Genomic DNA, 57671 nt, shown 5'->3' on the forward strand with positions numbered 1-57671 from the left:
CGACGACCAGCCCGGGGTGGTGTGAAGTGCGGTGCTCGGTCGGGATATTGGCTGGTCGTCGCTTGTCGACGGTGGTCATACTGCCGCGATGGATCCAGTGACTCTTGAGACCGACCGTCTGGTGCTGCGGGCCTTCACGCCCGCCGACGTGGACGCGGTGTACGAGGCTTGCCAGGACGAGGACATCCAGTTCTACACCCCGGTGCCGGTGCCGTACCGGCGTGCGGACGCCGAGAAGCTCGTCGGTGACGAGCTGCCCGCTCAGTGGGCCGAGGACAGGGACTACACCCTCGGCGCGTTCCGTAAGGACACCGGCGCCCTGGTCGGCTCGTACTGCCTGACCCTCATCAGCCGCGGCGTCTGGGAGCTCGGTTACTGGGCGGTCAAGGAGCAGCGCGGACGCGGGTACTCGGTGGAGGCCGCTCGGGCCCTGTGCGACTGGGGCTGGGCCACGCTCGACGTGCACCGCATCGAGTGGTGGGCCATGGTCGGGAACACCGGCTCGCGTGCCGTCGCCGAGCAACTCGGCTTCACGGTCGAAGGGACACTGCGCAATCGGAGCATCGCCAACGATGGCGAGCCGCACGACTGGTGGGTGGGCGGACTGCTGAGGCCCTGATGGAGGACTGCGCCGCGACCCACCAGGCGATCGCTTCATCGGTTTCGGACCGTTCGGCTCGCCGACCGGCCTGCCGCAAGCCGGGCACCGAGTTCGTGCTCGCCCGGCAGGCCGCCTGCTGATCAACCATCAGCCGACCCGCCGGGCCGGCACGCCCAGACCTCGATCGCGGACCAGGTCGTCAACGGCGCGGCTGTGACTCGAGGTCTTCGAGGAAGGGGGCGAAGGCTTCGGCTTGCCGGCGGCCTGACGCGCGGCCGGGGCACACGGCTTGTCCGCGCGGGGCTTCCCGCGCGTGCTCGGCCCCCGTGAGCGGACATGAAGCGGGAAGCCCGTCACGTACGGCCGTCGTCGCCCCGTACATACGCCCCCGCGCGTGCTGCGGCCGCCGCGGCCTCGGCGGCCTGGTCCGCGGCTGCCTCGTCGAGGGGGGCGCCGGTGGTCAGCAGGCGGTAGTAGAGAGGAGCGGAGACGGCGCGGATCACCTCGTGGGCGTCGGTGCCCTCGGGGATCTCGCCCCGGTCGACGGCCTGTTGGACGCAGGGCGCCCACTCCCTGACGCGGATGTCGTAGAAGCGGTGCAGGGCCTCGGCCGTCTTCGTCTCGCAGGTGGCGGCGGCGATCACCGCCTTGAACAGCGCTCCTTGCCGCGGGTCGGCCAGGGTGCGCCGCACGAGCCGGGCGTTGGCCTTGAGGTCGCCGAGCAGCGAGCCGGTCTCGGTGCGCGGCAGCGACTGCTCGGCCATGTCCAGCAGCAGATCGGCCACCAGGCCGGTCACCGTTCCCCAGCGGCGGTAGACGGTGGTCTTGCCCACCTCGGCGCGGCGCGCGACGTCGGCGAGGTCCAGGTGGGCGAAGCCGTGCTCCGCCAGGGCGTCCCCGGCCGCCCGCAGCACCGACGCCCGCACCCGCGCCGTGCGCCCACCAGGGCGGACGGTCCCCGGATCCGTACCCTCAAACCCCATAACGGGACTCCAGTTCCATTAATCGCTCACACCTGCTACGTTGTGGTCCAGGTTAACGGAACTCCAGACCCATTAGCCAGATCGTGTGACGAGAGAGGAACAGCCATGGAGTACAGGCGGCTGGGCACATCCGGCCTCAAGGTCCCCGCACTGAGCTTCGGCGCCGGCACCTTCGGCGGCCAGGGACCGCTGTTCGGCGCCTGGGGCGACACGGACGCGCGGGAAGCGCGACGTCTCGTGGACATCTGCCTCGACGCCGGGATCACGATGTTCGACACCGCCGACGTCTATTCCGGCGGGGCCTCCGAGGAGGTGCTCGGCGAGGCGATCAAGGGCCGCAGGGACCAGGTGATCGTGTCCACCAAGACCGGCCTGCCGATGGGCGACGGCCCCGGCGACGCGGGCACCTCCCGCTCACGCCTGATCACCGCGTGCGAGGACGCCCTGCGCCGGCTCGGCACCGACCACATCGACCTGTTCCAACTGCACGCCTACGACGCCGGCGCGCCGATCGAGGAAGTCCTGTCCGCGCTCGACGATCTCGTACGGGCGGGGAAGGTCCGCTACACCGGCATCTCCAACTTCTCCGGCTGGCAGGCGATGAAGTCCCTCGCGAGCGCGGAGAAGTACGGCCGGCCGCGCCATGTCGCCCATCAGGTCTACTACTCGCTGATCGGCCGCGACTACGAATGGGAGCTGATGCCCCTCGGGCTCGACCAGGGCCTCGGAGCCCTCGTCTGGAGCCCGCTCGGCTGGGGACGGCTCACCGGCAAGATCCGCCGCGGCCGGCCGCTCCCGGCCGGCAGCCGGCTGCACCGGACCGCGGACTACGGCCCGCCGGTCGAGGACGAACACCTCCACCGCGTGGTCGACGCCCTCGACGAGGTCGCGCAGGAGACCGGCAGGAGCATTCCGCAGATCGCCATCAACTGGCTGCTGCAGCGGCCGACCGTCTCCTCCGTCATCATCGGCGCCCGCAACGAGGAGCAGCTCCGCCAGAACCTCGGCGCCGTCGGCTGGACGCTCACGCCCGACCAGACGGCGAAACTCGACGCGGCGAGCGGCAGGACGGCGCCCTACCCGTACTTCCCCTACCAGCGCCAGGAAGGCTTCGCCCGCCTCAACCCGCCCGTCGTCGCGCCTTCGCCCGCCGCGTGAGGACCGGCGCCGCCGGTGGACGCGCCCGACCCGTTCAGGGCGCTCCACCGGGGCGATGACACGGCCGCCGACGAAGCCGTCCACGAGCCGTACGGGAACGTCCACCGCCCGGCCCGGCGTGAACAGGCGTCACCCGTGCGCGGGCGGCGTGGCCGTCACCGGCCGGTTCGGCCGGACGCGCGGCTCCGCGGCGGGGAGCGGGGCGGCCCGAGGGTCACCTCGTCGGCAGGCGCCCCCCGCCGCACTCCCCCGTCCCGGTCACGATTCGGTTTCGGCCACCCCCACCCCCCTTGCGTCCCTCCCGTGTAATCGATTCCAATCCCCCGTGTAATCGATTCCACGAGGAGGTGGAACGGCGATGGCGAGCATCAAGGACGTCGCTGCCGAGGCGGGGCTGTCCGTCGCCACGGTGTCGCGGGTGCTGAACCAGCACCCGTCCGTCAGCGAGGACGCGCGCCGGCGTGTGACGGCCGCCGTCGAGGCGCTGGGGTACCGGCCGAACGCCGTCGCCCGGTCGCTGCGCACCGATCAGACCCGCACCCTCGGGCTGGTCATCAGCGACGTGATGAACCCGTACTTCACCGAGCTGGCCCGCTCCGTCGAGGAGGAGGCCCGCGCGCTCGGGTACAGCGTGATCATCGGCAACGCCGACGAGCGGCCCGATCTCCAGGACCACCACGTCACCACCCTGCTGGACCGGCGCATCGACGGGCTGCTCGTCTCCCCCACCGACGGCGGGTCGCCGGGCATGCTGGACGCCGCCCGCGCGGGCACGCCCATGGTGTTCGTCGACCGGTGGATCCCCGGCGTGGACGTGCCCGTGGTCAGGTCGGACGGGCGCGACGCCGTACGGGACCTGGTCGCGCACCTGTACGGGCTCGGGCACCGGCGGCTCGCGATCATCGCCGGGCCCGCCGCCACCACCACCGGCCGCGAGCGCGTGGACGCCTTCCGGGAGGCGCTCGGCGCGTACGGGCTCCCCCTCCCCGACGCCTACATCGGCCAGGGCGACTTCCAGGCCGACAGCGGGCGCCGGGTCACCGAGGGCTTCCTCGATCTGGCCGAGCCGCCCGAGGTCGTGTTCGCCGCCGACAACCTGATGGCGCTCGGCGCGCTGGACGCCGTACGCGCGCGCGGGCTGCGGGTGCCCGACGACATCGCGCTGGCCGCGTTCGACGACATCCGCTGGTTCGTGCACACCGATCCGCCGGTCACCGCCATCGCCCAGCCGACCGGCGCGCTGGGCCGGGCCGCCGTACGCGCGCTCGTCGACCGGATCGAGGGCAGACCCGGCGAGTCCGTCACCCTCCCCGCCCGGCTCGTCGTACGCCGCTCGTGCGGTGAGCCGGCACCCCCACAGTCCCCGTCCCCCGTACGAAGGAGTACGTCGTGAGCAACCCGGACGAGTTGCTGCGCATCGAGGGCATCCGCAAGACCTTCCCGGGCGTGGTCGCCCTGGACAGCGTCGACTTCGACCTGCGCCGGGGCGAGGTGCACGTGCTCCTCGGTGAGAACGGCGCCGGCAAGAGCACGCTGATCAAGATGCTCTCCGGCGCCTACACGCCCGACACCGGCCGGATCACGGTCGGCGGCGAGGAGGTGCGCATCCACGGTGCGCAGGACTCCGAGCGGCTCGGGATCGCCACCATCTACCAGGAGTTCAACCTCGTCCCCGATCTGACGGTCGCCGAGAACATCTTCCTGGGGCGGCAGCCGCGCCGGTTCGGGATGATCGACCGGAAGACGATGGACGCCGACGCCGAGGTGCTGCTGAAGCGCGTCGGGGTCGACGTCTCCCCCCGGGCGCGCGTGCGCGAACTCGGCATCGCCCGGCTCCAGATGGTCGAGATCGCCAAGGCGCTCAGCCTGGACGCGCGCGTGCTCGTCATGGACGAGCCGACTGCCGTGCTGACCTCCGAGGAGGTCGAGAAGCTGTTCGCCATCGTGCGGCGGCTGCGCGAGGACGGCGTCGGGATCGTGTTCATCACCCACCACCTGGAGGAGATCGCCGCGCTCGGCGACCGGGTCACCGTGATCCGGGACGGGCGCAGCGTCGGGCAGGTGCCCGCCTCCACGCCCGAGGACGAGCTCGTACGGCTCATGGTCGGGCGGTCGATCGAGCAGCAGTACCCGCGTGAGCGTGCCGAGGCCGGTGACGCGCTGCTCAAGGTGGAGGGGCTGACGCGGGACGGTGTCTTCCACGACGTGGGTTTCGAGGTGCGGGCCGGTGAGGTCGTCGGTATCGCGGGGCTCGTCGGCGCCGGGCGGACGGAGGTGGTCCGGGCGGTGTTCGGGGCCGACCCGTACGACGCCGGGACCGTGCACGTCGCGGGGGCCCCGCTGCGCCGCCACGACGTGAACGCCGCCATGGCGGCCGGTGTCGGGCTCGTGCCCGAGGACCGCAAGGGGCAGGGGCTCGTCCTCGACGCCTCCGTCGAGGAGAACCTCGGCCTGGTCACGCTCCGGTCCGCCTCCCGCGCGGGACTCGTCGACCTCAAGGGGCAGCACGAGGCCGCCGAGCGGATCGCCGGGCAGCTCGGCGTGCGGATGGCCGGGCTCGGGCAGCACGTGCGCACGCTGTCCGGCGGCAACCAGCAGAAGGTCGTCATCGGCAAGTGGCTGCTGGCGAACACCAAGGTGCTCATCCTCGACGAGCCGACGCGCGGCATCGACGTCGGCGCGAAGGTCGAGATCTACCAGCTCATCAACGAACTGACGGCCGCCGGTGCCGCCGTGCTCATGATCTCCAGCGATCTGCCGGAGGTCCTCGGCATGAGCGACCGGGTGGTCGTCATGGCGCAGGGGCGCGTCGCGGGCGAACTCACCGCCGAACAGGCCACCCAGGACGCCGTGATGGCCCTCGCCGTCAGCACTCACACCAAGGGAACGGAGGCCTCCCGTGGCCACTGACACGCTCAAGGGCAAGCCGGGCGCGCAGGGCGGCGCCACGGCCGGCCTGCGCCGCCTGCTCCTCGACAACGGCGCGCTGACCGCGCTGATCGTCCTCGTCATCGCCATGTCGGCGCTGTCCGGGGACTTCCTGACCGCCGACAACCTGCTCAACGTCGGCGTCCAGGCCGCCGTGACCGCGATCCTCGCGTTCGGCGTCACCTTCGTGATCGTCTCGGCGGGCATCGACCTGTCGGTCGGTTCGGTCGCCGCGCTGTCCGCGACCGTGCTGGCGTGGAGCGCGACCGAGGCCGGGATCCCGGTCGCCCTGGCGGTGCTGCTCTCCGTCGCGACGGGCGTCGTCTGCGGTCTGGTGAACGGTTTCCTCATCTCGTACGGGAAACTGCCGCCGTTCATCGCGACGCTCGCCATGCTGTCGGTGGCGCGCGGTCTGTCGCTCGTCATCTCGCAGGGCTCGCCCATCGCCTTCCCGGACTCCGTCTCCCACCTGGGCGACACGCTGGGCGGCTGGCTGCCCGTGCCGGTGCTCGTGATGGTCGTCATGGGGCTGCTCACCGCCTTCGTGCTCGGACGGACGTACATCGGCCGTTCCATGTACGCCATCGGCGGCAACGAGGAGGCCGCGCGCCTTTCCGGCCTGCGGGTGAAGCGGCAGAAGCTCGCCATCTACGCCTTCTCGGGTCTGTTCGCCGCCGCCGCGGGCATCGTGCTCGCCTCCCGGCTGTCCTCCGCGCAGCCGCAGGCCGCGCAGGGCTACGAGCTGGACGCGATCGCCGCCGTCGTCATCGGCGGCGCCTCCCTCGCGGGCGGCACCGGCAAGGCGTCGGGCACGCTGATCGGCGCGCTGATCCTCGCGGTGCTGCGCAACGGGCTCAACCTGCTGTCCGTCTCCGCGTTCTGGCAGCAGGTCGTCATCGGTGTCGTCATCGCGCTGGCCGTCCTCTTCGACACGCTGCGCCGCAAGGCGGGCGCGACCACCCCGGCCGCCGGGGCGTCCGGGAACGGGAACAGGGGCAAGCAGGCACTGACGTACGTCGTCGCGGCGGTCGTCGCGGTGGCCGTCGTCGGCGCGACCTCGCTGCTGCACAACGGTTCCTCCGCGGCGAAGACGCAGAAGATCGGCCTGTCGCTGTCGACGCTCAACAACCCGTTCTTCGTGCAGATCCGCAACGGCGCCGAGGAGGAGGCGAAGAAGCTGGGCGTGGACCTGACGGTCACGGACGCGCAGAACGACGCCTCCCAGCAGGCCAACCAGCTGCAGAACTTCACCAGCGGCTCGCTCTCCGCGGTCGTCGTCAACCCGGTGGACTCCGACGCGGCCGGTCCCGCCGTGCGCGGCGCCAACAAGGCCGGCATCCCGGTCGTCGCCGTGGACCGCGGGGTCAACGAGGCGGACACGGCCGCGCTGGTCGCCTCCGACAACGTCGAGGGCGGCGCGCTGGGCGCCGAGGCGCTCGCCGAGAAGCTCGGCGGCAAGGGCACCATCGTCATCCTCCAGGGGCAGGCCGGCACCTCCGCCAGCCGGGAGCGCGGGGCGGGCTTCGCGGCCGGGCTGAAGGAGTACCCGGGCATCGAGGTCGTCGCCGAGCAGCCCGCGGACTTCGACCGCACCAAGGGCCTGGACGTGATGACGAACCTGCTCCAGGCGCACCCCGACATCGACGGCGTCTTCGCCGAGAACGACGAGATGGCGCTCGGCGCGATCAAGGCGCTCGGCTCGAAGGCCGGCAAGTCGGTCCAGGTCGTCGGGTTCGACGGTACGCCGGACGGGCTGAAGGCGGTCGAGGCCGGCACGTTGTACGCGTCCGTCGCGCAGCAGCCGTCGGAACTGGGCAGGATCGCGGTACGGAACGCGCTGCGGGCCGCCGAGGACGAGAAGGTGGAGAACATGGTGAAGGTGCCGGTGAAGGTGGTCACCCAGGAGAACGTGGCCGGCTTCGAGGGCTGACCGGCCGACACCGAGATCGGGGAGCGATTCATGTACGACTACGACCTCCTGGTCGTGGGATCGGCCAACGCCGACCTGGTGATCGGGGTCGAGCGCCGGCCCGGCGCCGGGGAGACGGTGCTCGGTTCCGACCTGGCCGTCCACCCGGGCGGCAAGGGCGCGAACCAGGCGGTCGCGGCCGCCCGGCTCGGCGCCCGTACGGCCCTGCTGGCGCGGGTCGGCGACGACGGGCACGGGCGGCTGCTGCTGGACTCGCAGCGGGCGGCCGGGGTGGACACGGTGGGCGTGCTGGTCGGCGGGGCGCCCACCGGGGTCGCGCTGATCACGGTGGACCCGTCGGGGGACAACAGCATCGTCGTCTCGCCGGGCGCCAACGGCCGGCTGACGCCGGCGGACGTGCGGGCGGCCGGGAGCCTGTTCCACGCCTCCCGGGTGGTCTCCGCGCAGCTGGAGATCCCGCTGGAGACGGTGGTGGAGGTGGTGCGGAACCTGGTGCCGGGCAGCCGGTTCGTGCTGAACCCGTCCCCGCCGCGCCCGCTCCCGGCGGACGTGCTGGCGGCCTGCGACCCGCTGATCGTCAACGAGCACGAGGCGAAGGTGATCCTGGGCGACGACGCCGTGACGGGTGACGAGCCCGAGGAGTGGGCGCGGCTGCTGCTGGCGAAGGGCCCGCGTTCGGTGGTGGTGACGCTGGGCGGCGAGGGCGCGCTGGTGGCCTCCGCCGACGGTGTCGCCCGCGTCCCGTCCGTCGAGGTGCGCGCCGTGGACACCACCGGTGCGGGTGACGCGTTCACCGCCGCGCTGGCCTGGCGTCTCGGCGCGGGCGAGCCGCTCGCCGAGGCGGCGGCGTACGCGGCCCGGGTGGGCGCGGCGACGGTCACCAAGGAGGGCGCGCAGGTGTCCTTCCCGACGGCGGCGGAGGTCGACGGGCTGTGCGGTGCCGGTCCGGGGGACACCCCCCGAACCCCCGGCCGAGGGCCGGAAGGCGGCGCCCGGTGAAGAGGCACGGGATCCTGAACCGGCACCTCGCCGGCGCCCTGGCCGAGCTCGGGCACGGCGACGGGGTGCTGGTGTGCGACGCGGGGATGCCGATACCCGGCGGGCCGCGCGTGGTGGACCTCGCCTTCCGCGCGGGGGTGCCCTCGTTCGCGGAGGTGCTGGAGGGGCTCCTCGACGAGCTGGTCGTCGAGGGCGCCACGGCCGCGTCCGAGGTACGGGACGCCAATCCGGCGGCGGCCGAACTGCTGGCGGGCCGCTTCCCCGGCCTCGGCCTGGTCCCGCACGAGCGGCTCAAGGAGCTGAGCGCCGGCGCGCGGCTCGTCGTGCGCACCGGCGAGGCACGGCCGTACGCGAACGTGCTGCTGCGCTGCGGGGTGTTCTTCTGAGCCAGGCCGTACGCGCTCGAGGCGTACGCGCTTCGAGGGGGCCGGTCCGTCGACCTGGCCCCCTCGGTCCCTCCCCCGTCAGAACCCCTCAAGTCCCCCCCCGGGTCCCCTCCCAGGAGTCCTGACACCGAGTACGACCCGCGAGGTGCGGGGAGGGTTGCACGGTCCCTCCGGAATTTTTCCGGCCCCGGCCCCGGCCCCGGTTCCTTAGGATGTCCCCCTGGGCAGGATGCGGACGTCCGGTACGCGTTGGGGGCGTGTGGCGATGCTGGTGCAGGAGTTCCGGACCGGAGTGGTGCCGCCCGCCGAGCGGTGGGATCTGTGGCAGGACGTCGCCACGCGGACGCACGTGCCCAACCTGCTGCGCAGTGAGCGCAGCGACGACTTCGAGGCCACGATGCGGGTCCTGCCGCTGGGGGACCTGCAGATCGCCGAGCTGGACCTGCCGCACCTGGACACCGTGCGCACACCGCGCACCATCCGGCGTTTCGACCCCGAGGCCCTCCAGATCAACTGTCAGCTCGCCGGTGACGGCGGGATGGCGCAGGACGGCACCGAGGCGGTGTTCGGGACGGGGCAGCTCATCATGGCCGACACCAGCCTCCCGTACGACGTCCGCATCAACAGGACGTCGCAGCGGTCCACGACGGTGGTCGTCAGCCTGCCCCGGGCCCGGCTCCCGCTGCCGCCACGCGCGGTGCGCCGCCTGCTGGCGGTTCCGGTCCCGGTGGACCGGGGCATGGGCGGCGCGCTGCACCGCTGGCTGGCCGACGTCGCCCGGCGGGCCGACGAGTTCACCGAGGCCGACGCGCCCGCGCTGGCCTCGGTGACCACGGATCTGCTCGCCTCCCTGCTCGGCCGCTGCGCGGACTCCGAGGACGCGCTGCCGCCGGAGTCCCGCCGGCGTGCCCTGCACACCCGGATCCGGGACTTCATCGACCAGAACCTGGGCGATCCGTCGCTGTCCCCGGCGACCGTGGCGGCGGCCCACGGCATCTCGGTACGGCATCTGCACCAGTTGTTCGCGGCGGAGGGCGAGGCCCCGGCGTCCTGGATCCGCCACCGCCGGCTGGAGCGGTGCCGCCGTGACCTGGCCGACCCCCGGCTGCGGGGCCGTTCCGTCCACGCGATCGCCGCGCGGTGGGGCTTCACCGACGCGGCCACCTTCAGCCGCGTCTTCCGCCGCGCGTACGGCATGACGCCGACGGACCACCGCCATCACCACGCGGGCCGCGACCGGTAGGGGCGGCCCGGCGTGTCCTGCCGGAATCGACAAGATCCCTGCACGGACGGTCAAGGATTCAAGCGTCCGGCGGGCGCATGCTGGTGCCCGTGCACAGTGGGGGCTGTGCACCAGCGGGGAGCAGGGGGGAAGCAACGTGCGGTGCCGGCGAACGTCGGCGTCCGATCCGGCACCGCACGGCTTGCGCTCCGCGCGAGCCGGCAGGAACCGCTCCCTCGCACGAGCCCGGTCCCGGCTCCGGCCCGTGTGCTCCACGAACCGTGCCGCCGCCCCGGCGAGCACCTCGCGCCGACGCGCGCGGGCATCGGCAATTGTCCCCAGCATGTCCGGACCGCGTCACACCGCGATCAACGGCGTTGCGTCCGCAACGGGTTGTGCGACAACATGTTCGAACAGCTTTGTGACGCGTACGTGACGCACGGGGGTGACACACGTGAAGTTCGACATGGGGTCGACGACCCTGTCCGAACTGGGCAAGAACACGTTCGGTTCGAGCACCGACCTGGGCACGCTGATCCGCATGCTCATCCAGGCGGCCGAGCCGCTGGAGGGCAAGTTCAACGGTTCCGGAAAGGTCGCCTTCGACTCGTTCAAGACGCGCGCGGACGAGATCACCGCCGCGCTGAACGAGTCGCTCGGCGCGATCCTCGAAGGCCAGGGCGGTATGGACACCGCGTTCACCACCGGTGAGACCGAACAGCACGACAATGCCCAGAAGAACATGGGCGCGGCCAACTTCGACGCGGCCCGCTTCGGCGCGCGCTAGACCGCCGGCCGGGGCAGAGGCCGACAACCACAGGGGGTTTTGACGATGGGCCAGAATCTGGACCGCCGCTCCTACGACACCGGCGCGTCGAGCGAGGTGCAGGGTGGTCTGCAGGGGATCGTCGGGCAGTTGGAGCGCGTGCTGGCCGACCGCGACAGGGCCGTGAAGGCCGCCATGGCCGACTTCCAGGCCGACGGGGTCTCCGAGGAGTACCACGGCAAGGAAATGCGCTGGAACCGCGCGGCCGACGAGGTGCGCAACATCATCCGACTGGTGCGCACGACCCTCGAGGAGAACGACGGGACGGCCCAGTCGACGATGGCGAAGGCGCGGGCGGCGGTCGACAACATCGGCTGACGCGGGCGCGTCGGCGGGGCGACGGCACACGGGAGTACGGGGAATCCACATGACGGGGTGGGACATATCGCCGTCGGGCGTGCAGCACGTCCTCACGGAGACGGCGAAGGCGGCCGAGGGCCTCTCGAACACCGGGAAGGCCCTGCAGGAGACCATGCCGAGCGCGGCGAAGTCCGCCGGCACGATCCAGCAGGGCGGCGTGGAGAAGAGCGGGGTCCAGGGCCCGGTCGCGGCGGCGCTGGGCGAGTTCTTCACCGCCTACCAGGAGAAGCTGATGTACGTCGCGGTGCGCACGTCGAACTCCCTCAACGGGGCGGCCGGCGCGACCAACGCGTACGTCAAGGGTGACCTGGAGATGGCCGCGCGGGCCCAGGCGAACGCGCTGAAGGAACCGAAGATCGACCTGCCGGGTGCGGGTGGGCAGCAGGGGGGCCAGTGAGCGCGGACCTCATCGATCCGCAGAACATCCCGCAGTTCACCGGAGACCTGGAGCAACTGGGCACGGACCACATGCTGCTGACGGCGGAGGCCCTCGCCTTCCGCCAGTCGGGGTCGGACGTGCACACCCGCTTCCAGGGGCTGTCGGCGTGTTACACGGCGCCGGAGGCGGAGCAGTTGTTCGCCACGACGGCGCCGGTGGCGGCCAAGGCCGACGAGTTCGCCGACGACCTGGAGAAGGTGGCGGCGGCCCTCAGCTCGTACGAGACGGAGATCCAGCCGCTCGTGGCCAGGCTGAAGAGCCTCAAGCAGCGTGCGGAAACCTTCCGTCAGCAGATCGCGGGGGACGACGACTGGCGCGAGGACGACGACAACGTCCAGCTCAACAACGACCTGGTGCACGACGTCAACACCACCACGGCGGCCTTCTGGCAGGCGGAGATCACCTGCCACAACAAGATCACCGCGCTGGTGGGCGGTTCGACGCTGAAACTCGAGGACGGCGCCGAGAAGCGGCTGGTGAAGCTCGGCGACAGCACGTACGGCTTCACCGCCGACCTCCTGGACCAGTCCGAGGAACTGCCCTGGGGCAAGACCGTGGAGAAGGAGCGGCACGGGCTCGACTGGCTGGGCCACCAGCTGGTGGAGTTCGGCAAGGGCTTCGTCGTCGACGGCGTGTGGGGCACGATCCGGGGCCTCGGCACCCTCGTCGGCGTCGACGGCTGGGACGCCGCGGGCGAGGCGTGGAAGGGGCTCGGCAAGCTCGCGACCGGCGTGCTCATCACCGCGGTGCCCGTCGTCGGCGTCGCCTACTGGGCTATGCCCGAGGACAAGCTGCCCTCCTACCTGCGTGACTCCCGCAACGCGGTCAAGGAGACGGGCAAGGCGCTGGTCGCCTGGGACCAGTGGGACGAGAACCCCGCGCGGGCGGGCGGCGCGGTCACCTTCAACGTCCTGACGACGGTCTTCACCGGAGGCGCCGGAGCGGCGGCGAAGGGCGGTGCGGTGGCCCGTACGGTCGGCGCGCTCGGCAAGACGGCCCGGCTCGTCGACCCCATGACGTACCTCGGCAAGGCCGCCACGTTCGGCACGGTCAAGGTCGCCGACCTGTTCGCCGGCCTGCGGGGCGTGCACGCGGGCGCGTACACCGACATCCTCTCCGGAACGGGACGGGTCCAGCCCGACGGCAGCGTGGTCCGGGTCGCCGACGACATGCCGGTCATCCGCGACAACGTCGTGGAGTGGCCGGACGGAACCCGGCTGAACCTGGACGACGGCTCGGTCGTACGCGCGGACGGCACGGCGGCGCCGGCGAAGGTGGAACTGTCGGCGGCGGACCGGGAGTTGCTGGAGCGGAGCCTGCCGCACGAGGAGGGTGTGCTCGTCGGGGCGGGCGAGCGGGCAGGCGTGCACGCGGCCGGGGAGACGGCGGCCCGCGTCGGCGGTGACGCGACGGGCCGGGCCGGCGGGAACACGGCACCGACCGCTCACGCCGGCGAGCACGCCGGGGCGCGCGGCACGGACACGGTGCCCGCACGCGACGGTGAGGGAAGATCTCCGGCACCGCAGACCTCCACGCACTCAGGTGGCGGAAACGACCGAGTGACAGGCGATGCCAGCAGGTCCGGTACCGGCCACGAGCCATCGAGATCTTCCGCAAGGGCAGGTGGTTCTGAGCACTCTTCCGGAGGAAGGGACTCTTCCGGGGACCGAGAACTCACCGCAGCAGAACGAAAGCGTATCCAGGACGAGCACGTCTGGAAGGCCAACAACGACCCGGCTTGGCGCGATGAACACTATGACGCTCTTGACCGGCGCAAGGACGCCTCGAGAATCGTTGACGGTGTCGAACTTCCCATTTTGGCCAGAGATGCGAACGGCAACCTGGTGGCCAAGCACGACCTGCCAAGCGGCCCGTCGGACATCAAGTACGGTCGGACGCCGCTGGGGCCGGACTCGGCAACCCCCGCACATCGCCCTGAACTCGACAGGCTGGCGAGAGACCGTAAGGTCGCCGGGGATCTCACCGATGCGAAAAAAGCTTACGATGAATCCCCCACAGACCATGCACGCGATGCCCTCAAAAAAGCACAAGAGGCATACACCAAGCAACTCGGCGACGTACCGAACAACAGCAAGATATCCGAAAAGCTGGGTGAGAAGGCCGCCGAACTTCATGTGATTCCACATCAGTTCTCAGGCGCCGAGTGGGTGCCACTCCCGAAAACACCCAACGGTGCCGACATGTTCGACCAGGTGTATAAAATCGGCGATGACGGAAGCTACGTGATCGTCGAGGCCAAGGCACCTGCGGCGGAACTCGGTTGGCGCAGAGGGGCAGGCCCCTATGAGGGCATGATGGTCAAGCAGGGAACCAAAGAATACTTTTACACAATTCTAGAGAAGATGTGGGCACGAGGCGGGGAGGACGCCAAGATCGCCAACGCCCTTGATGACGCTCTGGAAGAAAGAAAGCTGCAGTACGTCCTGGTGAAGGCGCAGGAGAACACGGGATCCTACACTGGTGCCGTGATGGAACACTTCAAGATCGATTAGAGGTGGGGTTCAGTGGTCACGAGCGTTCCGCGCCATGACTTCCGGACGGACAACGCAGCCGAGGACATGGCGCCGCTCGTCGATGGGACACGCCGGGTTCTCGACCGACTGGAAAGATCGGAGATTTCCCGCCACCGGGCGCTGAGCAGCACCCTGACCATGGCGAAGTGGCGATGCCTGACGGATCCCGAAGCAGCCGGACTTGAGACGTGGGAGGCCTGGGTCACCGCAATGCAGGTCGGCTGCGCCCTGTTCGACTCCGCCACAGCCGCCGAGGGGCCCGTACCGTGCCGCATAGGAAGTGCGGGCGAGGTGAAGAACCTGCCTGCGACAGGGCCGGCGCCTTACACGCATGCGGGGGCATGGCTCACATCGGTCTATTTGGCGACGATCTGCCGCGAGAACGACCGTCTCGATCGGCTGATGCAAGTACCTGTCTCATTTCTCCGTGCCTCTGTTCCCGAGGGCGCGGTTTTCGACAACTACGTCTACGAGTGGGTGGAGGCCCTCCAGAACTACTGGGCCGGCCGGGCCACGGAGATGTGGGACAAACTGGTATCAGCAGTCAAAGGCACCGATCCCGAACGAGATGGCGTCGCCGACAGGGAAATGATGCTGAAGATTCTTTATCCGCCGCTCGAACTCTTTCATCGATTCCAGCTGCGGGAAGCCGACCGATTCAACAGCGCACTGGTGGACGCCACCGTCGGGCACAAGCAGTACTGGTCCGGAGACGCGGCCCGTGCCCTGAGCGGCGACGGTCTAGTGGCTCTCGCACCCCTTGCGATGGCATGCATGGCTTACGACAACGAATTCCCGATCGAGGTCGAATCCGAATACTTGCCCAAGCATTTGCTGGAGCGTTCGTGGGTCGGCGAGTTTGAGACGTGAGCCGCGAACCACGATAAGCACGGAAGAGGTCTACCGTATCCCAGCCGAGGCGGATTCCCACGGACCTGAGCACACTGGATACCGGATGAAAATGTTCGACCTCACGAAATAAGGAAGTAGTTCATGCCGACGCGCGTCTCCCGACCTGCGCAGGGAATCGGCCATCCGAACCCCGACGAACTCAGACGACAATTCAACGAGGACACACTCAAGGACATCGAGCAGCTCGGGGAGTGGCCTCAGAGTTTCGGCATGACCTTCAGCGGCACCCTGCACACCGCCAAGCTCCAGTGCTCCCTCGACCCCACAGCGGACAAGCTGGAGACATGGGAAGCCTGGGTCGCGGCCATGCAGGTCGGGTCCGCCCTGTTCGCCTCGGCAACCGCCCCGGAGGGCTCCACCGTCGAGTGCATGATCGGCCACGAGGTACGGACGATCCCCGCCGTGGGGATCACGCATTTCGTGGATGCGGGTACCTGGCTGGAAGCCTTCTGGCTGGCGATCGTCTGCCGGGACCAGGCGCGGATGACGCAGTTGTGCGAGGTGCCGATCGAGACGCTCCGGGCCTCCGGCGCCGTGTTCGAGGAGTACATCTACCACTGGGTCGACGCCCTTCAGACGTACTGGCTGGAACGTCCTGGGCTCGGGGAGAAGCTGGTCGCCGCGTTCGACGGGACCGACCCGGACCGGCTTCGGTTCATGGACCGCGAGATGATGCTCAAGGTCCTGTATCCGCCGATCAATCTGTTCTACCGCTTCGTCAGCAGAGACGCCGACAAGTTCAACGAAGCTCTGGTCCAGGCGCTCGAGCTGCACAAGGAGTACTGGACGGCGAGCGAGGAGCGCCAGGAGACGGGGGACGGGGATGTCCCCCTCGCGATCCTCGCCCTCGCCTGCCTCGCCCACGACGCCGGACTGCCCGTCGAGGTCGAGTCGGAGTACCTGCCCGAGAACCTGCTCAAGCGCAGCTGGCTGGGCGAGTTCTCCACGTGAGGTAGGTGACCGGTATGACCGCTCAGGACTACGACAGCCAGCTCCTCGAGTCCGTCTCCGTGCGGCGACGGCGGCTGCGGGACGCCCTGGTGTTCGGGGCGCAGCGGCAACGGCGGGCCGTGGACGAGCGGATGGGGAAGGCGGTCGCCGGGGTGGTGATCGCGGCCGTGCTGTGCGCGGGGTGTGTGGGGTGGTCGTTCGTGTCCCATCGGCTGATCGGGCAGAGCCCGTACTCCCCTGGCGTTTCCACGCCTTCCGACAGTCCTGCGAGCCGGTGATAGGTTCGCGATCGTGATGTCTACGGGGGCCTTGAGCAGGGAAACGGCCGGTGGGCCGACGGTGTTGAGCCGGGTCACGCTCGTCGGTGAGCGGCGCCGCGTCGACCTGGTGCTTCCGGCGCGGGAGCCGGTCGGGCTGCTGCTGCCCGAGATCATGCGGTTGCTGGACGACCGTGTGGAGGGGCGGCCCGCATCGCGTCACCTCGTCACGGTGGACGGCTCCGCGCTCGATCACGACAGCACACTGGAGACGGCGGGCGTCCGCGACGGTGCCGTGCTGCGTCTCGTCCGCGCGGAGGACGCCCCGCCCGCCCCCGTCGTGCACGACGTCACCGACGAGGTGGCGGAGGATCTCGGTCATCGGGCATGGGTGTGGGGGCCGGCCGCGCGCCGGGTCACGGCGGGTGCCGCGAGCGTGGGCTGGATGGTCGTCGCCGCTCTGTTCGCGCGTGCGCAGTACGACCGGACGGTCGTCGCCGGTGCCCTGCTCGCCGCGGCCGGACTGGCCGCGGTCACGGGTGCGGTCCTGGGGCGGCTGCGCCGGCACGGGCCGGCCGCGACCCTGCTGTGCGGCGCGGGCGCGCTCGGTGTGCCGGGTGTGTGGAGCCTGGTCGACGTCGTCGGCGGATCCTCGGCGGGCGCCCTGCGGCTCGCCGGGGTGGCCGCCGTGAGTGTGCTGGTCCTCGCCCTGCTCGGGCTGTTCACGCCGCTGGGGCGGGGCGGGGTCGTGGGCGCCGGTGCCGTGGCCGTGACCGCCGTCGGCTGGGAGGCCGTCGTGGCCGTGCAGTCCGGCGCCGGGACGGCGGAGCAGCAGGCCCGTGTCGGGGCCGTGCTCGGCGTCGTCTGCGTGGTGGTGCTCGGGCTGCTGCCGCGGCTCGCGCTGATGGCGTCCGGGCTCTCGGGGCTCGACGACCGCCGGGCCGGAGGGATCTCCGTCAGCCGCCACCAGGTGTCCGCCGCCCTGGCCGCCGCCCACCGCGGGTTGGTGCTCGCCACGGTCACCGTGGCCGGATCGGCCGCCGTGGCCGCCGTACTGGCGCTGCGGGATCCCTCCGTGTGGACGGTGCCGCTGGCCGCGGTCGTCGCGGTGGTGCTGGCTCTGCGGGCCCGGGCGTTTCCGCTGGTCGCCGAGGTGGTCGTGCTGCTGGCCGCCGCGGCGGGCGTCGCCGTGCGGTTGCTGACGGTGTGGGCGGAGCGGTCCTCGGCCGCGGCACTGCCGGCCATCCTCGTCGTGCTGGCGGTCCTGCCGCTCCTCGTGCTCGCCGTGCAGCCGGCCGAGCACGTGCGGGTCCGGCTGCGGCGGGCCGGTGACCTGCTCGAATCGGTGGGGGTCATCGCGCTGCTCCCGCTGCTCGTCGGCGTGTTCGGTGTGTACGGGCGACTGCTCGACACCTTCGCTTAGGAGGCGCGGCGGTATGGCGCGGGAGCAGGGGGATCAGTGGCGGGAGCAGCCGTCGGCACACGGTGGTGGTGACGACTGGCAGCGGGACGTGCTGCGGGAGCTGGGCGGGGGCTCCGGGAGCGGCCGCCCGGGTACGGATGCCCGGCCCGGCGAGCCCGCGCTGCGGCTCGTGCACCCCGCACCCCCGCAGCCCGCGGCCACGGCGTCGGAAGCGGCGTCGGACACGGGCGGTGACGCGTCCCGCCCACCCGACGCTCCGGGCGGCACCGCGTCCCCGGCCCTCATGTCCGGCGCGGGGCCCGCCGACGAGCCGGCCCCGGAGCGGCCCTCCCCGCACGCCGCCCCTGCCCCCGTCCACGACCCCCGCCTCCCCGCGGCCCCCGCCCCCGAGTCCTCCCCCACCCTCGACCCCCGTCTGCTCCTCGCCCTCAAACGCCCCCCGCACGGCGACTCCGTGACCCGGCGCACGGGGCGGGCCCTGCGCAAGCTCACCTCGTCCGTGGCCCAGGACGTCGCCGAACAGACCAGGATCGCCCGCGAGTTGCAGCAGCCCGTCACCACGGGCCGGGTGGTGGCCGTCACCTCCATCCGTGGCGGTGTCGGCAAGTCCACCGTCTCCGCGTTGCTCGGGCGCACCCTCAACCACTACCGGCACGACCCGGTGCTCACCCTGGAGGCGGACGCCGCGCTGGGCACCCTGCCGGTGCGCATGGGCGCGGAGGCGGTGCGCTGGACGCTCGCCGATCTGGCGCCGATCCTCCACCCGTCCATGCAGCTGACGGACGTGACCGGCTACTTGGTGCCGGTGTCGGACGGCGGCTGGCTGCTGCCCGCGAGCCGGGGCCAGGTCGGTCCGCCGCTCGACATGGTGTCGTACCGCAAGGTGACGCTGGCGCTGCGCCGCTACTTCGCCGTGAGCGTGGTGGACTGCGAGACGCTTCCCGGCGAGGTGGCCCGTACGGCCATGGACACCGCGCACGCCCGGGTGGTGGTCGCGCCGGCCACCGCGGAGGGCGTCGGCGCCACCCGCCAGGTACTGGACTGGCTGGCCCGGTTGCCGCACTCCGCCCTGGCCACGACGGTCGTGGCGCTGGTGTCGAACACCCCCGACACGCTCCTCGACGACAAGACGGCCGCCGGGCACCTCAAGGAGGCCGGTGTCACCGTCGTCGCCGTGCCGTACGACCGTCATCTGGCCGGTGGCGGCCCCATCCGCACCGACCTCCTGGCACACACCACGCGGCAGGCCGCCCTGCGGCTGGCCGCCGAGGTGATGGAGCGCGCGGTGAGGGTGCGCTGAGTGTCCGGCCGACGCGTCCCGGCCCGTGCCCGCCCCTCCTCCGCCACGACCCGCTCCCCCTTCTCCGCCACGACCCGCTCCCCCCTTTCCGTCACGACCCGCTCCGGAGAAGTCCGCCCGTGACCCTGCAGATCGTCCATCGGCCCGCCCGCAGCACCCGCCCCCTGGAACCCGTCCGGCCCCGTACGGTCGAGGCGCCGCCCAACCTGCCCGAGGGGAAGATCGGCAACGCGGCCACCGCGCTGCTGCCGATGGCCGGCGTCATGGGCTCCGTGATCATGATGACCGTGGTCCGCAACAGCCGGTTCGCGGTGGTGGGCGCGGTCGTGCTGGTCTTCGCGCTGCTGGGTGCGGTGGCGCTGTTCCTGTCGCAGCGGGGCAAGGCGCAGCGCACCCGGCGCACGCAGCGTGAGCGCTACCTGGAGTACCTGGAGGAGCTGCGGGAGGAGCTCGGCGCCGCGGAACGCCGGCTGCGGGACGCGGAGCGGGAACTGAATCCGCCGCCGGACGCGCTGTACGACCTGGTGCGGGACCCCGCCCGGTTGTGGGAACGGCGCCGCCGGGACGCCGACTTCCTACGGGTGCGGGTCGGTCTCGGTGACGTACCCGTCCAGGAGCCGGCGATCCAGCAGAGCGGCGCCGGCGGGGTGCTGACGCCGCCGGACCCGTTCATGCTCAACGAGGCGCGCGCCCTGCAACGCCGGTTCGCGACGGCCGCCGACGTGCCCTTGACCGTGCCGTTGGACCGCGCCGGGAACGTCAGCGTCGTCGGCGACCGGGAGGACGTCCTGCGGGTCGTCCGGGCGCTGCTGGTGCAGACCGCGGTGACGCACGCTCCGGACGACGTCGCGCTCGCCCTGGCCGTGCCCGGCGAGCGGCTGGCCGAGTGGGAATGGGCGAAGTGGCTGCCCCACGTACTGGATCCGCAGGCACACGACGGTCCGGTGGCCGCCCGCCGCATCGCGCCCGAGGTGCGGCAGCTGGCCGAACGGCTGCGGCACGAGCTGGGCCGGCGGTCCGCGTACGCGGCGGAGGTACGGCGTGGTCTGGCCGACCGGAACGCGTTGCGGCTGGCGGGCCGGCTGCTGGTGGTCGTCGACGCCCACGGTGAGCCGGCCGCCGAACTCCCCCGCCCGGACTCGGCGGTCGGGCTGCCGGACATGGGGGTCACCGTGGTGCACCTCCTCCAGGAGCAGGTCCACGAGCCGGACGAGGTGAGCGTGCGCATCACCGTCCACGGCGAGCGGGTGGTCGTCGAGGACCTGCGCGGTTCCGGCGCCGAGGACGCCTCCGCGCCGGGCACCGCCGAAGGCACCGTCGACCCGGTCACCGCGGCCGGGGCGGAGGGCGTCGCCCGGCTGCTGGCCCCGCTGCGGCTGTCCCCGGAGTCCGTCGCCGAGGGAAGCCCCGTCACCGGGCCGGTCGACTTCCCCGCGCTCCTCGGCATCGCCGACCCCGCCGACCTCGACCTGTCCACCCTGTGGAAGCCCCGCGGCGAACGGGACTTCCTCCGCGTGCCCATCGGGCTGACGGACCGGCACGAGCCGGTCCTGCTGGATCTGAAGGAGTCGTCCCAGCTCGGTATGGGTCCGCACGGGCTGTGCGTGGGCGCGACCGGTTCCGGCAAGAGCGAGCTCCTGCGCACCCTCGTCCTCGCCCTGGCCGCCACCCACTCCCCCGAGGACCTGGCGCTCGTCCTGATCGACTACAAGGGCGGCGCCACGTTCGCCCCCTTCGCCGAACTCCCGCACACCGCCGGCATGATCACCAACCTGGAGAACCGGGCCGGGCTCGTCGAACGCGTCCACACCAGCCTCGCCGGCGAGGTCAAGCGCCGCCAGCAGGTCCTGAAGGACGCCGGGAACGTCGCCGACATCGGTCACTACGCGGTACTGCGCGCGACGGAGAGGCCGGACCTCGAACCGCTCCCGCACCTGTTCGTCGTCATCGACGAGTTCGGCGAACTCCTCACCGCCAAGCCGGACTTCATCGACCTGTTCCTGTCCATCGGACGCATCGGCCGCTCCATCGGCGTCCATCTGCTGCTGTCCAGCCAGCGCATCGAGGGCGGCAGGCTCAAGGGCCTGGACACCTACCTGTCGTACCGGCTGGGCCTGCGCACCTTCTCCGCCGACGAGTCCCGCACGGTCCTCGACACCACCGACGCCTTCCATCTGCCGCCCCTGCCCGGATTCGGCTATCTGAAGGTCGACACCTCCACCTACGAACGGTTCAAGGCCGGGTACGTCTCCGGCGTCCACCGCGGCCCCGCGGTGCTCGAGCAGCGGGACGAGGAGCCGCTCGCCCTGCCCTACCCGGCGTACAACACCGCGGGGCAGGCCGAGGAGTCGGAGGAGGAACCCGCCGCCACCCGTCGGGAGACCGGCCCGGCCGTCCTGTCCCTGATGGTCGGCCGGCTCGCCGGCGCCGCGCCCGCCGTGCGCCGCATCTGGCTCCCCCCGCTGCCGGACGCCGTCACCCTGGACGCGGTCGCCGGACCGGCCCGGGTCTCCGAGCACGGGCTGCGCCTGGCGCGTGCCACGGACGGCATGCGGGTGCCGCTCGGCGTGCTCGACGACCCGGCCCGGCAGTGGCAGGGCCAGTGGGTGCTGGACCTGACCACGGCCGGCGGTCACGTGGCCGTGATCGGCGGCCCCCAGTCCGGCAAGACCACGCTGCTGCGGACCCTCGTGCTGTCCCTGGCGGTCACCCACACGCCCCGCGACGTCGCCGTGTACGGCCTGGACCTGGTCGGCGGCGGCCTGTCCGCGCTGGCCGCCCTGCCGCACGTCGGCGGGGTCGCCGGACGGGCCGACCGGGAACGCGCGGCCCGTACGGTCGCCGAGGTGCGCGCCATGCTCGACGAGCGCGAGACGCTCTTCCGCGAGCACGGCATCGACTCCGTCGACCAGCTCCGCCGGCTCCGCGCCCAGGGCCGGCTGCCGCGGCTCGGCTCCACCGACGTCGTCCTCGTGGTCGACGGTTTCGGCGCGCTGCGCGACGACTTCGCCGACCTCGACGAGCCGGTCGCCGACCTGCTGAAGCGGGGCGGCGGCTACGGCATCCACGTGGTGGCGGGCATGCTGCGCTGGAACGACGTCCGCATCGCCACCCAGTCGCTCTTCGGCACCCGCGTCGAGCTGCGCCTGAACGACCCCGCCGACTCCTCCGTCGACCGCAAGCTCTCCGAGACCCTCTCGCCGGACGTTCCCGGCCGGGTGCTGACCGACGGCAAACTGTTCGCGCAGGTCGCCCTGCCCCGCATCGACGGCTCGCCCACGACCGGTGACCTGGGCCCGGCCCTGGACGAGGCGACCCGGAAGGTCCGCGCCACCTGGCACGGCGAGCCCGCCGCCCCGGTGCGGGTGCTGCCGGCCCGGCTGCCGGTGACCCGGCTGCCCTCGCCGGCCACCGAACCGCGGCGGATACCGGTCGGCCTCGACCAGGACGCCCTCGCCCCCGTGCTGCTCGACCTCTTCGGCGGCGACCAGCACCTGCTGGTCCTCGGCGACAACGAGTGCGGCAAGACGAACCTGCTGAAGCTGATCGTCGCCGGGCTCGTCGAACGGTACTCCGACGACGAGCTGGTCTTCGGTGTCTTCGACCCCCGTCGCGGCCTGCGCGGCGTCGTCCCGGAACCGTACCGGGGCGGCTACGCCCACAACGCCACGCTCGCCTCCGCCCTCTCCACGGGCATCGCCGCCGAACTGCGGAAGCGGATGCCGGAGACCGCCGACCCGGACGCGCCCGAGACCGGCGAACCCGCTTTCCGGGGCCCGCGGATCGTCATCCTCGTCGACGACTACGACATCCTCACCACCGCCGGACAACAGCCCCTCGCGCCCTTCCTGCCGTACGTGTCCTCCGCGCAGGACATCGGTCTGCACTTCGTGCTGGCGCGCCGCACCGCGGGAGCCTCCCGCGCGCTGTACGAACCGCTCCTGACCACACTGCGCGAGACGGGCGCCACCGCCCTGGTGATGACCGGCGACCGCACCGAGGGGCAGCTCTTCCCCGGCCTGTACGCCTCCCGGCAGCCACCCGGCCGCGGCACCCTGGTCCGCCGCGGCCGGAACCACCGGCTCGTCCAGACCGCGCTGGCCGGAGCCGGAGAGGAGAAGTCGTGACCAAGGACGTCATCGCCCTCACCCCGAGGATGCCGGACACCTGGGCCCTGCTGGCCGGCCTGTACGCGGGCGGCCCCGGGGCGGGCGTGACCGCGGGCTCCGAAGGCGCCGTGCTGCGGCTGTGCGCCCCGGACGGCAGGCCCCTCGTGTCCGTGGAGGCCCCGCTGCTGGTCCAGGTCCCCGGGGAGGCCGAACGGCTGCTCGGCCGGGACGTGCCCGTGCCGTTCTGGTGGACCGAGGTCCGGGCCTCCGGCGCCGTGCCCGGGGCCGAGCGGCTGGCGGGATCCGTGTGCGGACGGCTCGCCCTGCTGCTGGGCGGCAGCACCTGGCCCGGGCCGACGGCGAGCACCGAGGTCGTGGACGTGCGCGCGGCCGTCGCGCCGGACGACGGACAGCCGGTCGTGGACGTCCTCACCGACAGCACGTCCGTCGTCCTGGCCGACCGGCCGGTCCTGGCCCTGACCACCTGGCTCTCCGAGGTGCTGCGGGGCACCTCCGAGTCGGGCCGTGCCCTGCAGATCGTCACCCCGCCGCACGTCCGGCTCAGTGCCCCGGCCCGCGCCACCCTCCTCCAGGTGCCCAACCGCTGGGTGGTCCAGGACCCGGACCAGGGCTATTACGACGGGCTGTCCGGGGCGGTGCTGCGCTGGCGGGACGGGACGTTCGCGCCCGTGCCCGGGGCGGACGGCACGGCCCCGGTCGCCGAGGCGTTCGGCCGGACGTCCCCGTCGGGCGACCGGCAGCTCGTCGTGGCGTTCCGGACGACGCTCCCCGCGCACGAGGACGCCGTCCTGGGCGAAGGGCTCGAGGCCGCCTGGCGTGCGCTCACCGGCTCGGCGCCGGCCGGCTGGGGCACCGCGGAACCCGTCAACCTGCCCTGGTCGCCGCGTCGGCTGACCGGTCTGGCCCGTGACCGGGCCCCCGAGCCGACCCATCTGATCGTGGCGGGGCACCCCGACCGGCCCGCGCTGGCGTGGATCCGGGTCACGCGGACGACCGCCGGGGTCGAGCAGGACGTGACGCTCGTCCTCGGATACGGGGAGGGTGAGGAACCGCCCCTGGAGGCGATCGCCCCGCTCGCCGAGGTGCTCGTCGCGGAGCACGGCCTGACGACGATGCTGGCCTCGGTGCGGCGGGCCTCCCGCGACCTCACCACGGGGCCCGTGCTCCAGGCCCCTCCCGTCCCGGTCGCCTTCACCCTGGGCGCGCGGGACGTACGGGGCATCGGCCTCACCCATGCCCGTCGCCCGCCCGTCGAGGTACGGCCCGTCGTCCTGGGGCCCGCGTCCGAACCGGCCCTGCACTACCCGCTGGGGGACGGATCGGACGCCGGTGCCCTCGTGGAGCTGCACCGCTTGGCGGCGCACCTACGGGCCGGTGTGCCGGGTGCGGGGGCCTGACGGTGTGCTCCACGCGGGACGGGACGACAGGGCACGGGAGGACCTCTCCCCAGAGCTTCTCCCGCGCCCCGCGCCTCCGCGTGCGGCGCCCCGGGCCGTGCACAGGACCCGGGACGCCGCGCGGGCAGAAACCCGGGCCCCGCACAAGACCCGGATCGCCGCGTGCGGCTCCTAGCCCGCGTGCTCCGCGAACCGTGCCGCCGTCTCGGCGAGGACCTCGCGGCCGTCGCGGGCCCACAGCGTGTCGTTGAACAGTTCGACCTCGATGGGGCCGGTGTAGCCGGCCGCCTCCACGTAGCCCTTCCACTCCCGCATGTCGACCGCGCCGTCGCCGATCTGGCCGCGGCCGTTGAGGACGCCCTCGGGCAGCGGGGTGGTCCAGTCGGCGAGCTGGAAGGTGTGGATACGGCCGGACGCGCCCGCGCGGGCGATCTGGGCGGGGGCCCGGTCGTCCCACCAGATGTGGTACGTGTCGACCGTGACGCCGACCTGGTGGGCGGGGAAGCGCTCCACGATGTCCAGGGCCTGGGCGAGCGTCGAGACCACGCACCGGTCGGAGGCGAACATGGGGTGCAGCGGCTCGATGGCCAGTCTCACCCCGTGCTCCTCGGCGTAGGGGCCGAGTTCGGCGAGCGCGTCGGCGATGCGCTCGCGGGCGCCGCGCAGGTCCTTGGAGCCGGCCGGCAGGCCGCCCGAGACCAGGACCAGGGTGTCGGTGCCGAGCGTGGCCGCCTCGTCGACGGCGCGCCGGTTGTCGGCCAGGGCCGCGGCCCGCTCCTCGGGGTCGATCGCGGTGAGGAAGCCGCCCCGGCACAGTGTCGTCACCGCCAGGCCCGCGTCGCGGACCAGTTTCGCGGCCGCCTCCACGCCGTACGCCCGGACCGGTTCGCGCCACAGGCCCACGCCCGGTACGCCCAGGTCACGGCAGGCGTCGACGAGGTCCGGCAGCGAGAGCTGCTTGACCGTCATCTGGTTGATGCTGAAACGCGTGAGGTCGGCGGTCATGGAGTCACTCCGTACAGGTGCAGCAGGGTCCTCATGCGTTCCTCGGCGAGCTTGGGGTCGGGGAACAGGCCGAGGCCGTCGGCGAGTTCGTAGGCGCGGGCGAAGTGCGGCAGGGAGCGCGCCGACTGCAGGCCGCCGACCATCGTGAAGTGGGACTGGTGGCCCGCCAGCCAGGCCAGGAAGACCACGCCCGTCTTGTAGAAGCGGGTGGGGGCCTGGAAGAGGTGGCGGGAGAGTTCGACGGTCGGGTCGAGGAGGGCGCGGAAGCCCTCGCTGTCCCCGGTGTCGAGGACGCGGACCGCCTCCGCCGCGAGCGGGCCGAGCGGGTCGAAGATGCCGAGCAGGGCGTGGCTGAAGCCCTGCTCGTCGCCGGCGATCAGCTCGGGGTAGTTGAAGTCGTCGCCGGTGTAGCAGCGCACGCCCTGCGGCAGGCGGCGGCGCAGGTCGATCTCGCGCTGGGCGTCGAGGAGGGAGACCTTGATGCCGTCGACCTTGTCGGGGTGGGCGGCGATGACCTCCAGGAAGGTGTCGGTGGCCGCGTCGAGGTCTTCCGATCCCCAGTAGCCCTCGAGGGCCGGGTCGAACATCGGGCCCAGCCAGTGCAGGATCACCGGCTCGGCGGCCTGGCGCAGGAGGTGGCCGTAGACCTCCAGGTAGTCGTCCGGGCCCTGCGCCGTCGCGGCCAGCGCGCGGGACGCCATCAGGATGGCCTGCGCGCCGGACTCCTCGACGACCGCGAGCTGTTCCTCGTAGGCCGTCCGGACCTCGGCGAGGGTGGCGGCGGAGGTGAGCTGGTCGGTGCCCACGCCGCAGGCGATGCGGCCGCCGACCGCCTTCGCCTCGGCGGCGGAGCGGCGGATCAGCTCGGCCGCGCCCGCCCAGTCCAGGCCCATGCCGCGCTGCGCGGTGTCCATCGCCTCGGCGACGCCCAGGCCGTGCGACCACAGGTGGCGGCGGAAGGCGAGGGTGGCGTCCCAGTCGACGGCGGCCGGTGAGTCGGGGGACACGTCCGCGTACGGGTCGGCGACGACGTGCGCGGCCGAGAAGACCGTACGGGAGGTGAAAGCGCTTCCCGGAGTGACGGCACGGGGCTCGGTGCGGGGCTCGTAGGCGCGCAGGGTGCCGTTCGCGTCGGGCAGGTGGAGGGTCACAGCGCGATCTCCGGCACGTCGAGGCGGCGGCCCTCGGCCGAGGACCTCAGGCCCAGCTCGGCGAGCTGGACGCCGCGGGCACCGGCCAGCAGGTCCCAGTGGTAGGGGGCGTCTGCGTAGACGTGGCGCAGGAACAGCTCCCACTGGGCCTTGAAGCCGTTGTCGAACTCACCGTTGTCCGGGACCTCCTGCCACTGGTCGCGGAAGACCTCGGTGGCGGGGATGTCCGGGTTCCAGACCGGCTTGGGGGTGGCGGAGCGGTGCTGGACACGGCAGTTGCGCAGGCCGGCGACGGCCGAGCCCTCGGTTCCGTCGACCTGGAACTCGACCAGTTCGTCGCGGTTGACGCGGACCGCCCAGGAGGAGTTGATCTGGGCGATGGCGCCGCCGTCCAGCTCGAAGACGCCGTAGGCGGCGTCGTCGGCGGTGGCGTCGTAGGGCTTGCCGTTCTCGTCCCAGCGCTGCGGGACATGGGTGGCGGTGAGGGCCTGTACGGACCTCACGCGGCCGAACAGCTCGTGCAGCACGTACTCCCAGTGCGGGAACATGTCGACGACGATGCCGCCGCCGTCCTCGCTGCGGTAGTTCCAGGACGGGCGCTGCGCCTCCTGCCAGTCGCCCTCGAAGACCCAGTAGCCGAACTCTCCGCGCACGGAGAGGATCCGGCCGAAGAAGCCGCCGTCGATGAGGCGCTTCAGCTTGAGCAGGCCGGGGAGGAAGAGCTTGTCCTGGACGACGCCGTGCTTGATGCCGGCCGCGTTGGCCAGGCGGGCGAGTTCCAGGGCGCCGTCGAGGCCGGTGGCGGTCGGCTTCTCGGTGTAGACGTGCTTGCCCGCGGCGATCGCCTTCTTGAGGGCCTCCTCGCGGGCCGAGGTCACCTGGGCGTCGAAGTAGATGTCGACGCTGTCGTCCGCGAGGACCGCGTCCAGGTCCGTCGCGATGTGCTCCAGCCCGTGCCGCTCGGCCAGCGCCTTCAGCGCGTGCTCCCGCCGGCCGACCAGGATCGGCTCCGGCCACAGCACGGTGCCGTCACCGAGGTCGAGGCCGCCCTGCTCGCGCAGGGCCAGGATGGAGCGGACGAGGTGCTGGCGGTAGCCCATGCGCCCGGTCACGCCGTTCATGGCGATACGCACCGTCTTGCGTGTCACGTCATTCCCTTCGTACGCGGTTCGCGCGCCGCGTACGCCCCACTGGTGAGCGTGACAGCAAGCGCTTTCTATGTAGAGAGAAGCTAGCCTCTGAACGGCGGTGTGGACAAGACCACGGCGGAGCCGAGTTGTTCGAGGGGGCGAACAACCGCGCGGATGGCCGTAGGGTCTGCTCGGAACCACGGGTGTGGGCGTGGATGTGTACGACGGCGTACGGCGAACGCGCGAGGCGGAGGACGAGACATGACGGTGACCCTGGCGGACGTGGCGGCTCGCGCGCAGGTCTCCCCCGCGACGGTGTCGCGCGTGCTCAACGGGAACTACCCCGTGGCCGCGTCCACCCGTGAACGGGTGCTGAAGGCCGTGGACGAGCTGGACTACGTCCTCAACGGCCCCGCGAGCGCGCTGGCCGCCGCCACCTCCGACCTGGTGGGCATCCTGGTGAACGACATCGCCGACCCGTTCTTCGGGATCATGGCGAGCGCGATCCAGGCGGAGATCGGCGGGCCGGGCGGGCGCGCGGGCGGGGAGAGACTCGCGGTCGTCTGCAACACGGGCGGCTCGCCCGAGCGCGAACTGACCTATCTCACGCTGCTCCAGCGGCAGCGGGCGGCGGCGGTGGTGCTGACCGGCGGCGCGATCGAGGACGCGCCGCACAAGGCGGCCATGGACGCGAAGCTGCGGAAACTGGCGGACGCCGGGACCCGGGTGGTGCTGTGCGGCCGGCCGCCGGCGGCGGAGACCGGGGCGATCGCGCTGACCTTCGACAACCGGGGCGGCGGGCGGGAACTCACCGAGCACCTGATCGGGCTGGGGCACCGGCGGCTCGGGTACATCGCGGGGCCCCTGGAACGGACCACGACGCGGCACCGGCTCGAAGGCCACCGGGACGCGCTGGCCGCGCACGGCATCGAGGAGGACGCCCGGTGGACCGTGCACGGCCGGTACGACCGGCGGTCGGGGTACGAGGCCACGCTCGAACTCCTGCGGCGTGACCCGTCGTTGACGGCCGTGGTCGCGGCGAACGACTCCGTCGCGCTGGGGGCGTGCGCGGCGCTGCGGGACTCGGGGCTGCGGATTCCGGACGACGTGTCGGTGGCCGGGTTCGACGATCTGCCGTTCAGCATCGACGCGGTGCCGGCGCTGACGACGGTGCGGTTGCCGTTGGCGGAGGCGGGGGCCCGTGCGGGGCGGATCGCGATGGGGCGGGAGGAGGCGCCGCACGGGGGGATCGCGTCGGTGCGGGGGGAGTTGATGGTGCGGGGGTCCACGGCGGGGCCGCGGGATTGATCGGACCGGGGGTCCGGGCCCGGGGTGTGTTGCCCGGGGGCGTGTTGCCGGGGGCGTGTTGCCGGGTGCGAGTCGTGGGGGGATCTCGCGCAGTTCCCCGCACCCCCGGAGTGGTGGGGGATCTCGCGCAGTTCCCCGCGCCCCTGGAGTGGTGGGGGATCTCGCGCAGTTCCCCGCACCCCCGGAGGGGTGGGGGATCTCGCGCAGTTCCCCGCACCCCCGGAGGGGTGAGGGATTTCGCGTAGTCCCCACGTCCCCGGAAGGGTGGGGATCTCGCGCGGTTCCCCATGTCCCGGAGGGTAGGGATGTTTGACTGAGTCAGAGATATTCTGGGGGTGGGAGTCGGCGACAGGATCGGAGGGGTGGTCGTGACCGTTCAGGATGTACGTGCCTTCAACCGCTTCTACACCAACGTCATAGGGGCGCTCGACTACAGCCGGCAGCTGTACGCCCCGTACACCCTCACCGAGTCCCGTGTGCTGTACGAGCTCGCGCACTCCCCGCGCACGGACGCGGCGGACCTGCGCACCGGGCTCGCGCTGGACGCCGGGTATCTGAGCCGGATCCTGAACCGGTTCGAGCGGGACGGACTGATCGAGCGGGTGCCCTCCCCGCAGGATCCGCGTCGTCGGCGCGTCACCCTCACCCCGCAGGGCCGGGAGACCGCCGCCCTGCTGGCCGAGCGGTCGGACCAGGCCGTCGGGACCCTGCTGTCGACGGTTCCGGCCGCCGACCGGGAGCGCCTCTCGGAGGCCATGCGCACCATCCGCGACCTCCTGTCCGAGGGCCGCGGGCCCGGCCGTGAGGACGTCGTCCTGCGCGAGCCCGGCCCCGGCGACCTGGGCTGGATCGTGCAGCGCAACGCGGCGCTGTACGCGGCCGAGTACGGCTGGAACGCCGACTACGAGGTACTGGTCGCCAAGATCGTCGCCGAGTACGCGCAGGACCACGACCCGCACGGGGAGCGCGTGTGGATCGCCGAGCTGGACGGCCGCCCCGTGGGCTGTGTGATGTGCGTACGGGACGAGGCCCCCGGCACCGCCCGGCTCCGTCTCCTCCTGGTCGAGCCGGACGCCCGGGGCCTGGGCATCGGCGACCGGCTCGTCTCGGCGGTCGTCGGCTTCGCGCGCTCGGCCGGCTACCGGGACCTGGTCCTGTGGACCAACGACGTACTGACCTCGGCCCGCCACATCTACCAGCGGCACGGCTTCACGCTGGTCGCCGAGAAGCCGCACCACTCCTTCGGCAAGGATCTGGTCGGCCAGGACTGGCGGCTGGACCTGGGCACGACACCGGAGTGACAAGAAGGAGTCAGCCGGGTGGGTCGCGGGTAGGGTCCGATTCCATGAAGCTGGCGTTCTCCACCCTCGGCGTCCCCGGGCTGCCGCTCACCGACGTACTCGCCCTCGCGACCGCGCACGGCTACCACGGCGTGGAACTGCGCGCCCACCCCGAGGAACCCGTCCATCCAGGGCTCGGCCCCGCCGAACGTACCGCCGTGGCCGCCGAGTCCGAGGCGGCCGGCATCGAGATCCTGGGGCTCGCCGGTTACGCCCGGGTCGCCGCGCCCGGCGAGGACGAACCCGTCCTCGCCGAGATCCGCGCCCTCCTCGACCTCGCCCGGGACCTCGGCGCCCCCTTCGTCCGGGTCTTCCCCGGCGGCGGTACCGGGCAGCGCCCCGAGGAGGCGGACGCGACGGCCGCCCGCCGGCTGGGCACGGCCGCCGAGTACGCCGCCGACCTGGGCGTACGGATCCTGCTGGAGACCCACGACTCGCACCGCACCGGCGCCGACGCGATCAGGGTCCTCGGCCTGGTCGGCCACCGTCAGGTGGGTGCGCTGTGGGACGTGATGCACACCTGGCTCGGCGGCGAACAGCCCGCCGAGAGCTACGCGGCCCTCTCCCCGCACCTCGGCTACGTCCAGGTCAAGGACATCGCCTCCGCCGACGACACGACCCCGCTCCCGCTCGGCGCCGGCGTCCTCCCGCTGACCGACTGCGTGGAGATCCTCTCCCGGCACGGCTGGGACGGCTGGCTCTGCTGGGAGTACGAGAAGCGCTGGTACGCCGACGCCGCCCCGCTGCCCGGCCTGCTCACCCCCGGCCGGGAGCACCTGGCCCGGCTGCTCAGCGAGTCGGCCTGACCGGACGGAAAATCCACTGGCCGGGGCGGGCGGCGGCCGGATAGCGTCCCCGCCGTGCCCCAGCCCGTGCCCCGCCCCGCCGCCCTGCCCTCGTGAGCCTGTCCCGCACGCTGATCGACGTGCGTCCCCTGCGTACCTCACCGGTCTTCAGACGCCTGCTGATCGGGCGGACGGTGTCCCTCCTCGGCGGCTTCATGACCATGGTCACCGTCATGTACCAGGTCTGGGAGATGACGCACAGCGCGGCCTGGAGCGGCGCGGTGGGTCTCGTGCAGGCGCTGCCGCTGGTCTGCTTCGGACTGTTCGCCGGGGCCTGGGCCGACCGGGGCGACCGGCGCCGGATCTTCCTGGCCGCGACGGTCGGCCAGGCGGTCTGCTCGCTGCTGCTCGCGGTCCAGGGGTTCACCGGGAACGTGCCGGTGGGCGGTGTGCTCGCCCTGGTCGCCGCCCAGGCCGCCTGCGCGGCGGTCGGCGGTCCGGCGGCCGGTGTGTTCGTGCCCCGGCTGCTGCCCAAGGAGCAGGTGGCCTCCGGACTCGCGCTCTACCAGGTCACCGGTCAGGCGATGATGTTCGTCGGCCCCGCGCTCGGGGGCCTGCTGCTCGGCTGGTTCGGCATCGGCGTCTGCTACCTGCTCGACGCGCTGAGCTTCCTGCTGTCCTTCTACGGCGCGTTCGGTCTGCCCGCGCTGCCGCCCGAGGGCGAGCCGTCCCGCGCCGGGCTGCGCGGGGTGCTGGACGGGCTGCGCTTCCTGGCCGGTCACCGGGTGGTGCGCGGCGCGCTCGTCACCGACCTCGCCGCCACCGTCCTGTCGATGCCGGTCAGCCTGTTCCCGCTGATCAACGACGAACGGTTCGGCGGTGATCCGCGCACGCTGGGCCTGTTCCTGTCGGCGGTCGCGATCGGTGGCGTGCTGGCGTCGGCGCTGTCCGGGGCGGTGACCCATCTGGGCCGTCCCGGTCTCGTGATGCTGTTCGGTGCCGGCGTGTGGGGTGCCGCGCTGGCCTCGTTCGGGGTCATGAGCAACCCCTGGATCGGTCTGGGGCTGCTGGTCGTGGCCGGTGGGGCCGACGCGCTGTCGGTGCTCTCCCGTACCACGATCGTGCAGACCCGTACGCCTGATGCCTTGTTGGGGCGGGTCACGGCCGCCGAGCAGATCGTCGGGCAGGCGGGGCCGCATCTCGGCAACATGCGGGCGGGGTTGGTGGCCGGGGCGACGTCCGGGGCGGCGGCGCTGGTGGTGGGTGGGGTGTTGTGTGTGGTGGCGGTGGTGTACGTCGGTACGAGTACGCCGGAGTTGCGGGAGGGGTCCCACTCGGCGTAGCCCCCAGCGGGGGCGCGCGCGAACTCGGGGCGGAAGCCTTGTGGGGCGGGTGCGGGTGCGGGTGCGTCGTGGTTGGTCGCGCCTACGCGGCGGAGCCGCACATGCCACAGTCCCGCGCCCCTTTTTTGCGCAGTTCCCCGCGCCCCTAGAGGGCGGCCCGGGACGCCGCTCTCTGTTCCAGTCGGCGGCGGGCCTCCGGCCAGTCCTCCCTCGTGATCGAGTAGATCGCCGAGTCGCGCAGGCGGCCCTCCTCGCCCGGGGCCCAGGAGCGGGACCAGTTGCGCAGGACGCCCTCGAAGCGGGCGCCGGTGCGTTCGATAGCGGTGCGGGAGCGGGTGTTGCGGGCGTCCGTCTTCAGGTCGACGCGGGACACCCCCCACTCCTCGAAGGCGTGGCCGAAGAGCAGGAGTTTGGACTCGGCGTTGAGGCCCGTGCCCTGGGCGGAGCCGGCGAGCCAGGTGAAGCCGACCTCGATCGCGTCGAGCCGGTCCTCGTTCAGCCAGGAACGGGGCTCCCAGTACGCGGTGGCGCCCACCGCGCGCCCCGTGGCGAGGGAGATCTGCGCGTAGGGGGCCAGCCGTCCGGTGGCCGCGCGGGCGAGCTGCGCGTCGATGTACGCGCCGACCTCGTCGGCCCTGGGCACCCAGGTGTAGGCGTAGGTGTCCCGGTTCTCCTCCCCGGCCTGCGCGAGGTCGGCCGCGTGCCGGTGCTCCAGTGGTTCCAGGCGCACCGACGTGCCCTCGAGGATCGGTCCTTCCAGAACAAAACCCATGCGCGATCTCCCGGTCTCCCGATCTTCCTCATCCGCCGACCGGCGAGTCTTCCGTACGGACCTCCGCCCGTCGAACGGGTTTCACCGCCGGCGCCGCCGCCGGCCGCCGCCACGTCACCGACGCCAGCGCCACCCCGCCCACCAGCAGTGCCGCCGCGCACCACCGCAACGGGGTCACCGACTCGCCCAGGAACAGCGCGGCCGACGACATGCCGAAGACCGGGACGAGCAGGGAGAAGGGCGCGACCGTGGAGGCGGGGTGGCGGCGCAGCAGCCACCCCCAGGCGCCGAAGCCGAACACCGTGGCGACCCAGGCGACGAAGAGCACCGTGCCCGCGCCCGCCCAGTCCAGGCCGCGCAGCGCGTCGAGGCCGGCCGAGGGGCCCTCGAGGAGCAGCGACAGGGCGAGCAGCGGCAGCACCGGCACCGTGCTCACCCAGATCATGAAGTTCAGGGCGTCCGGGGGCGCCGCCTTGCGGGTGAGGATGTTGGAGACGCCCCAGCAGGCCGCCGCCGCGACGACCAGGGCGAAGCCGAGCAACGGGCCTGAGGCGCCCTCGTCGACCGCCGCCACGCCGATCCCGGCCAGCGCCACCGCCATGCCCACCAGCCGCACCCGCGAGGGGCGTTCGCCGAGGAGCGCGAAGGCGAACAGGGCCGTGAACACCGCCTGGATCTGGAGCACCAGCGAGGACAGTCCGCCCGGCATCCCCGCGTCCATGCCGACGAACAGCAGCCCGAACTTGGCCACCCCCAGCGCGAGCCCCACCCCCACGATCCACTTCCACGCCACCTTGGGCCGCCCCACGAAGAACACCGCGGGCAGCGCCGCCACCAGGAAGCGCAGGGCGGAGAAGAGCAGCGGCGGGAAGTGGTCGAGCCCGACCTCGATGACGGTGAAGTTCACTCCCCACACGGCGGTGACGAGGACGGCGAGGAAGAGGTGGGAAGGTCGCATACGTCGAGGATCACCGCCCACCACACTTCAGCACCAGCGATGATTCCTGCATGGTTGGATGAAGCACCGCTAACCGATCGGGGAGTTGTCATGCTCGACCTCCAGCGGCTGCGTGCCCTGCACGCCGTCTCCGTCCACGGCACCGTCGGTGCCGCCGCCGTGGCGCTCGGGTACACCTCGTCCGCCGTCTCCCAGCAGATCGCCAAGCTGGAGCGGGAGACCCGGACGGTGCTGCTGGAACGGGAGGGCCGGGGCGTCCGGCTGACCGACGAGGCGCATCAGCTCGTGCGTACCGCGCGGGAGCTGCTCGCCATCGTGGAGCGGGCGGAGACCGAGCTGGAGGAGCGGCGCGGGGTGCCGGCCGGGCGGCTGACCGTCGCCGCGTTCGCGTCGGCGGCCCGCGGGCTGATGCCGCCCGTCCTGGCCGACCTGGCGCGCCGGCATCCCGCGCTCGACACCCGGCTCACCGAGATCGACCCCCACCTCTCCGTGGACCTGGTCGCCAAGGGCGCGGTCGACCTCGTCGTCGCGCACGACTGGGACATCGCGCCGCTGCCCGCCCCGGCGGGCGTGGAGCAGGCGGTCATCGGGAACGACCTGTGCGATCTGCTGGTGCCCGAGGACCACCCCTTCGCGGGGCGTACGGCGGTACGGCGGGAGGAGCTGGGCGGTGAGCGGTGGATCTGCCAGCCGCCGGGGCGGGTCTGTCACGAGTGGCTGGTGCGCACCCTGCGCGCGGCCGGGCACGAGCCGGAGATCGTCCACCAGGCCGACGAGAACCCGACCCTGGTCGCCCTGGTCGCGGCCGGGCTCGGCATCGCGCTGATCCCCCGGCTGGGGCGCGGTCCGCTGCCCGCCGGTGTGGTGGAGGTGCCGCTGGACCCGGTGCCCGTACGGCGGCTGTACGCGCTGTGGCGCGCCGGGGCGGCCCGCCGTCCGGCGATCGCGGAGACCGTCCGCACGCTGTGCGGGCACTGGCCCGAGGTGTCGGCGCACTCGCCCCGCTGACCCCGTACGCACCCCCGGTCCCGATTTCGGGGAATCCGGTCCGGCCGGGGAACCCGTCCCCACCTCCGTCCGTCCCATGTGCAGGCTGCCGGATATGAGTCTCCGTGGTGCGGTGTCGGCCCTCGCTGCTGGCTGCGATCGCTGACCAACCCTCTCCGCCGTGCCGTGGCCGGCAGCACGCCGTCATCGGCGCGCCCCCCTCCCGTCGCGCCGATGACGGCCCCCAGGCCCCCAGGCCCCCAAGCCCTCAGGCCCCGCGTGTCCCCCGGGTCCTGCGGGTCCCGCCCGGTCGCTGCGCATTCCCTTGACTGGCAGAAACTTCCCGGATATTGGTGACCTCCCGGCAGTTTCCTTCAAGGATGTCCTTCAGCGGATCCCCGGTCCCCCGCGGATCACCTTCCAAAGGAGCGCACGTGCCCGACAGCAGCACCGGAAGCACGGGAAGCACCGCACGTCCGTCCAGACGTGCCGTCCTCGCCGCGACGGCGGGCGTCACCACCGCCCTCACGGCCGGCGGCACCGTCCACGCGGCCGGCGGCCGGTCCGCGCACGACGACAGAGAGCTGCGCGCCCTCATCTCCCGCATGACGCTGGAGGAGAAGGTCGGCCAGCTCTTCGTGATGCGGGTCTACGGCCATTCCGCCACCGAACCGGACCAGGCCGACGTCGACGCCAACCTGAAGGAGATCGGCGTCCGCACGGCCGCCGAACTGCTCGCCAGGTACCGGGTCGGCGGCATCATCTACTTCGCCTGGGCGCACAACACCCGCGACCCGCACCAGATCGCGGGCCTGTCCAACGGCATCCAGAAGGCGTCCCTCGATCTGCCGCGCGGGCTGCCCGTGCTGATCTCCACCGACCAGGAGCACGGCATCGTGGCCCGCGTGGGCGAACCCGCCACCCTGTTCCCGGGCGCGATGGCCGTCGGCGCCGGCGGTTCCCGCTCCGACGCCCGCACCCTCGGCCGGATCGCGGGCCGCGAACTGCGCGCCCTGGGCATCCGCCAGAACTACTCCCCGGTGGCCGACGTCAACGTCGACCCGGCCAACCCCGTCATCGGCGTCCGCTCCTTCGGCTCCGACCCGGAGGCGGTCGCGGGCCTCGTCGCGGCGGAGGTCAGGGGCTACGAGTCGTCCCGCGTCGCCTCGACGGCCAAGCACTTCCCCGGACACGGCGACACGATCACCGACAGCCACGCCGAGCTGCCGTACATCCACCACACCCGCGAGCAGTGGGAGGAGCTGGACGCGCCGCCGTTCCGGGCCGCCGTCGCCGCGGGCATCGACTCCATCATGACCGCGCACATCGTCGTCCCGGCCCTCGACGCCTCCGAGGACCCGGCCACCCTCTCCTGCCCCATCCTCACCGGCATCCTGCGCGAGGAACTGGGCTACGACGGGGTCGTGGTCACCGACTCCCTCGGCATGGAGGGCGTACGCACGAAGTACGGCGACGACCGGGTGCCGGTGCTGGCGCTGAAGGCGGGCGTGGACCAACTGCTCAACCCGCCCTCCCTGGACGTCGCCTGGAACGCGGTCCTGAACGCCGTGCGCGACGGCGAGCTGACCGAGGACCGGCTCGACGAGTCGATCCTGCGGGTGCTGCGGCTGAAGGCGCGACTGGGCCTGTTCGAGGACCCGTACGTCTCGCACGCCGGAGTCGACCGCACCGTCGGCACCCGTGCGCACCTGGCCGCCGCCGACCGGATCGCCGAGCGCACCACCACCCTGCTGGTCAACGAGGGCGGCCTGCTGCCGCTGTCCCGGCGCGGGCAGCGGAAGCTGCTGGTGGTCGGCGCCGATCCGGCCTCCCCGTCCGGTACGACGGGACCGCCGACCGGTGTCCTCGCGGGCGCCCTGACCGAGCTGGGCTTCACCGCCACCGCCCTGTCCACCGGCACCGCACCGTCCGCCGCCACCATCGCCGAGGCGGTCGCGGCGGCTCAGGACGCGGACGCGGTCGTCGTGGGGACGTACAACGTCACGGCGTCCAGCAGCCAGAAGACGCTGGTCGAGCAACTGCTGGCGACCGGGAGGCCGGTGGTCGCGGTCGCGGTCCGCAACCCCTACGACGTGGCCCATCTGCCCGGCGTGGCGGCGTACCTGGCGACGTACTCCTGGACCGACGTCGAACTGCGGGCGGCGGCACGGGTGATCGCGGGCAGGGTGGACCCGCGCGGCACGCTGCCGGTGCCGGTGCAGCGTGCGGACGACCCGGAGACGGTGCTCTACCCCGTCGGGCACGGGCTGAGGTACTAGGCGCACGCGGGCGCGTCCCCCTGCCGGACGTAGCGCGCGTACGTCACACACCCGACGCACCTTCCCCGATGTGGTGAAAGCTCATCAGATGTCTGGCGTGCCCCGACGGATCGGGTCACGCTGGACGGGGGTCTCCGGGGGGATGACGATGCACGTGCGAAGTGGGTGGGGGACGCGCGCCGCGTTCGCGGCGGCGGTCGCGGTGCTGCTCACCGGCTGTCAGAGCGCGCCGGGCGGCGCCGGGAAGGAGGGCGGTCCGGGCGAGCGGCGTGCGGCGTCGCCTACGCCGGTCCGGCAGTCCGGGTACGGGGCGGTGTTCCTCGCGATCGACGAGTGCAGCTCCTTCGGCCGGACCAGTTTCACCGAGGTGTCCTGCGAGAGCGAACGGGCGGCGGCCCGGGTCGTCGCCCGCCACGACGGGACCGTGCGCGGCGGGCCGCGCTGCCCGGCCACCACCGACTTCGTGCTGCACATCAGCGAGCAGCGCCCCTCCTCCGACGAGGACGGCGACGGCACGGTGCCGCGCGGCTACGCCTGTATGCGCCACCTCCAGCCGCCGCACCCCGGCGATCCGGGCGGCGGGGGCGGGCCGCGCACCATCGTCGGCGACTGCGTCTACGACCTGGGCGACGGCAAGGTCCGCGAGACCGCGTGCGACGGCAGCGAGAAGCGGGAACCGGAGTTCAAGGTGGTGAAGGCCGTGGACGACCGGTCGAAGTGCCCGGCGTCCACGGCCCTCTACGTCCGGCTCGGCGGCACGTCACCGGTGGGCTGCGCCCGCCCGGTGTAGTCCCGCGTCACCCCTTACGGACGCAGCGTCCGCTCCTGCTCGACGTTCCGCTTGTCCAGCTTGGCGTCGAACTTCGCCAGCGGCTTCGCCGCCGCCGGGTTCTCCCGGACCGTGCTCGGCGTGACGTCCGCCCAGTCGAGGATGCGGGCCGTGGCCAGCGCCTTCTCCTCGGCGACCAGACCGGCCACGTTCGCACCGTGGTTCATGCCGGGTGCGGTGAGGACGTACGAGTCACGCGCGCCGTGCCCGAGACGGAACGGCTCGGCGCCCCACGGGTCGTTCTCGCCGTACACGAACAGCATGTGCTCGGCGTTGTGGCGGACCCAGGAGTCGACGTCCCGCATGGCCCACGGCTCGAACCTCATGTCGATCGAGCGGGGCACGAAGTTGCGCGGCGGCTGGTAGCCGTAGCGGACGTACTTCTTCTCGATGTGCGGGAAGTGGATGGTCGGCGCGCCGAGCTGCGTACCGGCCTGGTAGTAGTACGGCGTGTACGGGCTCAGGCCCTGGTCCGTGTAGAACGAGAACCCGGAGATCGTGTCGATCGAGGTCCAGATCTCGTCGTCGGTGGCGTTCTTCGCGTCCGCCGGGATCTGCTCGCAGTCGGCGAGGGTGCTGTACTGCCAGAAGCCCCACACGTAGTCGAGGACGACGGCCTCGTAGGCCCGGTCCAGGCTGCCGATGGTGTCGAAGGTGTAGCCGTTCTCGGCGGCGAGCGCCTCGTACTTCTCCTTCAGCGGCTCCCGGCGCACCAGCGCCTCGCGCTGCACTCCGTTCAGCCGGTCGCGGCACTCCTTGGTGCCGACGCCCGCGAAGAAGCGGTCGTAGGCCGAGTCCTCCCTGTTCACCACGTCGTTGGGGGCGACGTAGGCGACCACGCCGTCCATGTCACGCGGGTAGAAGCGCTCGTAGTAGGTGGCGGTCATGCCGCCCTTGGAGCCGCCGGTGGAGATCCAGTTCTCGGAGTAGATCTTCTTCAGGGCCTTGAAGATACGGTGCTGGTCGCTGGCGGCCTGCCAGATGTCCAGCTTCGACCAGTCGGCCGGCTCGGGCCGGGACGGGGTGAAGAAGCGGTACTCCATGGAGACCTGGTTGCCGTCCACGATCTGGGTCGGCTCGGCGCGGCGGGGCGTCGTGGAGACGCTGTAGCCGCCCGTGTAGAAGACGGTCGGCCGCGCGGTGTCCTTGTGCAGCACGGTGATCCGCTGCTGGAACGTGCCCTTGGAGGGCCTGCGGTGGTCGACCGGCTGGGTGTAGTTGAGGACGAAGAAGCGGTACCCGGTGTACGGCTTCTCCTCGATCAGGCTCATGCCCGGAACGGAGAGCAGTCTCTCCTTGATGTCAGTGGTGCCGGTGGCCTCCGGCTCGGCGGCGGTGGCCGCCCCGGCCGTACTCAGTGTGCCTATGAGCACCGTGAGCGCCAGCAGCCATCTGAGCGCCTTGCGCATGCGCACTCCCCTGTGAGACAGATGTGCGCCGGAAGCTACTGGACCAACTCCCCGCAGCACCAGGGGACATAGGGATAACCCTCTGTCGGCGAGGGGTCAGCACAGGATCCAGCCGGAGCTGACGGACCCCCCGCCGACCCTGCCCTTCACCCACACGCAGCGGCGGCCGGCGTGCACGGTCACCGGTCCGGCGTGGTACTTGAAGTCGCCCTCGTCGACGACCGGGCGGCCCCCGCGCGCCTGTACGCTCACCGACATCTTCCGTTTGGTGCCGGGCTTCTTGGTGAGGGTGACGGCACAGACGTAGCCGCCCCGCTTGTAGACGACCACCGAGCCGGTGGAGAACGGCAGGGTGCGCACCTTGCGCCCGGCGCAGGAGGAGGCGGCGTGCGCGTCGTCCGGCGCGGCGACCGCGAGCAGCCCCGAGGCGGTCAGCACCGCAAGGCCGAGCGCGAGTCGCCGGCGTATCGCTCCACTGCCCACAGTCGTCCTCCCGTACCGCGCCCGCCGCGTCGGGCGGCGTACGCGTGTACGGACGCATGACGTAGGCCGGATGGTTGCGCCGGGGGCGCCGCCCCTCACGCCGGCGCCGTCACGTCCTCCCCGACGAACGTCCGCCACAGCGCGGCGTACTTGCCGCCGAGCCGCAGCAGTTCGTCGTGCGTGCCGTCCTCCGCGACCCGGCCGTGGTCCATCACGATCACCCGGTCGGCGCGGGCGGCGGTGGTCAGGCGGTGGGCGACGACCAGCGTCGTACGACGTCCTGCCAGGCGGTCGGTCGCCTGGTTGACCTGCGCCTCGGTGGCCAGGTCGAGCGCGGCCGTCGCCTCGTCGAGCAGCAGCACGTCCGGGTCGACCAGTTCGGCGCGGGCCAGCGCGATGAGCTGGCGCTGTCCGGCGGACAGGTTGCGGCCGCGTTCGGCGACCTCGTGGAGGTAGCCGCCGTCCAGCGTGGCGATCATCTCGTGCGCGCCGACCGCGCGGGCCGCCGCCTCCACCTCGGCGTCGCCGGCGTCCGGGCGGCCGTAGGCGATGGCGTCGCGGACGGTGCCGGGGAAGAGGTACGCCTCCTGCGGTACGACCCCGAGCCGGTGCCGGTACGCGGTGATGTCCAGGTCCCTCAGGTCCGTGCCGTCGACGGTGACCCGCCCGCCGGTCGGGTCGTAGAACCGGGCGACCAGCTTGACCAGCGTGGACTTGCCCGCGCCGGTCTCGCCGACGAAGGCGACGGTCTGTCCGGCGGGGACGGTGAGGTCGATGCCGTCGAGCGCCTCCTCGCCGTCCCCGTAGGCGAAGCGCACGTCCTCGAAGGCGATCTCCCCGCGCAGGGACGGCACGTCGAGCGGCTTCGCGGCGGTCCCCGTGGAGGCCGGCTCCCGCAGCAGCTCCTGGATGCGGCCCAGCGAGACGGACGCCTGCTGGTAGCCGTCGAAGACCTGGGAGAGCTGCTGCACCGGCGCGAAGAACAGGTCGATGTAGAGCAGGTACGCGACCAGCGAGCCGATCGCCAGCGTCCCGTCGTCGACCCGGCCCCCGCCCACGACCAGCACGGCCGCGGCCGCGATCGAGGACAGGAACTGCACGAACGGGAAGTACACCGAGATCAGCCACTGGCCCCGTATGCGCGCCTCGCGGTAGTCGGCGCTGCGCTCGGCGAACCGGCGTCCGCCGTCCCGCTCGCGGCGGAACGCCTGCACGATCCGCAGCCCCGCCACCGACTCCTGCAGATCGGCGTTGACCACCGACACCCGCTCCCGCGCCAGCTCGTACGCCTTCACGCTGGCCCGGCGGAAGAAGTACGTGCCGACGATCAGCGGGGGCAGGGTGGCGAAGACGACGAGGGCGAGCCCGACGTCGAGGACCAGCAGGGCGACCATGATGCCGAAGAAGGTGACCACCGAGACGAACGCCGTGACCAGGCCCGTCTGCAGGAACGTCGACAGCGCGTCGACGTCCGTCGTCATCCGGGTCATGATCCGGCCGGTCAGCTCGCGCTCGTAGTAGTCCAGGCCGAGCCGCTGGAGCTGGGCGAAGATCTTCAGCCGCAGCGCGTAGAGCACGCGTTCGCCGGTGCGTCCGGTCATCCGGATCTCGCCGGTCTGCGCCGACCACTGGGCGATCACGGCGAGCAGGCCCAGCAGGGAGGCCGCCCAGACCGCGCCGAGGGCGGCCTGGGTGACGCCCTGGTCGATGCCGTGCCGGATCAGCACCGGCAGCAGCAGGCCCATCCCGGCGTCCACGGCGACCAGGCCGAGGCTGATGAGGAGGGGGGTGCGGAAGCCGCGCAGGAGGCGGCGCAGGCCGTAGGAGTCCTCGGGCCGGACGGCCTGGTCCTCGTCGACGTCGGGGACGTCGTTCGCCGGGGGCAGCGCCTCCACCTGGGCGAGGAGCTCCGGGGTGGCCGGGGTGCCGGCCAGCGCGGCGTCCTTGGGTTCGCGGTCGCCGGTCCACAGCCGGGGCGTGACCCCGCGCTCGGCGTCGAACTCGGCGTCCAGCTCCGCGCGGACCGAGGTGTCCTCCTCCCGCGGCCCGGCGGGCGGGGTGTGGCCCGGGGAGACGGCGCCCAGCTCGTCGGGGTCGGTGAGCAGCCTGCGGTAGAGGGCGGAGCGCCGCTGGAGCTCGTCGTGGGTGCCGATGGCGGCGAGCCGGCCGCCGTCGAGGACGGCGATGCGGTCGGCGAGGTTGAGGGTGGAGCGGCGGTGGGCTATCAGCAGCGTCGTACGGCCCCGCATGACCCCCTTCAGCGCCTCGTGGATCTCGTGCTCGACGCGGGCGTCCACGGCGGAGGTCGCGTCGTCCAGGACCAGCAGGCGCGGGTCGGTGAGGATGGCGCGGGCCAGGGCGACGCGCTGGCGCTGGCCGCCGGAGAGGGTCAGGCCGTGCTCGCCGACGGTGGTGTCGTAGCCGTCGGGCAGCTCGTCGATGAACCGGTCGGCCTGGGCGGCGCGGGCGGCGGCGGCGATCTGCTCGTCGGTGGCGTCAGGGCGGCCGTACGCGATGTTGGCGCGCACGGTGTCGGAGAAGAGGAAGGAGTCCTCGGGGACCAGCCCGATCGCGGCCCGCAGGGACTCGGTGGTCAGCTCGCGCACGTCGTGGCCGCCGACGAGCACGGCGCCGTGGGTGACGTCGTAGAAGCGCGGCAGGAGCAGGGAGACGGTGGACTTGCCGGAGCCGGAGGCGCCGACGACGGCGAGGGTCTCCCCGGGGCGGATCTCGAAGGAGAGGCCGTCCAGGACCGGCCGGCCGGGGTCGTAGCCGAAGGAGACGTCGTCGAACTCGACGGTCGCCGGGGCGTCGGCGGGCAGCTCCTTGGTGCCGTCGGTCAGGGACGGCTCGGTGTCGATCAGCTCCAGGACGCGTTCGGTGCCGGCGCGGGCCTGCTGGCCGACGGTGAGCACCATGGCGAGCATCCGGACCGGGCCGACGAGCTGGGCGAGGTAGGTGGAGAAGGCGACGAACGTACCGAGCGTGATGTGCCCGCGTACGGCGAGCCAGCCGCCGAGCGCCAGCATCGCCACCTGGCCGAGGGCGGGGACGGCCTGGAGGGCCGGGGTGTACCGGGAGTTCAGCCGGATGGTGCGCAGCCGCCCCGCGAACAGCCGCCGTCCGACCTCGCGCAGCTTGCCGGTCTCCTGCTCCTCCTGCCCGAAGCCCTTCACCACGCGCACGCCGCTGACCGCGCCGTCGACCACCCCGGCGACGGCTCCCGCCTGCGCCTGCGCGTACCAGGTGGAGGGGTGCAGCCGGGTGCGGCTGCGCTTGGCGATCCACCACAGGGCGGGGGCGACGGCGAGCGCGACGGCGGTGAGCGGCAGCGACAGCCACGCCATGATCACGAGGGAGATCAGGAACAGCAGGAGGTTGCCGATGGTCATCGGCAGCATGAAGAGCAGGCTCTGGATGAGCTGGAGGTCGCTGGTGGCGCGTCCGACGACCTGCCCGGTGGACAGCTCGTCCTGGCGTCTGCCGTCGAGCCGGGTGATCGTCCCGTACATCTCGGTCCGCAGGTCGTGCTGGACGTCGAGGGCGAGCCGGCCACCGTAGTAGCGGCGGACGTAGGTGAGGACGTAGACGGCGAGCGCTGCCCCGACGAGCAGACCGGCCCAGGTGGTCATGGACCTGGTCTTGTCGCCGATGACGTCGTCGATGATCACCTTGGTGATCAGCGGGACCAGCGCCATCACGGCCATGCCGCCGAGGGAGGAGCCCAGCGCGAGGACGACGTCCTTGGGATGACGCCACGCGTATCCGGCCAGTCGCCGTGCCCATCCCCGTTGCGGTGTCACGCGGTGCCCTCCGATCGTCCTGATCTACCGGAAGGCACCAACGCGGCCGACGGCGGATTTCATCCCTCCGCGATGTTCAGAGGCGTACGCGCAGAGCGTAGAGGCGGGTGGTCTGGTTCTCGTTCTGGTTGTCGTCGCTGACCAGGAGGAGGTTCAGGCGGCCCTTGGACCGGCCGGTGACGGTCATGCCCTCGATGTTGTCGAGGAGGGGATTGATCTGGGGCTGCTCGGCGGTGGCGCCGAGGGTGGGGCAGTCGGTGAGGTCGGCGAGCAGAGTCTTGTCGTACGCGGTGCCGTGGCGGTCGGCCAGGTGGAGCCGGACGGTGTTGCCGACGCCGGAGGTGAAGCCGCGCTCCAGGACGAGCAGCCGTCCGCCGGGGGTGGCGGTGATCTCGGAGACGCCGTGGCCCGGGTCGGTCCGGTAGGTGTACTGCGCGCCGGTCCTGAAGGCGCCGTGGGCGGTGCGCCGCCAGGTCTGGAGGCGGACCTGGTCGTCGGGGTCGCCGGCGAGGGGGTACTCCATGGACGCGATCAGGGTGCGTCCGCCGGGGAGGAGGGTCAGCCCCTCGAAGCTGCCGTTGGTCCGGGCGCGCGTACGGAGTTCCTCGGGTACGGGGAGCCGGTCGAGGATCTTCCCGTCACGGGAGTAGCGGCGCACGGTGGGCTCGGTCTCGGAGGAGACGAGGTACGTCCCGTCCCCGTCGACGACCAGCCCTTCCGCGTCGAGCGCGGCCCCGTTCTCGTCGGCGAGCGGGATCACGCCCTCGGGCCGCAGGGTGCGGGCGTCCAGCCGGAACAGGGCGGAGCGGTCGGAGAGGGCGGCGACCGTGCGGTGACGGTCCGGGGCGAGGGCGGAGAGGTTGCCGACGTAGGTGCCGTCGTACGTCGTCTTGTCGAGGGCGTCGGAGAAGCGGTCGACGGAGACGGACGGGGAGCAGGCCCCGCCGCCGTGCGCGGCGGCGGGGCCGGCGGCCGTGAGGCAGGTGGCGGCCGCGAGGGCGGCGGTGACGGTGGCGAGGATCGGTCGCAGGCGCATGGGCGGCACCGTAGGGCAGCCGGGTGACGGCCGGTCACCTCTTACCGACACATGACCGACACCTCTCCTTCACCCCCGCGCATACATGTCCATGTCACGCTTCGATCGGCCTTTCAATCAACCCGCGTAGATCGGACGCCCCCATGCCCGTGACACCCATACGCCGCCGCTGGAAGACCCTCGCCCTGGCCACCTCGGCCGTCCTGGTCGGCCTCGCCGTCCCCGCGCTGAACGCCCCCACCGCCGGCGCCGCGACCACCGCGTACGACGACACGTACTACGCCGACGCGATCGGCAAGTCCGGCACGGCGCTGAAGGACTCCCTGCACACGATCATCAGCGACCAGACGAAGCTCTCGTACTCGGCCGTCTGGAACGCCCTGAAGGTCACCGACCAGGACCCGAACAACAGCAACAACGTGATCCTGCTGTACTCGGGCATCTCCCGCAGCAAGTCCCTCAACGGCGGCGACGTGGGCGACTGGAACCGCGAGCACGTGTGGGCCAAGTCCCACGGCGACTTCGGCACCGCCACCGGCCCCGGCACCGACCTGCACCACCTGCGCCCCGAGGACGTCCAGGTCAACTCGATCCGCGGCAACAAGGACTTCGACAACGGCGGCAGCTCGTTCACCAACAGCGGCGGCAGCCTGACCGACTCCAACTCCTTCGAGCCGCGCGACGCGGTCAAGGGCGACGTGGCCCGCATGATCCTCTACATGGCCGTCCGCTACGAGGGCACCGACGGCTGGCCCGACCTGGAGCCCAACGACTCCGTCACCAACGGCAGCGACCCGTACCACGGCCGCCTCTCGGTCCTGAAGCAGTGGCACCAGGAGGACCCGCCGAGCGCGTTCGAGGAACGCCGCAACGAGGTCATCCACGACTCCTACCAGCACAACCGCAACCCGTTCATCGACCACCCGGAGTGGGTCGAGGCGATCTGGTAGCCACCGAGCGGGCGCCCCGGGTCCGCACGCCCCGCGCGTGCGGCGCCCGCCGCCCGGCGGGAGGCACCCCCGCCGAGCCTCCGGTTCGCTCCATCAGGTGGTGTGGACGGCGGACCGGGCCGATCGCCCCCTCCCCGCCGTGACCCTGGAATCACCCCGGCACGTCCGCCGGGGCGATTCCATGCCTCCACGACGCCTTACTGGAGAGTGCCGTGAAGACTCGTTCCTGGTCCCTCGCCGCCGCCCTCGCCCTGACCGCCCTCCTGCTGCCGGCCCACGCCGCGTCCGCCGCCCCGGCCGCACCCCCGTCGTGCCCCGACGGGTCGGTCTGCTTCTGGAGCGACGAGGGCTTCGACGGCGACTACTGGGAGTGGACCGCGCGCAGCGGCTACCGCGACATGCCGCCCCGCCTCCACGACCACGTCGGCTCGTTCGTCGCCAGTACCCGGGCCTGCTTCGTGAACTGGCAGCCCGTCGAGAAGCGGGACGTCTTCAACGGCGACTGGCGCTCCCGCTACCTCGGCGACTTCGGCGGACGCATCGACGGGGTCGGTCCGGGCGGCTGCTGACCCGCACGATCCGGGACGCCGCGGTCAGCGGGTACGGCTCCGTCGCTCCGTTCCTCAGGGACCCGCGGGCCGCTCCGCCCGGACCTCGGCGTACCAGGCGCGGGCCGCGACGGTCTCGGGGTGCTCCTCGCCCAGGATCGCGGCCCGCTGCTCGGCCACCTCGCGCGCGCTGTCGGCGGCCTGCTCCCGCTTGCCCTGCGCGTGCTGGGCGCGGCTGAGCTGGATGAGCACCCCGAGGACCAGCGGATGGTCGTCCCCGTACCCGGCCCGCTGTCCGGCGAGCACCCGGCGGAAGAGGTCCTCGGCCTCGGCGCCCCGGCCGGAGCGCAGGAGTCCCCGCGCCAGTGCGTCACGCGCCCACACGGTCACCAGGTGGTCGGGGCCGAGACGGCGTTCGCAGTCCCCCGCCAGCTCCTCGGCCGCCGTCGTGTAACCGTCGAACTCGTCCTGCGCGAGGCGGAGTTCCAGCATCTCGCAGCGGGTCTTGAGGGTGGCGACGTGGTCCTCGCCGAGCGTGTGGCGGCGACCGTCCAGGACTGTTTCCAGCAGCGTACGGGCCTGTGCCAGGTCGCCCAGGCGGTGCAGCACCCGCTGCAGTTCGTAGGCCGCGTCCAGGGTGCGCTCGTCATGGGGTCCGAGCGTGCGCAGCGCGTCCTGGTGGACCGGCCGCAGGAGGTCGGCGGCTTCGGCGTACCGGCCGAGTCTGAACAGGACGGGCCCCTGGCCCGACCGGGCCTCGACGGTGGCCGGGTCCTCGTCCCCCAGGTGTTCCGCGGCCGTCTTCGCGGCGGTGGAGGCCAGGGCCAGCGCGGCGGTCCAGTCCCCCGCCTCGTACACCAGCCGCGCGACACGGGCCGCGATCCGTACGGATTCCGCCGTCACCAGGCCGTGGCGGTGGGACCGGTGCAGCAGGCCGGTCGCGTGCGGTGCCAGGAGCCGCACCTGGGAGCGGGCCCGCGGTGACGCGGCGCCCTCCCGCGGCAGTGCCGCCCGCAGCAGCCGGCCCGCCGCTCCCGCCAGGAGTTCGCGCTCCGCGTCGGGCACGCCCGTGGCGACGCTGTCCAGCAGGACCCCGTGGGCCTTCACGCAGCGGTGCCCGTCCGTCTCGACCAGGTCGATCAGCGAGTGGTCGAGGAGCGCGCGCAGGGCCGGTTCGACGCGGGTGGCGGTCAGCGGCGGATCGAGGCGATCGAGCTCGTCGATCCCGCCCTGTGCCGCCGGCATCAGCAGTGACAGCGGCACGGGGTCCGCCGCCCAGAAGGAGAGCAGCCGCAGCAGGGCCGTCGCCTCCGGCAGGCCGCCTTCCGCCAGGCCGTCCAGCGAGAGCTGCCATGTGCGGCCCACGAGGTGGCGGGAGTGTCCGCCGCCGGTCGCCGGAGCCCCCCGGTCGACCAGGGCCGTCGACTCCTCGCTCAGTTTCCGGTCGTACTCGTCCATGGACCACGACTCCAGCAACTGGTGGGCCAGATGCGCCCCGGCCAGGGTCAGTGCCAGGGGCAGGCAGCCCAGGCGGCGGGCGACCTTCCGCGCGGACTCCCGCGTACCCGCGTCCGGGGCCAGGTCACGCAGGACCAGGGCCGCGTCCTCCAGGGGAAGCACACCGAGCCGGTGGCTGCTCACCCCCGGGGTGTGCCACAGCGGGGAGGCCGCGTGGCGGGTGGTCACCAGCACCGTCCCCGAGGGGCTCGGGCGCAACCAGGCGCCTTCCTCCAGGATGGCGGGGTCGTCGGCGTTGTCGAGGACCAGCAGCCAGGGCTGTGCCGAGTGGTCCAGGTGGTGCCAGACCAGGTCGGCCGCGGCGCGTTGGCCGCCGGCCGCGGCGGCCAGTTCGCCGTCGGCGGCACCGCGGTCACCGGCGACGGCGAGCATGCCGGCGCGCAGGGACACCCGTTCGGAGGCGTTGACCCACAGGCCGACGCGGCCGTGGTCCCGTACGGCCTCGGTGAACAGTGCCTGGGCGACGGCGGTCTTGCCGCAGCCGCCCATTCCGTGCAGGACCTGGATGCCGCCGCCGGGTCCGGCCACGGCGGCCCGCAGGCGCTCCATGAGGTCGGTGCGGTCCCGCAGGACGCCGGGCGTGCGACCGACCAGGGGCATGCGGACGGAGTCGGGGGCGGTTCCCCGGGGTTCGGCCGGGCCCGTCCACGGGTGTCCGAACAGCGGGGCCGAGCCCGGGGCGTAGTGGTGGACGTGTTCCTCGATGTACTGGTCGCCACCGGTCTGGTAGATCCGGGCGCTGCCCGAGGCGTGGCCCCGCATCGGTCTCGGCACGCTCATCGTTCGGTGATGTGCTGGTCGCGCCCGGCCTGGTAGACGCGGGCGCGGCCCGACGCGCGGGCCTGCAGACGGACCTGCCGCGCCTCCGGTTCCTCCGGAAGCGACGGGTTCAACTCGTCCAGGATGCGCCGCAGTTCGTCGGCGGCCTCCGGCTGGGCGAGCAGGAACCGCCGTACGCGGCCCTGCCATTCGGCGGTCAGCTCGGTCTCGGCTTCGGTGTCGCCGGCCTCGCGCGCGAGGAGCAGTTCCGCACGGCCCGCTTCCAGTTCCTCACCGACGCTCTCGGCTCTGGCGGGCTGGAAACGGCGCCACAGGGCGACCATGCCGTCCCGCGTCGACTCCCAGGCGTTCGTGACCATCAGTGTGACGACGGTCGTGCCCGCCGTCCCCGCCAGCGCGGCGATCTCCGGATCCATGGTCCCCCCTACGGCCGGCTCCCGATCCTAGGGCTCCGGACCGCTCGCGGCACAGGGTTTCATTCCGCGTGCGTCGGCGCGAACATCCGCAGCACGGCGGGGAGTACGACCACCGCGGGGCCCGGTGTCGTCAGGGCCTTCGCGAGGTCCTGTTCCAGGGTCTCGGGGCTGGTCCGCAGGCCGGGCACGCCGAAGGACTCCGCCAGGGCCACGTAGTCGGGGCGGGTCAGTTCCGTCGCCGTGGGTTCGCCGAAGGCGTCGGTCATGTACTCGCGGAGGATGCCGTAGCCGCCGTCGTCGACGATGAGCCAGGTGACGTCGAGGTCGTACTGGCGGGCCGTGGCCAGCTCGGCGACGGAGTACAGGGCGCCGCCGTCCCCGGAGACCGCCAGCACCGGGCGGGTGGGGTCGGCGACCGCCGCGCCGAGGGCGGCCGGGAAGCCGTAGCCGAGGCCGCCGGCGCCCTGGGCGGAGTGCAGGTGGTTGGGGCCCATGGCGTCGAACGCGGACCAGGCCCAGTAGGCCAGGATCGTCATGTCCCAGAAGGACGGCGAATTCGTGGGGAGGGCGCGGCGGACGGCCGTCAGCACCCGCTGTTCCAGGGTGAGTTCCTGGGCGGCGATGCGTTCGCGTACGCGGCCCAGCAGGTCCCGTACGCGCTCCGGGGCCGTCGTGTCCTCGCGCGGTTCCACCGTCTCCAGGAGCGCCTGGAGCGCGAGCCGGGCGTCGGCGTGGATGCCGAGGCCCGGGTGGTTGGACTCCAGTTTGCCGAGGTCGGCCTCGATCTGGACGACCCGGCCGCGCGGCTTGAACGTGTGGTAGTTCGAGGAGAGTTCACCGAGACCGGAGCCGACGACCAGCAGGACGTCCGCGTCCTCCAGGAAGTCGGTGGTGTGGCGGTCCTCCAGCCAGGACTGGAGCGACAGCGGGTGCGTCCAGGGGAAGGCGCCCTTGCCGCCGGGGGTGGTGACGACGGGGGCCTGCACGCGCTCGGCGAGCTGCCTCAGCTTGCCGGAGGCGTCGGAGCGGACCACTCCCCCGCCCGCGATGATCGCGGGGCGGGCGGCGTTCGCCAGCAGGTGGGCGGCGAGTGCGGTGAGTTCGGGGCGCGGGGGCAGCTCGTCGGGGGTGGCGTCCATCGCCGTCACCACGGGCAGGATCGTCTCCGCGAGGAGCACGTCCTGCGGGATCTCCACCCACACCGGCCCGTGCGGGACGGTCAGCGCCGACTTCCAGGCCTCGGCGATCGCCGACGGGATCTGGGACGCCGTGCGCACGGTGTGGACGGACTTGACCACGCCCCGGAACGAGGCCGACTGGTCGGGGAGTTCGTGCAGATAGCCGTGGCGGCCACCGCCGAGCCCGGCCGTCGGGACCTGGCTGCTGATCGCCAGCACCGGCGCCGAGGCCGCCGCCGCCTCCTGGAGCGCGGCCAGGGAGGTCAGCGCTCCCGGGCCGGTCGACAGCAGCAGCGGGGCGGCCTCGCCGGTGATCCGGCCGTACGCGTCCGCCGCGAACCCGGCGTTGTTCTCCACGCGCAGGCCGACGTAGCGCAGGTCGGAGCGGCGCAGGGCGTCGAACACGCCGAGGGCGTGCTGGCCGGGCAGGCCGAAGACGGTGGTCGCGCCGAGCCCGGCCAGGGTCTCCACGACCAGGTCCCCGCCGTTGCGGCCGGGGGGAGGATTCAGCGCCGCCTCCGTCTGCGCGGCGGTCGGGCGGAGCACCAGGTCGTGGTCGTGGGTCACTGCGCGCGGGCCTCCGCAATCTGACGGGACATGATCGTGGTCAGCTCGTACGCCGTGTGGGACGCGGCCACCGAGGTGATCTCGGCGTGATCGTACGCGGGGGCCACCTCGACGACGTCCGCCGAGACCAGGTTGCAGGAGGCCAGCCCGCGCAGGATCTCCAGCAGCTCGCGGGAGGTCATGCCGCCGGCCTCGGGGGTGCCGGTGCCGGGGGCGTGGGCCGGGTCCAGGCAGTCGATGTCGATGGAGATGTACAGCGGGCGGTCGCCGATGCGCTGGCGGAGCTGGTCGGCGACCTCGTCGGCGCCCCGGCGGTAGACGTCCGCGGAGGTGACGATGCCGAAGCCCATCTTCTCGTCGTCGGTGAGGTCCTGCTTGCCGTAGAGCGGGCCGCGGGTGCCGACGTGGGAGAGGGCGGAGGTGTCGAGGATGCCCTCCTCCACCGCCCGGCGGAACGGGGTGCCGTGGGTGTACTCGGCGCCGAAGTAGGTGTCCCAGGTGTCGAGGTGGGCGTCGAAGTGGAGCAGGGCGACCGGGCCGTGCTTCTTGGCCACCGAACGGAGCAGCGGCAGGGCGATGGTGTGGTCGCCGCCCAGGGTCATCAGGCGGGCTCCGGTGCCGAGGAGGTCGTCGGCGGCGGCCTCGACCGTCTCCACGGCCTCGTTGATGTTGAACGGGTTCACGGCGATGTCGCCGCCGTCCGCGACCTGGGCGAGGGCGAAGGGGGAGGCGTCCTGCGCCGGGTTGTAGGGGCGCAGCAGCCGGGACGCCTCACGGATGGCGTTGCCGCCGAAGCGGGCACCCGGCCGGTAGGAGACGCCCGAGTCGAAGGGCACGCCCACCACGGCGACGTCGGCGCGGCCGACCTCGTCCAGACGGGGCAGCCGGGCGAAGGTCGCGGGACCGGCGTACCGGGGGACGCGGGAGGAGTCGACGGGGCCGCGGGGCGTCTCGTTGCTGCTCATGGGACTGCCTTCTTTCCTGCTCTTCGCCTTGGATCGTGCATCCGCCCGCACCCGCGGGCTGCCGGTCTGTCCCGACCATAGAGCGGCGGAAAGCACCTGCGAAGTGTACGTTTCATCCATTCCCGCCGCACGGAATGGAGGAAGTGTCCAGCATGTCGGACCCCATGGTTCCCCCCACGCCACCCGTGCGTCTGGACGCACTCCTGGCACGCGAGGACCTCGGACTGCGCCGGGTCGCCGGGCCCGACGACCCCGGCACCGTCGTGCACTGGGCGCACGCCTCGGAGATGGCGGACCCGTACCCGTACCTGCTGGGCGGGGAGCTGCTGCTGTCGGCGGGGGTGCACATCCCGGAGGGGGCGGGCGCGGGGTACTTCGACGCGTACGTCTCGCGGATCGTGGCGGCGGGCGGGGCGGCGCTCGGGTTCGGCGTGGCACCGGTGCACGAGGCGGTGCCGGAGGCGCTGGCGGAGGCGTGCGAGATGCACGGCCTGCCGCTGCTGGAGGTGCCGCCGCGGACCACGTTCTCGGGGGTGGCGCGGGCGGTCTGGCAGCTCATGGCGCAGGCCCGCCTGGCGGAGCTGCGCCGGGTCACGGAGGCCCAGCAGAGCCTCGCCACCGCGGCGTCCCGCCCGGACCCGGTCCGCCCGGTCCTCCACCAACTGGCCCAACGAATCGGCGGCTGGGCCGCCCTGTACACCCCGGACACCACAGAACTCACCACCGCGGGAACCCCCCCACCCCCCGAGACAAGACAGTCCCTGGCGAACCTGGCCAAGGTGCTACGCCCCGACACGACCACCCCAGCCGCGGACAGCCGCACCGCCCCAGCCGCGGGCAGTCGTGCCGCTGGGGCGGCACGGGTGGGCGCGGCGGCACCCGGCGAACGCCGGCCAGTGACGCCCGCACCCGGCGAGCACCGACAAGCGGCGCCCACCCCCACCTCCGCCAGCGACACGGTCGACGGCACCCACCTCGCCGCCTACGCCCTCGGCCCGGAACACGGGTACGTACTCGGCGTGGCCTCGCCACAACGCGACCCGGGAAACCACACCATCGCCTCCGTCGCAGCCGTCCTGCTCACCCTCCTCACCGGCCGGCAACAGAGCGGCACCGCAGCAGCCCGCTCCTCCGCACTCGTACGACTCCTGCTGGGCGCCCCGCCCGAGGACGTGGCCCCCCTGCTCGGCGGAGAGCGCTGGCAAGTGGTCCACGCCCGGCCGGACGGCCCCACCCCACCGGACCCCCTGACCACCTCCGCGCTCGGCACGGCGCTCGGCTCCACCCTGGTCGACCCGACCGGCGAGGCCGTACGCGTCCTGGTGCCCGCCGACCGCCCCGTGGAGCCCCTTCCCGGCTGGACCCTCGGCGTCAGCACCGCCGCCGCCCCGCCCGACTGGCCGGACGCCGACACCCAGGCCGCCCGCGCCCTGGCCCGGGCCCGCGCCACCCGCGCCCCGCTGCTCCGGCACGGCGACCGTCCCGCCCTCGCCGACCTCGTCCCGCCGCACGACGCGGACGCCCACGCCCGAGCGCTGCTCGCGCCGATAGCGGCCGCCCCCGCCCTCACGGACACCCTGCGCACCTGGCTCTCCCTGCACGGCAGCTGGGACCGTACGGCGGTGGCGCTGTCCGTGCACCGCAACACCGTGCGGCAGCGCATCGCGCGGTGCGCGGCGCTGCTGGAGGCGGACCTGGACGACCCGGACGTACGGATGGAGCTGTGGTTCGCGCTGCGGCGCACATGAGGCCGTACGGGCGGTACTGAGTAGCCGTACGGAGTCGGCTGAGTACGCGTGACGCACGTCCCAGCGCGCGATACGCCAGGGACGCCCACAGGCCGCTGCCCCACAATGGGGGGCATGCCGATACCCGGGACACCCAGCCGCGCCGAACTCGTCGAACACCTGGTCGCCACCCGCATCGCGGGCGATGTCGCCACGCCGCGCGAGAACAACCTCTCCCACTACCGCAAACTGGCGAACGGCGACCGCCACTTCTGGCTCGGCCTGGAGCTCGGCGACCGCTGGACCGACGAGCAGGACGTGCTGGCGGTGATGGCGGAGCGGGTCGGCGTCAACGACGACCCCGAGCACCGGTACGGGCAGGACACCATCGACCCGGAGCTGACCGTGGCCGGGCTGGAGCGCATGGCCGGGCGGCTGCGCAAGGCGGCGGACGGGCGGCAGCGGGTGCTATTCGCGACCGGCCACCCGGGCGGGCTGCTGGACGTGCACCGCGCGACGGCCGCCGCGCTGCGGGCCGCCGGCTGCGAGATCGTGGTCATCCCGGACGGGCTGACCACGGACGAGGGTTACGTGATGCAGTTCGCGGACGTGGCGGTGCTGGAGCACGGCGCCACGCTGTGGCACACCCATTCGGGTGAGCCGATGAAGGCCATCCTGACCGCTCTGGAGCGTGCGGGCCGCCCGCTGCCGGACCTGGTCGTCGCCGACCACGGCTGGGCGGGTGCGGCAGGACAGTACGGCGTCGACTCCGTGGGCTACGCCGACTGCAACGACCCGGCCCTGTTCGTCGCCGAGGCGGAGGGCACCGTCCAGGTCACGGTCCCCCTCGACGACCACGTCACCAGCCCCCGCCACTACGACCCGATGACGGCGTACCTGCTGGCGGAGGCCGGACTGGCGCAGTGAGGGAGCCCGCGCCGGCCGGGTGCGGGGGACACACCCGGCCGGCGCGGGCAGCCGGTGGACCCGAGGGTCAGCCGATGAACGGGACGGCGTCGGCGGGGTCGGCGTGCCAGTTGGTGGCGACGGGCCGGTCGACCGTCGCGGTGTCGGGGAGGCGCAGCGTGACGGCGTTCTCCTCGTCACCGGCGACCGAGAGGTGGAGCCGGTCGAACTGCACGCCGTTGTCGTCGTTGGTGCTCTTGGGGCTGATGCCGGCGTAGGCGGCGGTGGAGCCGCCGAGGACGACGTCCTCGCTGACGCTCTGCTCGGCGGGCGAGAGCTCGGTGGCGGGGTGGGAGCCGAAGGAGCCGGAGGGGAACACGCCCTCCAGGTGGCAGACGATGCCGGGCTTGGCCTTGGCGGTGACGAGGTAGTAGCCGCCCGCCTGCGTCTCGGACGTGACCTTGAGGTTCAGGTCGCTGGTCGCGCAGGGCCGGGTGGTGGAGCTGCCGCTGTCGGCGGTGGCCGTGGCGGTGGCGGCGCCGCCCAGGGCGAGCGCGGCGACGGCGGCCAGGGCGAGGCGGGCGGAGCGGGTGGCGAAGCGAGAACGCATGGTGGTCTCCATGGTGTGACGTGGTGGATCGGCCGGCGAGCTGCCGGGACACCGGCGGGCTGCCGGGATGACCGCAGCTTGTGCCGTGATCCGTCCCACCCGCCACACCGGACGCCCATCACGGGACGCCGGAACGCTGGAACGGCCGCTGACCTGCGCGGATGCCAACCGCATGGAACGGTCCGCTGGGACGCGGACAGCCGGCTCCCGTACGCGGGACACGTACGGGGGAGCCGGCTCAGGGGCGCGGGACGCGGACCACGCCCTCCTGGATGACCGAGACCGCGAGGCGGCCGTCCTGGGTGTAGATGCGGGCCTGGCCGAGGCCCCGGCCGCCGTGGGCCGAGGGGGACTGCTGGTCGTACAGGAGCCACTCGTCGGCGCGGAACGGGCGGTGGAACCACATCGCGTGGTCCAGGGAGGCGCCGACGACGTCGCCGACGGCCCAGCCGCCGCGCCCGTGGGCGAGGAGGACGGAGTCAAGGAGCGTCATGTCGGAGACGTACGTGGCGAGGACGACGTGCAGCAGGGGGTCGTCGGCGAGCTTGCCGTCGGTGCGGAACCAGACCTGGGAGTGGGGTTCGCGGGGCTCGCCGAAGCGGCCGTAGGGCGGCTCGTCGACGTAGCGCAGGTCGACGGCGGCACGGGCCTGGAGGAAGCGCTCCACGACCTCGGGGGCGAGGTGGGCGTAGCCGCGCAGGCGTTCCTGCGACGTGGGCAGCGTGGCCGGGTCGGGCGACGGCGGCATCGGCTCCTGGTGGTCCAGGCCCTCCTCGTACGTCTGGAAGGACGCCGAGAGGTGGAAGATCGGCTTTCCGTGCTGGACCGCGACCACCCGCCGGGTGGTGAAGGAGCGGCCGTCGCGGATCCGGTCGACGGTGTAGACGATCGGGGCGCCGGGGTCGCCGGGGCGCAGGAAGTACGCGTGCAGGGAGTGGGCGGGCCGGTCCTCGGGGACGGTCCGCCCGGCGGCGACCAGCGCCTGCGCCGCGACCTGCCCGCCGAAGACGCGGGGGACGACGGCGCTGCGGGAGTGGCCGCGGAAGATGTTCTCCTCGATCTGCTCGAGGTCGAGCAGATCGAGGAGATCCTGTAGTGCCTGACTCATGAGGTCAGTTGTATACAGCAGGGATTTCGGGGGGCTTACAGCCCCATGTCCTTGGCGATGATCGTCTTCATGATCTCGCTGGTGCCGCCGTAGATGCGGTTGACGCGGTTGTCCGCGTACAGGCGGGCGATGGGGTACTCGTTCATGTAGCCGTAGCCGCCGTGCAGCTGGAGGCAGCGGTCGATGACGCGGTGGGCGACCTCGGTGCAGAACAGCTTGGCGCTGGCGGCCTCGGCGGGGGTGAGCTCGCCGACGTCCAGGGCCTCGGTGGCGCGGTCGGCGACGGCCTCGGCGGCGTCCACCTCGGCCTGGCAGGCGGCCAGCTCGAACTTGGTGTTCTGGAAGTGGGCGACCGGCTTGCCGAAGACGGTGCGCTCCTGCACGTACTGCTTGGCGAACCGGACGGCGGCCTTGGCCTGCGCGTAGGCGCCGAAGGCGATGCCCCAGCGCTCGGAGGCCAGGTTGTGGCCGAGGTAGTAGAAGCCCTTGTTCTCCTCGCCGAGCAGGTCCTCGACGGGGACCTTGACGTCGACGAAGGCCAGCTCGGCGGTGTCGGAGGTCTTCAGGCCGAGCTTGTCGAGCTTGCGGCCCACCGAGTAGCCCTCGGACTTGGTGTCGACGGCGAACAGGGATATGCCGTGGCGGCGGTCCTCGGCCGTCGGGGCGGCGGTGCGGGCGCAGACGATCACCTTGTCGGCGTGGACGCCGCCGGTGATGAAGGTCTTGGCGCCGTTGAGGACGTAGTGGGAGCCGTCCTCGCTGAGCTTGGCGGTGGTCTTCATGCCCGCGAGGTCGGAGCCGGTGCCCGGCTCGGTCATCGCGATGGCCCACATCTCCTCGCCGGTGACGAACTTCGGCAGGTAGCGCTTCTTCTGCTCGTCGGTGGCGAGCATCTTGAGGTAGGGCAGGGCGAGCAGCACGTGCACGCCGGAGCCGCCGAACTGGACGCCCGCGCGGGCGGTCTCCTCGTAGAGGACGGCCTCGAACTTGTGGGTGTCCATGCCCGCGCCGCCGAACTCCTCGGGCACGCTGATGCCGAAGATG

47 protein-coding genes (1 of these 47 only partly in view) are annotated in these 57671 nt (G+C 72.5%); 30 read left to right on the top strand and 17 right to left on the bottom strand.

The genetic code is table 11. The annotated features are described in order from the left end of the window. The first annotated feature begins 88 nt into the window (after nucleotides 1-88). Nucleotides 89-619 carry a GNAT family N-acetyltransferase gene (locus ACZ62B_RS14305; RefSeq protein WP_344563421.1) on the top strand — a complete coding sequence of 177 codons (531 nt, stop codon included), beginning with the start codon at nucleotides 89-91 and terminating at the stop codon, nucleotides 617-619. Between the two features lie 335 nt (nucleotides 620-954). Here ACZ62B_RS14305 and ACZ62B_RS14310 read toward each other — a convergent pair whose 3' ends face one another. Continuing rightward, nucleotides 955-1584: a TetR/AcrR family transcriptional regulator gene (locus ACZ62B_RS14310; protein WP_344563423.1), complete on the bottom strand. Its 630-nt coding sequence runs from the start codon at nucleotides 1582-1584 to the stop codon at nucleotides 955-957. A gap of 105 nt (nucleotides 1585-1689) precedes the next feature. Between ACZ62B_RS14310 and ACZ62B_RS14315 the strand changes: the two genes are divergently transcribed. From ACZ62B_RS14315 to ACZ62B_RS14400, 18 genes are all read left to right on the top strand, one after another. Beyond that, on the top strand, nucleotides 1690-2742 hold the full coding sequence (locus ACZ62B_RS14315) for an aldo/keto reductase (protein ID WP_469690474.1): 1053 nt from the start codon (nucleotides 1690-1692) through the stop codon (nucleotides 2740-2742). Between the two features lie 358 nt (nucleotides 2743-3100). Continuing rightward, nucleotides 3101-4135 carry a LacI family DNA-binding transcriptional regulator gene (locus ACZ62B_RS14320; RefSeq protein WP_469690476.1) on the top strand — a complete coding sequence of 345 codons (1035 nt, stop codon included), beginning with the start codon at nucleotides 3101-3103 and terminating at the stop codon, nucleotides 4133-4135. Then, complete coding sequence (locus ACZ62B_RS14325) at nucleotides 4132-5652, top strand: sugar ABC transporter ATP-binding protein (protein WP_344563427.1); 1521 nt, start codon at nucleotides 4132-4134, stop codon at nucleotides 5650-5652. Before ACZ62B_RS14320 ends, ACZ62B_RS14325 begins: the two co-directional genes overlap by 4 nt. Beyond that, the gene (locus tag ACZ62B_RS14330) at nucleotides 5642-7600 is read left to right on the top strand and encodes an ABC transporter permease/substrate-binding protein (protein ID WP_468719498.1); all 1959 of its coding nucleotides are present in this window, start codon (nucleotides 5642-5644) and stop codon (nucleotides 7598-7600) included. The genes ACZ62B_RS14325 and ACZ62B_RS14330 overlap by 11 nt, the downstream gene beginning before the upstream one ends. Before the next feature lie 30 nt (nucleotides 7601-7630). Further along, on the top strand, nucleotides 7631-8599 hold the full coding sequence (locus tag ACZ62B_RS14335; protein ID WP_469690478.1) for a ribokinase: 969 nt from the start codon (nucleotides 7631-7633) through the stop codon (nucleotides 8597-8599). Continuing rightward, entirely contained in the window at nucleotides 8596-8985 is a 390-nt protein-coding gene (gene rbsD, locus ACZ62B_RS14340; RefSeq protein ID WP_085572935.1) for a D-ribose pyranase, read from the top strand. Before ACZ62B_RS14335 ends, rbsD begins: the two co-directional genes overlap by 4 nt. Before the next feature lie 265 nt (nucleotides 8986-9250). Then, nucleotides 9251-10228 (top strand): AraC-like ligand-binding domain-containing protein, encoded by a 978-nt coding sequence (locus tag ACZ62B_RS14345; protein WP_344563432.1) that lies wholly within the window; start codon nucleotides 9251-9253, stop codon nucleotides 10226-10228. Between the two features lie 433 nt (nucleotides 10229-10661). After that, a complete protein-coding gene (locus ACZ62B_RS14350; protein WP_344563433.1) occupies nucleotides 10662-10994 on the top strand; it encodes a hypothetical protein in 333 nt (110 codons plus the stop codon). 45 nt (nucleotides 10995-11039) lie between these two features. Beyond that, nucleotides 11040-11351, top strand: coding sequence for a pore-forming ESAT-6 family protein (locus ACZ62B_RS14355; protein WP_030857922.1), 312 nt, complete (start codon nucleotides 11040-11042; stop codon nucleotides 11349-11351). Between the two features lie 49 nt (nucleotides 11352-11400). Next, nucleotides 11401-11790 (top strand): DUF6507 family protein, encoded by a 390-nt coding sequence (locus ACZ62B_RS14360; protein ID WP_344563437.1) that lies wholly within the window; start codon nucleotides 11401-11403, stop codon nucleotides 11788-11790. Continuing rightward, nucleotides 11787-14345: a hypothetical protein gene (locus ACZ62B_RS14365; RefSeq protein ID WP_469690482.1), complete on the top strand. Its 2559-nt coding sequence runs from the start codon at nucleotides 11787-11789 to the stop codon at nucleotides 14343-14345. The genes ACZ62B_RS14360 and ACZ62B_RS14365 overlap by 4 nt, the downstream gene beginning before the upstream one ends. Before the next feature lie 12 nt (nucleotides 14346-14357). Then, the gene (locus ACZ62B_RS14370; protein ID WP_344563441.1) at nucleotides 14358-15236 is read left to right on the top strand and encodes an immunity 49 family protein; all 879 of its coding nucleotides are present in this window, start codon (nucleotides 14358-14360) and stop codon (nucleotides 15234-15236) included. A gap of 123 nt (nucleotides 15237-15359) precedes the next feature. Further along, entirely contained in the window at nucleotides 15360-16229 is an 870-nt protein-coding gene (locus tag ACZ62B_RS14375; protein ID WP_469690484.1) for an immunity 49 family protein, read from the top strand. A gap of 14 nt (nucleotides 16230-16243) precedes the next feature. Further along, nucleotides 16244-16507 carry a hypothetical protein gene (locus tag ACZ62B_RS14380; protein ID WP_073931778.1) on the top strand — a complete coding sequence of 88 codons (264 nt, stop codon included), beginning with the start codon at nucleotides 16244-16246 and terminating at the stop codon, nucleotides 16505-16507. A 16-nt stretch (nucleotides 16508-16523) separates the two neighbouring features. Then, entirely contained in the window at nucleotides 16524-17909 is a 1386-nt protein-coding gene (eccD, locus tag ACZ62B_RS14385; protein WP_469690486.1) for a type VII secretion integral membrane protein EccD, read from the top strand. A 13-nt stretch (nucleotides 17910-17922) separates the two neighbouring features. Further along, nucleotides 17923-19209, top strand: a complete 1287-nt coding sequence (locus tag ACZ62B_RS14390; RefSeq protein ID WP_344563447.1) for a CpaE/TadZ family protein — start codon at nucleotides 17923-17925, stop codon at nucleotides 19207-19209. 119 nt (nucleotides 19210-19328) lie between these two features. Beyond that, on the top strand, nucleotides 19329-23336 hold the full coding sequence (eccCa, locus tag ACZ62B_RS14395) for a type VII secretion protein EccCa (protein WP_469690488.1): 4008 nt from the start codon (nucleotides 19329-19331) through the stop codon (nucleotides 23334-23336). Continuing rightward, nucleotides 23333-24736: a DUF6177 family protein gene (locus ACZ62B_RS14400; RefSeq protein ID WP_468719483.1), complete on the top strand. Its 1404-nt coding sequence runs from the start codon at nucleotides 23333-23335 to the stop codon at nucleotides 24734-24736. The genes eccCa and ACZ62B_RS14400 overlap by 4 nt, the downstream gene beginning before the upstream one ends. 171 nt (nucleotides 24737-24907) lie before the next feature. Here the strand turns inward: ACZ62B_RS14400 and ACZ62B_RS14405 are convergent, their stop codons facing one another. The 3 genes from ACZ62B_RS14405 to ACZ62B_RS14415 are packed head-to-tail and all read right to left on the bottom strand — an operon-like array spanning nucleotide 24908 to nucleotide 28040. Next, nucleotides 24908-25741, bottom strand: coding sequence for a sugar phosphate isomerase/epimerase family protein (locus ACZ62B_RS14405; protein WP_469690490.1), 834 nt, complete (start codon nucleotides 25739-25741; stop codon nucleotides 24908-24910). After that, nucleotides 25738-26892 (bottom strand): dihydrodipicolinate synthase family protein, encoded by a 1155-nt coding sequence (locus ACZ62B_RS14410; protein WP_468719481.1) that lies wholly within the window; start codon nucleotides 26890-26892, stop codon nucleotides 25738-25740. The genes ACZ62B_RS14405 and ACZ62B_RS14410 overlap by 4 nt, the downstream gene beginning before the upstream one ends. Then, the gene (locus ACZ62B_RS14415; RefSeq protein WP_344563457.1) at nucleotides 26889-28040 is read right to left on the bottom strand and encodes a Gfo/Idh/MocA family protein; all 1152 of its coding nucleotides are present in this window, start codon (nucleotides 28038-28040) and stop codon (nucleotides 26889-26891) included. The genes ACZ62B_RS14410 and ACZ62B_RS14415 overlap by 4 nt, the downstream gene beginning before the upstream one ends. Nucleotides 28041-28283: 243 nt before the next feature. On the opposite strand from ACZ62B_RS14415, the gene ACZ62B_RS14420 reads away from it, so the two are divergent. The 4 genes from ACZ62B_RS14420 (at nucleotide 28284) to ACZ62B_RS14435 (ending at nucleotide 32798) form a co-directional block, all read left to right on the top strand. Next, nucleotides 28284-29330, top strand: coding sequence for a LacI family DNA-binding transcriptional regulator (locus ACZ62B_RS14420; protein WP_073931770.1), 1047 nt, complete (start codon nucleotides 28284-28286; stop codon nucleotides 29328-29330). Nucleotides 29331-29698: 368 nt separating this feature from the next. Next, the gene (locus tag ACZ62B_RS14425) at nucleotides 29699-30631 is read left to right on the top strand and encodes a bifunctional helix-turn-helix transcriptional regulator/GNAT family N-acetyltransferase (protein ID WP_469690492.1); all 933 of its coding nucleotides are present in this window, start codon (nucleotides 29699-29701) and stop codon (nucleotides 30629-30631) included. Between the two features lie 44 nt (nucleotides 30632-30675). Beyond that, complete coding sequence (locus ACZ62B_RS14430) at nucleotides 30676-31476, top strand: sugar phosphate isomerase/epimerase family protein (RefSeq protein ID WP_468719479.1); 801 nt, start codon at nucleotides 30676-30678, stop codon at nucleotides 31474-31476. A gap of 92 nt (nucleotides 31477-31568) precedes the next feature. Then, nucleotides 31569-32798 (top strand): MFS transporter, encoded by a 1230-nt coding sequence (locus ACZ62B_RS14435; RefSeq protein ID WP_468719477.1) that lies wholly within the window; start codon nucleotides 31569-31571, stop codon nucleotides 32796-32798. 145 nt (nucleotides 32799-32943) lie between these two features. On the opposite strand, the gene ACZ62B_RS14440 is transcribed toward ACZ62B_RS14435, so the two are convergent. Then, nucleotides 32944-33570, bottom strand: a complete 627-nt coding sequence (locus ACZ62B_RS14440; RefSeq protein ID WP_469690494.1) for a GNAT family N-acetyltransferase — start codon at nucleotides 33568-33570, stop codon at nucleotides 32944-32946. 28 nt (nucleotides 33571-33598) lie between these two features. Then, entirely contained in the window at nucleotides 33599-34528 is a 930-nt protein-coding gene (locus ACZ62B_RS14445) for an EamA family transporter (RefSeq protein ID WP_468878150.1), read from the bottom strand. A 90-nt stretch (nucleotides 34529-34618) separates the two neighbouring features. Here ACZ62B_RS14445 and ACZ62B_RS14450 point away from each other — a divergent pair, with 90 nt between their 5' ends. The 3 genes from ACZ62B_RS14450 (at nucleotide 34619) to ACZ62B_RS14460 (ending at nucleotide 38584) form a co-directional block, all read left to right on the top strand. Beyond that, nucleotides 34619-35536, top strand: coding sequence for a LysR family transcriptional regulator (locus tag ACZ62B_RS14450; protein WP_344563472.1), 918 nt, complete (start codon nucleotides 34619-34621; stop codon nucleotides 35534-35536). 413 nt (nucleotides 35537-35949) lie between these two features. Next, on the top strand, nucleotides 35950-37794 hold the full coding sequence (locus ACZ62B_RS14455) for a glycoside hydrolase family 3 protein (protein WP_469690497.1): 1845 nt from the start codon (nucleotides 35950-35952) through the stop codon (nucleotides 37792-37794). A 148-nt stretch (nucleotides 37795-37942) separates the two neighbouring features. After that, on the top strand, nucleotides 37943-38584 hold the full coding sequence (locus ACZ62B_RS14460) for a hypothetical protein (protein ID WP_344563476.1): 642 nt from the start codon (nucleotides 37943-37945) through the stop codon (nucleotides 38582-38584). Between the two features lie 14 nt (nucleotides 38585-38598). On the opposite strand, the gene ACZ62B_RS14465 is transcribed toward ACZ62B_RS14460, so the two are convergent. From ACZ62B_RS14465 to ACZ62B_RS14480, 4 genes are all read right to left on the bottom strand, one after another. Next, a complete protein-coding gene (locus tag ACZ62B_RS14465) occupies nucleotides 38599-40032 on the bottom strand; it encodes a S28 family serine protease (protein WP_468719473.1) in 1434 nt (477 codons plus the stop codon). A gap of 96 nt (nucleotides 40033-40128) precedes the next feature. Next, nucleotides 40129-40515 (bottom strand): hypothetical protein, encoded by a 387-nt coding sequence (locus ACZ62B_RS14470; protein WP_344563480.1) that lies wholly within the window; start codon nucleotides 40513-40515, stop codon nucleotides 40129-40131. Nucleotides 40516-40610: 95 nt separating this feature from the next. Further along, nucleotides 40611-44318, bottom strand: coding sequence for an ABC transporter ATP-binding protein (locus tag ACZ62B_RS14475; protein ID WP_344563482.1), 3708 nt, complete (start codon nucleotides 44316-44318; stop codon nucleotides 40611-40613). Between the two features lie 76 nt (nucleotides 44319-44394). Further along, the gene (locus ACZ62B_RS14480; RefSeq protein ID WP_344563486.1) at nucleotides 44395-45354 is read right to left on the bottom strand and encodes an esterase-like activity of phytase family protein; all 960 of its coding nucleotides are present in this window, start codon (nucleotides 45352-45354) and stop codon (nucleotides 44395-44397) included. Nucleotides 45355-45497: 143 nt separating this feature from the next. Between ACZ62B_RS14480 and ACZ62B_RS14485 the strand changes: the two genes are divergently transcribed. Next, a complete protein-coding gene (locus tag ACZ62B_RS14485; RefSeq protein WP_468719471.1) occupies nucleotides 45498-46304 on the top strand; it encodes an endonuclease I family protein in 807 nt (268 codons plus the stop codon). 212 nt (nucleotides 46305-46516) lie between these two features. Then, nucleotides 46517-46873 carry a peptidase inhibitor family I36 protein gene (locus ACZ62B_RS14490; protein WP_468719463.1) on the top strand — a complete coding sequence of 119 codons (357 nt, stop codon included), beginning with the start codon at nucleotides 46517-46519 and terminating at the stop codon, nucleotides 46871-46873. 54 nt (nucleotides 46874-46927) lie between these two features. Here ACZ62B_RS14490 and ACZ62B_RS14495 read toward each other — a convergent pair whose 3' ends face one another. Genes ACZ62B_RS14495 through speB form a run of 4 tightly spaced genes read right to left on the bottom strand, consistent with a single transcriptional unit; the run spans nucleotide 46928 to nucleotide 52276 of the window. Further along, a complete protein-coding gene (locus ACZ62B_RS14495) occupies nucleotides 46928-49150 on the bottom strand; it encodes a tetratricopeptide repeat protein (RefSeq protein ID WP_469690499.1) in 2223 nt (740 codons plus the stop codon). Further along, a complete protein-coding gene (locus ACZ62B_RS14500; RefSeq protein WP_344563495.1) occupies nucleotides 49147-49566 on the bottom strand; it encodes a hypothetical protein in 420 nt (139 codons plus the stop codon). The genes ACZ62B_RS14495 and ACZ62B_RS14500 overlap by 4 nt, the downstream gene beginning before the upstream one ends. Before the next feature lie 59 nt (nucleotides 49567-49625). Beyond that, on the bottom strand, nucleotides 49626-51311 hold the full coding sequence (locus ACZ62B_RS14505; RefSeq protein WP_344563497.1) for a thiamine pyrophosphate-binding protein: 1686 nt from the start codon (nucleotides 51309-51311) through the stop codon (nucleotides 49626-49628). Beyond that, nucleotides 51308-52276 carry an agmatinase gene (speB, locus tag ACZ62B_RS14510; protein WP_004931144.1) on the bottom strand — a complete coding sequence of 323 codons (969 nt, stop codon included), beginning with the start codon at nucleotides 52274-52276 and terminating at the stop codon, nucleotides 51308-51310. Before speB ends, ACZ62B_RS14505 begins: the two co-directional genes overlap by 4 nt. Before the next feature lie 152 nt (nucleotides 52277-52428). Here speB and ACZ62B_RS14515 point away from each other — a divergent pair, with 152 nt between their 5' ends. After that, entirely contained in the window at nucleotides 52429-54024 is a 1596-nt protein-coding gene (locus ACZ62B_RS14515) for a PucR family transcriptional regulator (RefSeq protein ID WP_469690502.1), read from the top strand. A gap of 114 nt (nucleotides 54025-54138) precedes the next feature. After that, on the top strand, nucleotides 54139-54930 hold the full coding sequence (locus ACZ62B_RS14520; RefSeq protein WP_344563502.1) for a phosphatase: 792 nt from the start codon (nucleotides 54139-54141) through the stop codon (nucleotides 54928-54930). Nucleotides 54931-54997: 67 nt separating this feature from the next. Here the strand turns inward: ACZ62B_RS14520 and ACZ62B_RS14525 are convergent, their stop codons facing one another. The 3 genes from ACZ62B_RS14525 to ACZ62B_RS14535 form a co-directional block, all read right to left on the bottom strand. Then, a complete protein-coding gene (locus ACZ62B_RS14525) occupies nucleotides 54998-55519 on the bottom strand; it encodes a DUF4232 domain-containing protein (protein WP_344563504.1) in 522 nt (173 codons plus the stop codon). A gap of 238 nt (nucleotides 55520-55757) precedes the next feature. Next, nucleotides 55758-56627 (bottom strand): acyl-CoA thioesterase II, encoded by an 870-nt coding sequence (tesB, locus tag ACZ62B_RS14530; RefSeq protein WP_468719462.1) that lies wholly within the window; start codon nucleotides 56625-56627, stop codon nucleotides 55758-55760. Nucleotides 56628-56662: 35 nt separating this feature from the next. Further along, a protein-coding gene (locus tag ACZ62B_RS14535) for an acyl-CoA dehydrogenase family protein (RefSeq protein ID WP_469690505.1) crosses the window boundary here: on the bottom strand, nucleotides 56663-57671 show its 3' portion. Its footprint extends 149 nt past the window's final position; 1009 of the gene's 1158 nt are visible here — the last part of the coding sequence; the start codon falls outside the window, past its right edge; it ends in the stop codon at nucleotides 56663-56665.

The sequence above is a fragment of the Streptomyces sp. NPDC053426 genome (assembly GCF_055585405.1).

Coding starts and splice junctions, on each gene's coding strand:
- ACZ62B_RS14305 (WP_344563421.1), top strand. CDS start 89: ATGGATCCAGTGACTCTTGAGACCGACCGTCTGGTGCTGCGGGCCTTC.
- ACZ62B_RS14310 (WP_344563423.1), bottom strand. CDS start 1,584: ATGGGGTTTGAGGGTACGGATCCGGGGACCGTCCGCCCTGGTGGGCGC.
- ACZ62B_RS14315 (WP_469690474.1), top strand. CDS start 1,690: ATGGAGTACAGGCGGCTGGGCACATCCGGCCTCAAGGTCCCCGCACTG.
- ACZ62B_RS14320 (WP_469690476.1), top strand. CDS start 3,101: ATGGCGAGCATCAAGGACGTCGCTGCCGAGGCGGGGCTGTCCGTCGCC.
- ACZ62B_RS14335 (WP_469690478.1), top strand. CDS start 7,631: ATGTACGACTACGACCTCCTGGTCGTGGGATCGGCCAACGCCGACCTG.
- ACZ62B_RS14345 (WP_344563432.1), top strand. CDS start 9,251: ATGCTGGTGCAGGAGTTCCGGACCGGAGTGGTGCCGCCCGCCGAGCGG.
- ACZ62B_RS14355 (WP_030857922.1), top strand. CDS start 11,040: ATGGGCCAGAATCTGGACCGCCGCTCCTACGACACCGGCGCGTCGAGC.
- ACZ62B_RS14360 (WP_344563437.1), top strand. CDS start 11,401: ATGACGGGGTGGGACATATCGCCGTCGGGCGTGCAGCACGTCCTCACG.
- ACZ62B_RS14375 (WP_469690484.1), top strand. CDS start 15,360: ATGCCGACGCGCGTCTCCCGACCTGCGCAGGGAATCGGCCATCCGAAC.
- ACZ62B_RS14380 (WP_073931778.1), top strand. CDS start 16,244: ATGACCGCTCAGGACTACGACAGCCAGCTCCTCGAGTCCGTCTCCGTG.
- eccD (WP_469690486.1), top strand. CDS start 16,524: ATGTCTACGGGGGCCTTGAGCAGGGAAACGGCCGGTGGGCCGACGGTG.
- ACZ62B_RS14390 (WP_344563447.1), top strand. CDS start 17,923: ATGGCGCGGGAGCAGGGGGATCAGTGGCGGGAGCAGCCGTCGGCACAC.
- ACZ62B_RS14405 (WP_469690490.1), bottom strand. CDS start 25,741: ATGACCGCCGACCTCACGCGTTTCAGCATCAACCAGATGACGGTCAAG.
- ACZ62B_RS14420 (WP_073931770.1), top strand. CDS start 28,284: ATGACGGTGACCCTGGCGGACGTGGCGGCTCGCGCGCAGGTCTCCCCC.
- ACZ62B_RS14430 (WP_468719479.1), top strand. CDS start 30,676: ATGAAGCTGGCGTTCTCCACCCTCGGCGTCCCCGGGCTGCCGCTCACC.
- ACZ62B_RS14440 (WP_469690494.1), bottom strand. CDS start 33,570: ATGGGTTTTGTTCTGGAAGGACCGATCCTCGAGGGCACGTCGGTGCGC.
- ACZ62B_RS14445 (WP_468878150.1), bottom strand. CDS start 34,528: ATGCGACCTTCCCACCTCTTCCTCGCCGTCCTCGTCACCGCCGTGTGG.
- ACZ62B_RS14450 (WP_344563472.1), top strand. CDS start 34,619: ATGCTCGACCTCCAGCGGCTGCGTGCCCTGCACGCCGTCTCCGTCCAC.
- ACZ62B_RS14460 (WP_344563476.1), top strand. CDS start 37,943: ATGCACGTGCGAAGTGGGTGGGGGACGCGCGCCGCGTTCGCGGCGGCG.
- ACZ62B_RS14465 (WP_468719473.1), bottom strand. CDS start 40,032: ATGCGCAAGGCGCTCAGATGGCTGCTGGCGCTCACGGTGCTCATAGGC.
- ACZ62B_RS14480 (WP_344563486.1), bottom strand. CDS start 45,354: ATGCGCCTGCGACCGATCCTCGCCACCGTCACCGCCGCCCTCGCGGCC.
- ACZ62B_RS14485 (WP_468719471.1), top strand. CDS start 45,498: ATGCCCGTGACACCCATACGCCGCCGCTGGAAGACCCTCGCCCTGGCC.
- ACZ62B_RS14495 (WP_469690499.1), bottom strand. CDS start 49,150: ATGAGCGTGCCGAGACCGATGCGGGGCCACGCCTCGGGCAGCGCCCGG.
- ACZ62B_RS14500 (WP_344563495.1), bottom strand. CDS start 49,566: ATGGATCCGGAGATCGCCGCGCTGGCGGGGACGGCGGGCACGACCGTC.
- speB (WP_004931144.1), bottom strand. CDS start 52,276: ATGAGCAGCAACGAGACGCCCCGCGGCCCCGTCGACTCCTCCCGCGTC.
- ACZ62B_RS14515 (WP_469690502.1), top strand. CDS start 52,429: ATGTCGGACCCCATGGTTCCCCCCACGCCACCCGTGCGTCTGGACGCA.
- ACZ62B_RS14520 (WP_344563502.1), top strand. CDS start 54,139: ATGCCGATACCCGGGACACCCAGCCGCGCCGAACTCGTCGAACACCTG.
- ACZ62B_RS14525 (WP_344563504.1), bottom strand. CDS start 55,519: ATGCGTTCTCGCTTCGCCACCCGCTCCGCCCGCCTCGCCCTGGCCGCC.
- tesB (WP_468719462.1), bottom strand. CDS start 56,627: ATGAGTCAGGCACTACAGGATCTCCTCGATCTGCTCGACCTCGAGCAG.